Source organism: Thalassospira sp., from assembly GCF_002709775.1.
Lineage (GTDB): Bacteria > Pseudomonadota > Alphaproteobacteria > Rhodospirillales > Thalassospiraceae > Thalassospira.
In genome coordinates this window covers 1-52,774 of record NZ_PAQR01000062.1, presented here as the reverse complement: position 1 = coordinate 52,774, position 52,774 = coordinate 1, and the positions used below count along the sequence as shown (strand labels likewise).

Genomic DNA, 52,774 nt, shown 5'->3' with positions numbered 1-52,774 from the left:
GTTTATTGAGCAGTCACTCAAAAATAACTTGCCAATGTCAAATCGTCAAGGTAGCGTCGGCCCATCGTTATTGAGCAATCACTCAACAATTCTGGAGATACCGCCATGTCCGACTTCAAAATTTACGACAAAGATTCCGCACCTGCCGATTCCAAGCCGCTTTTGCAGAACTCGCTTGATGCCTTTGGCATGATCCCGGGTCTGCACGGCGTCATGGCCGAAGCCCCGGCCGTTCTTGAAGGTTATCAGGCGCTGCATAGCCTGTTTCAGAAGACCAGCTTTGATGCCAATGAACTGACCGTCGTCTGGATGACGATCAATGTCGAGCATGGCTGCCATTACTGCGTTCCGGCCCACACCGCCATCGCCCATATGATGAAAGTCGATGCCGACACCATCAATGCGCTGCGCGATGAGACCCCGCTTGCCGATGCAAAGCTCGAAACACTTCGTACCTTTACGCTTGCCATGACCCGTAGTCGCGGCAATGTCACCAGCGATCAGCTTGATGCCTTTTACGCAGCTGGTTACGGCCAGCAGCAGGTGCTTGAGATCATTCTCGGTCTGGCTCAGAAAGTGATGTCGAACTACATCAACCATGTTGCCGAAACCCCGGTCGATGAACCGTTCCAGCGTTTTTCCTGGGAAAAATCCGGCGCAAAAGCCGCCTGATTACGGTCCGCCTCAACCCGTTATCAACGCAACAATTTTGGCGTGGACAGATTTTCCCCATCCCCCTGCGCCATATCCGTGCGTTGTCCTGCACCGCCCGTTGTCCCCGGGCGGTGCTTTTTTATCTGATGATCTGATCAGTCGTCATCATGGGGCAGGTGGAAGGTGGTCTCGGTAAAGCATTCGCGTTCGGACATGATCGCCATCCAGTCGCGCACGCGCACCGGAATATCAAACCGCCGGTCCGGCCAGCGGAAATCAATGTAATAAAGCGCAATCAATACCGACCAGGTGCCAAGATGCGGCTCCTCGGTCCGAAGGCCCGGAAGCCCTTCCAGAATAGCATCGATACCTGACGTGATTGCTTCTGCCTGCCGCTCCATTACGGCCTCAGAACGATCTTCTTCAGCGCGTTGTGAGTCGGCATAAAGCCGCGCGGTTGCCGCCATCATGCCATCGGCCAATCCCTGCCATTTAAGGGCACTCAGGCGTCCCGGGCCGCTTTCGGGGATCACACCGCCCGAAAGGCCTTGGGATTTGGCAAGCTGATCAAGATAGTCACAGATGACGGCGGACTCAAAAACCGCCATCCCGTCATCAAGGATCAGGGTCGGGACCTTTGCCAGCGGGTTATGGGCACGCAGCGCCTGATCGGTCCAGGGATCAATCAGGATTTCACTGATCTGTTTTTCCAGACCCAGTTCACGCAAGACAACCCGCACCTTGCGCGAGAAGGGTGAAGTTGGTGCGTAATAAAGCTGCATCATGATCCAAAGCCCCTTGCCATCGGCATATGTCCCGTCAGCATTTCAACGCCGTCAAACACGTAAATCCGGCGTCCAGCCGATCCCTTCGAGATGCCAATTGGCATGCCAGTTGGTGTCGTTGCGTGACAGTGTAAGGTAATTTCGCGCCGCACAATAGGTACCTTTGCGTTCAGGCAGCGGTTTTAACTTTGTCGGCCGGTCCGGAAGCGGGTTATCCCCGATCCAGGCCAGAAGCCCCAAAACCCGTGCAAAGGCGGCCGGTGGGGCCGTGTGCGAGATGCCCGATGCCACCAGCTGATGGATGGTTTTGCCCCGCGTTTCAAAGGTCCCGCGGGTCGCAACATGGATCTCGCCTGACAGCAGGGTTATTTCATGATCACGTTCATTGGCGATCTCTTCGATCAGTTCAAGGAAGCGACACCATTCGCGCCGGTGCCAGCGGCTTTGCCACTGATCACGCAGGTCATCTTCATATTTCTGTGCCTTCGGCCAAAGATGCATCATCATCTCAACCAGCGACAATCTGGGGCCAATCACCGGCACACTCGACATCAGCAAAATCCGGTTACCTTCCGGCACCGTTTCAAGCACCTTTGGCAAGTCGCGCCAGCCATTTTCGCCCATCACGGCATTCGGTGTGCGCTCGGACCTGAGGTCCGGTGCGATGATGCTGACACCGGGAAAATCGGTGCGCCAGGCAAGGCTTTTACCCGCACGATCCAGCACCATATCGGGCAAGTCATCCGGCGCACAGCACAGCTGCATCAGGCAGAAAGCCTCGCGCGCGCAGTCAAACATGCCCTTGGCCACCGCCGTTCCCTGAAACCATTTCTTGTGGCTGCCCCAGCCATCAAAAATATCATGATCATCCCACATCATAAGCGACGGCACCCGGGCCAGCATGTGGCGGATCTGCGGCTGGCCGTAAATCGCCAGATAATGATCAAGATAGAATTTCAGAACCGCATCGCGCATCACATCGGAAAAGGCGGTCGCCATCCGCGCGCTCCGCCCGGCTTTGTCCCAGGCGATGATGTCCGGATGGCATTCCCAGACCCCGTCGGCATAGATCTGATCACCACCATGCAGCAAAAGCGAGAAGGCCTGCTTGGCGTGTTCTCGGCCAAGATCCGTCCAAAGCACATTGCGGTCTTCAAGCGGCCGGTCGAGATCGCCGTCTTCCTGCCCGTTACATGACACAAAACCGATGCGCAGATCGCGGCCCAGATCCGTGCAAACCTCATATGTTTCGCTACCGAAACTATAGGATGCTTTCGTGTTTGCCGGCAAATCGAACTCAAACCGCCAATAGGTCCGGCCAAACAGCTCTGCCAGTTTGACCGGGGCAACGATATCGCTGTCATTGGCCTTGAATTCCGGGATGTCCTGGGTGCTATCGGCAACAACGAGTGCAGCCAAGCGGGTGGTTTTCTCATCCGCGCCGCGCGCAAACAGGAACGGCCCGAAAAGGTTCTGATCGGTGATTGTCTCTGCCTCTGTCTTGGTCATGCGCGTGTGATACCTGCCAAATTTGTCCTTAAATCATACGTTTGATCGCGGTTTTGGTTCCCTTTGGGGCGGATCTATTAAAATCAATTGGATCGGAAATTTCGAACAAAAAAGCCATCCGGGCAAACCCCGTCCAAAGGCCGGTGATTGATTAAATGCTGCAATGCGTTAGTCTTTTTTCTCTCTCGCATTTCAAACGCCACCAAAAGGAAAAGCCCCATGACGACAGAGCGCCCCAAAGCCATTCCCACCGTTCAGGTCGATGATGACACCTTCCGGGTGACCGAATGGCATTTCCCCCCGGGATCGGAAACCGGTGATCACGTCCATGGTATGGATTATGTCGTCGTGCCGATGACCACGGGAACCCTGACGATTGTGAATGATGACGGCACAACGTTCCCCTCGGAAATGACCGCCGGGAAGTCCTATTCGCGCAAGACCGGGGTGGCGCATAACGTGATTAACGAAAATGATTTCCCGATCACGTTTGTCGAGATCGAAGCCAAATAAGCAGCCTGATCAGGCTAAAAACAAAACGGGCAGGTGATCAACAGCTGCCCGTTTTCGTTTCACAGCACTTTTAAATCAGCGGCTTAACCAAGACGCGTTTCGATCGCATCCCAGATCAGGCTTTCAAGTTTGGAGCCGTCAAAGCGGTTGATTTCCTGAAGGCCGGTCGGCGAGGTGACGTTGATTTCCGTCATGTAATCGCCAATCACGTCGATCCCGACAAAGATCAGATCACGTTTCTTGAGCTCCGGGCCGATGCGATCGCAAATCTCGCGTTCGCGCGAGGTCAGCATCGATTTCTCGGCCACACCGCCGACATGCATGTTTGATCGCGCCTCACCCTCGGCCGGGACACGGTTGATCGCACCCACCGGTTCGCCGTCGACCAGAATTATGCGTTTGTCGCCCTTGCGGACATCCGGCAAATAGGCCTGCACCATCAGCGGTTCGCGCGATTGCGCGGCAAACAGTTCGAGCAGGGAATTCAGGTTCTCGTCACCCGGTTTAAGGTGGAACACACCCGCCCCGCCATTGCCAAACAGCGGCTTGACGATGATGTCCTTGAACTCTTCGCGGAATTCCTTGATGCGCGCGCCGGACCGCGTGATCAGGGTCGGCGGCATCAGATCGGGGAATTCGGTGACAAAAATCTTTTCCGGCGCATTGCGGACATGGCCCGGATGGTTGACCACAAAGGTTTCCGGGTGGATCGCCTCAAGCAAATGGCTTGCGGTGATATAGTTCATGTCAAAGGGCGGGTCCTGACGCATCAGGATGACATCGGTTTCCTTGGCCAGATCAATCACACGGGCCTCGCCCAGATCATGGTGATTGCCATGCTCATAGCGCAGGGTCATCGGGCGGACTTCCGCCTTGATCCGGCCGCGGTCATAGAACATGTCATCGGGATGATAATGCAAAAGGTCATATCCGCGCGCCTGGGCTTCAAGGCCCATGACAAAGGTGGAGTCCCCCTTGATGTCGATGCTCTCGATCGGGTCCATCTGGATGGCGACGATACGGCTCATTAAACGCGTTCTCCTGTCTGCCGGTGGTCAAACAACCCGTAATTAAGGCCCAAAACGGCCAAATAAGGTCATTTGCGGGCATGGCTTGACCCGGCTGGCCTTCCCGGCCAAATGATGCGATATGTAATTCGCAGTGGATGGTTACTATTTGGCACGATTTTTATCATTCGCCATTCACCTTCTGCAATCGCGATGATCGCGATCAACGAAATGTTATGAAGACCTGCAAGGCAACAAGGCATATGACCCGTTTGACCCAGAAACCAAAGACCCGTTGGAAAACTCTTGGCATGAAAACCCGCGCCTTTGTGGCGGCCGGTGCACTTGCCACGGCCATTGGTTTGGGTGCGGTGACCAGTCTGACCCTGTTGCCAAGCACGGCAACTGCGCAATCAAGCGATCAGATCAGCCCTGAGATGATCGAAAAGATCGAAAACTATCTGGCCGGGATCACCACCCTTAAGGCCGAGTTCGTTCAGATTTCATCAGATGGCGGTGCGGCCGAAGGCGATCTTTATATGGAACGCCCGGGCAAGATGCGGTTTGAATATAACCCGCCGGCGCAAATCCTGCTGGTATCGACCGGCCATGATTTCATCTATTTTGACAAGGAAATCAACGCGCCGACCTATTTCGACATTGATGAAACCCCGGCTGGCATCATTCTGGCCGAAAACATCTCGCTGACCGACAAGGTCAAAATTGTCGATTATCGTCGCACGGCCGAAACCGTCCGCATCGAACTGGTGCGCAAATCCGATCCCGGTGCTGGCAGCGTGACTCTGGTCTTTTCCGAAAAACCGATGCAGCTGCGCCAGTGGATCGTGACCGACCCGACCGGCATTGAAACCACCGTGACCCTTTTCAACACCCAAGAGGGCATGAAACTTGATCCCGAACTGTTCAAGTTCGAACGTATCTGGCCACAACGCGGCAGCTAAGCCGGAATTTTTTCCACCAAGCTCTGACATTACAAAACCGTCTGAAATTGGCGTTCGGATCAAGAATATTTTCTGATTCAAGTGCTTGGCAGATGCGCGATCTTATTGTGGTTTCGTAATGAAATGATCGCCGGTTTGGAATCATTATAAAGTTTTAAAATTTGTTGGGTTTTCGGGCCTTCCCCCATGGCAGGAAAGCTGCACTGTTCCTATATGTGAGTCTGTCACAAGGTTCCCCTAAACGACGGGAACCCCGTGTGAGGAAAAGGTCTCCCCTACCTTTCCTCACGCTCCAGATCATCGGAGCGCTGGCGTCCGGTTCTCCCCCCTGGCCGGACGCCTTTTTTTTGCCCAATGCTTGCGACAATGTCTGTTCAGATTAGGTCTCGCTTTCATGGGGAAATCCGCGAATCCCAAACATGATTTCACAGGCTGTTAATTTTAATTGCCTACTAAAGTGATGCATGATTCCCTGACGGGACCACATTCAATACACGAGAAGACAGGACCGACGCCTTCCATGATCAATGACTTTCTGAAATCCGTTGCGCAGTTTTCCGACCCGCGTTTTCGCAAAGTCGTGCTGATCGGTGTTGCCGGTGCATTGGCAACCATTATCGCGCTTTGGGTCATGATCTGGTTTGGGCTGAATTCCATCACCTTCTTTACCGATGGCGGCTGGCTTGAAACCGCTGTCGACTGGGTTCTGGGCATTGGCCTGACCCTGCTAGTACTTTTGCTGTTCCCGGCTGCCACCGTTCTGATCTCGAGCCTTCTGCTTGATCAGATCGCGGATGCGGTCGAAGACAAGCACTATCCGACCCTGCCAGATACCCGTCCGCAGCCGATTGTTGATGCCCTGATCAGCGGCCTTAAATTCGCGCTGACCGCTTTGGCGCTTAACATTCTGATTTTGCCGCTTCTTCTGGCCGGGCCGCTTTATGTCATCGCGTTTTACGCCATGAATGGCTATCTTTTGTCGCGTGAATATTTTGAACTGGTTGCCGCACGCCGCTATGATGCGCGGACGGTTGAAGCCATTCGTAAAAGCCGCCAGAAAAAGCTTTGGATTGCCGGGGTCGGGCTGACCTTTTTGATGACCATTCCGTTGGTCAATCTGGTCGCACCGATCATCGCCACGGCCTTTATGGTCCACTATTCTGTGCGTCTTGGCACCTATGTGCCTGAAACCGCCTGACCGGTAACCGCAAGGCCATACCACGAGACCAAATATCGAAACTGCAACTTTAAGGATCTGGTCATCCCATGTTTGGAAAGAAAAAAGCCAATAAAACAGTCGACAGCAGTGCGACTTCGTCAGATACATCTCGCCTGGATGGATCAGACGCGCTTTCCGGGACCATGACCACGTCCTCCGAGCCTGCATCTGACAAAGCCGCCGATACCGGCACGCCCGAAAAAACAGAAAAACGAACAGAGCCGCGGCTCTTCACCCAACCGCGCACAAAGGATGAACCGCAAATGTCCAGTAAACCGCACTCCACCAACTTCCGCCCGGAAATCCCGAAGCGCCCGCTTGAAATCCCGACCCGCGGCAATTCCGGTCGCCCGGCAGGTTCGGGCAGCCACACCGAAGGCAAGAAGCTGACGGTTGGGCGCGACATCACCCTGAAAGGTGAAATCGGTTCCTGTGACATCCTGGTCGTCGAAGGCGTTGTTGAAGCCCAGATCAAGGAATGCTCGCGCCTCGAAGTTTCCCATGGCGGCAGCTTCATCGGTTCCGCCCAGGTGGATGAGGCCGAAATCAGCGGCAAGTTCGAAGGCGAACTGACGGCTGGCCGTGTGGTTGTGGTCAATTCCGCAGAAATGAGCGGCAAAATCACCTATGGCGCGCTTCAGATCGAAAACGGCGCACAGGTCAAGGGCGAGCTGGAATATGTCGAAGGTTCGGATGCCAACCTGAACCGCGCTGGCACGACCGGCGCCATCACCATCCCGCGCAAATCCGACGATTCCTGATTTTTGCCGGCATGATGGTTCTGACCAAATACTCACCCCGAACAGACGTACCCCGTCCTTTCGGGGTGATTTTGCTTCTGGCCCTCATCGCCATCGGTCTTTCAGCCTGTGGCGGCGCATCGGTGCCGCCGGGCTCGACAAATGCCAATTACGGGCAGCTTGATGCCCAGGGCAATGTCACCGCCAACCAGCCCGATACCCGCCAAAAGCCGGAAAACTCCCGTACGCGCAGAACCGCTGCCATCCCGTTCAAACCGGTCCCCAACGCATCGCTCAAGGGCCTGTCAGAGCCGGAAGTCGAAGCCAAGATCGGCGCCCCGGAAATGATCCGTGGCGAGGGCGAAATCCGCGTCTGGCAATACCGCTCGGACCTTTGCTCGTTTGATGCTTTCTTTGCCCCTGCGACAGAGGGCAGCCCGCGTGAACTTCGTCACATGCTGGCCCGCATGCGACGCGGCAATCAGCCGATCTCGATCCAGGATTGCCTCGATCAGGTCGTCAAAAAGCATCTGGCACGCGGCTAACACCTTCCCGCCGATTTCCTTACGATCATAAAGCCTTAGCGTCATGTCGTGATGTGGAAATCGCATCATCCATGACCATCTTCCGGCCGAATGCCCGCATTAACCTGTAAAAATCGTGCCCGGATGCCCGCTGTGACGCATTCCTTGGTTTAATCTTTACCTTTTGGCGGCAATCTCGGAAAACGAGCCTCATAAATTTGCCATATCCTTTGGATTTTATGCGTCCAAACACGGTCCGCCGGACCGATCCCGAAACTTCAGACACGATACGCGACCTCATGAAAAAACACGCCCATCGTCTCGTCAGAAATTCGTTTGCCGCCGCTTTTGGCGCCATTGCCTGCCTGCTTGCCCTTGGTCTGCCGACCAGTGGTGCACAGGCGCAAAACTCCCCGCAGCTGATTGATGTCTACAGCAAGTGGGAAGCCTACACCTATTCCGAAGACGGCCAGAAAGTCTGCTATATGGGCAGCCAGCCGACCTCGGCCAAAGGCGACTACACCCAGCGCGGCAAAATCTATGTCATGGTCACCCATCGCCCGGCGCTCAAGCTGCTCAATGAAGTCAGCTTCATCACCGGCTATACCTATCAGTCGGGTAGCGAGGTGGATCTTCGAATCGATTCCAAACGCTTCAAGCTGTTCACCCATGACGATTCCGCCTGGGCTGTAAACAGCGAAGAAGACCGCAAACTGGTCAGTTCGATGAAATCGGGTTCGACCATGGTTGTGGTGGGGCATTCGTCACGCGGCACCAAGACCACGGATACCTATTCGCTGTCGGGCTTCACCGCCGCCTATAACGCGATTTCAAAGGCTTGCAACACCAAGCCGGTCAACTGATCACAAGCCTGATCAAACCGGCAGGTGGGGCCGCGATGGCCCTTTTTGCAACCCTGATTGCAGTGCTGTGATAGCAGCAATGTGAAATTTATCATTTCTAAATCGACCCGGCCCCGCTATATGCGGGGCCAAGCATTTTTGCATCATTTCTGGTATAGTCCCGCGGACGCCAGAAAGAGACGGCCAAAAATCCGTCCGGCAAACCCACACTACTTAAAAAGAGAGAGCCCGGGATGACCGACGTCCTGACCGAAAACGCACCCCAGACCGATGCCCCTGCCACGCAGGACGGGCCATCGCTGTCCGACTTCGTTTCGCGCGCCGCCAGTGGGCAGGCTGCCGACGGGCGTCGTGATCTGGTGGGCATCACCCGCGAAGAGCTGACCGAAATCATGGCCGGCATGGGTGAAAGCAAATTCCGCGTCAAACAGCTCTGGAACTGGATCTATAACCGCGGTGTCACCGACATCGAGGACATGACCAACATTTCCAAAAAGCTGCGCGACCGCATGAGTCAGGATTTCTATGTCGGTCGCCCGGTTCTGACAGCTGATCAGAAAAGCTCGGACGATACCCATAAATGGCTGATGAAGTTCCATGACGGCAACGAGGCCGAGACGGTCTATATCCCCGATCGCAACGAAGATCGTGGTGCTGTCTGCATTTCATCCCAGGTGGGCTGCACGCTGACCTGCAAGTTCTGCCATACCGGTACGCAGCTTCTGGTGCGCAACCTGACCCCGGGTGAAATCGTCAGCCAGTTCATGGTCGCACGTGACAGCTACGGCGAATGGCCAACCCCGGCCAATGGTATCCGCCGCCTGTCAAACATCGTCATGATGGGCATGGGCGAGCCGCTGTTTAACTATGAAAACGTCCGCGATGCGCTGCGCATCGCCATGGACGGCGAAGGTATTTCGATCTCGCGCCGCCGTGTCACGCTGTCGACCTCGGGCGTGGTGCCGGAAATCGTACGTTGCGGTGAGGACCTTGGCGTTGGTCTGGCGATTTCGCTGCATGCACCCGATGATGATCTGCGCAACGAAATCATGCCGATCAACAAGAAATATCCGCTCAAAGAGCTGATGGATGCCTGCCGGAACTATCCGGGCATGTCCAATTCGCGTCCGATCACCATGGAATATGTCATGCTGAAAGGCGTGAACGACAAACCGGAACACGCACGTGCGCTGGCCAAGCTGGTCAAAGGCGTTCACTGCAAATTCAACCTGATCCCGTTCAACAAATGGCCGGGCTCGGATTACGAATGCACGCCGACCAACGATATCAAGAAGTTCGCCCAGATCCTGCTTGATAACGGCTACGAAGCGCCAATCCGCTGGCCGCGCGGCCGCGATATTCTCGCTGCCTGTGGTCAGCTGAAATCCGAAAGCCAGCGTCAGCGCAAATCACGCGCTGGTACCGCCGGTGGCTGCGGCAAAGCAGAAGCCGGCGAAGAAGGCATCGTTGCCGCCCAGTAAGCCTGGCAGCAAAACAAACGAATATCGATCAACACCGGGTGGCCAGGCTGCCCGGTGTTTTTCGTTTAGGGACGGTTTTTAGAACGCCAAACTGACTAAATCCCCATAACAGGATCACTGTTTATATTCTAATCTGGATTTTTTAGACCCAGCGCAGTTCCGGCTTCTTGTCCGATCGCTTTTCCGGCGTGCTGATTTCATCGATATTGATGTTCATGATCAGGATGCCACCAAGACCACCTTCGGTCATTTCCGACAGCCGAATACCGACCCGGTCATGATCCAGTTCCGACAGGTACACATCACGCGCCGCCTCATCGACAAAGTCGATATTGACCGCGTGGGTAAATCCCTGACTAAGGCCGCTTCCCGGCCGTTTCGCCCCGCCACAAAAGGCCACCATGCCCGGCACCGCAAGGGCCGCTGTTTCAAGCTGGCCCATGATTTTGGCAATCTTTTCTTCCGAAACGTGGCTTGGGATCTGTAGCAGGACGATATGACGGATCATGAATTGTTCCCTGCTGTTGCGTCCTCGGTCTGCCAGCCTGCCGGATCGATGCTGTTGGGCAGAAGCACATATTTCCGGCCCTGCCGGTTCATGTGACCGGCAAAAAGGGCGGCATCCTCGCCCGGGCCAAAGAAGATATCACCGCGCACCGGCCCGCGAATGGCGCCACCGGTATCCTGGGCGACCATCAAACGGCGGAACTTGCGGTCTTCATTCATCGGATCGCTGGTTTCAAGCCAGACCGGAATGCCCATGGCATGAAAACGGCGATCAACTGCCAATGACCGACCGGGTTCCAGCGGCACACCCTGCGATCCCAGCGGACCGGCTTCGGGGTCATTGGGATCAACCTTAAGCGGCTGGAAAAACACGTAAGATGCGTTGGTATTCATCACCGCATCAGCTTCATCAGGATTGTCATGCAGCCATTTGCGGATTGATTGCAGCGATACGGTTTCACGGCTCAAGACACCTCGCGCAATCAATTCCCGCCCGATGGCAAAGTACGGATGGCCGTTGGTCGCGGCATAGCCTACCCGAAGCACACTCTCATCGGGCAGAACCACCCGGCCAGACCCCTGAATTTGCAAGAAAAAGGCATCCACCGCATCATCGACCCAGACCAGTTCCAGATCACGGTCCGAAAGCGCGCCTTCTTCGATCGCTTCGCGGTCGTAATAGGGTTTTACGGCATCACCCGATATCCGTCCGACCAGCCTGGTGCCTTTCAGATCCTCGCGAAACTCGCCAAGATCGATTGAAACCATGTCACTGGGTTTGAGATAAAGCGGCGTCTGATACGCCCCACCACGGGCCAGCTGGCCTTGCAACTCCGGCTCGTAATAGCCGGTAAACAGGCCTTCCGGTTCATCGCGATTGCCACTGAGATACGGTCTGAAGCCGCTTTCAAAGAAAGCCCGTGCGTCTTCCTTGCGCAGGCTTTCGACATCAAGTGCGACCGCCGTCTGACAAAGATCGCGCCACTGGCCAATCGTTCCCATGCGCGGATCGGGGCCAACAGCCCGGTCATCATCACGTCTGAGCATCGCCTTGCACGACCGGGCAAAGGCACGCACGGAACCGCGCATATCATCACCTTGCCAGCCATCAAGTTCGGCAAAGCTCGCCGGGCGGAGCGTCAGTTTGTCTTCAACCTCGGCCGGCGGTTCGATCTGTCCGGTGATTTGAGGCCAGAACATCCAGATCAGGGCCGCCCCCGCACCCACCAATACGGCAATCAGGGACAGGCTGCGCGATAAAACCAGTCGTCTTTTCAAGATGGAATCCGTTTTTCAGAACAGTTCTACGAAAACCCGATCTTGCCCCTGACATGCTTAACAAGGCGATAATTGCGCAAGCACCTTGCCATCCGGACATGAAAAAAGGCGATCCCATTTGTCGGATCGCCTTTGATATCTGTTTGGTCTTTACGAAACCCGGATCACTCGGTGGTTTCTTCTTCCGGGGTTTCGGTTGCCACCAGCTGCCAGTTCGGATCGCGGCTTTCGATGTTGCGCGCGAATGTCCAAAGGTCTTCGGCCTCGACCACCTGATTGGGGTCGCCATCCACCACATCGCCTTCGGCATTACGGATGACCGAGACTTCCTCGGACACGAACTTTACCGTAACATAGGCAGTACGGCCTTCAAGGCTGGCATCGTGGATCGATGCGCTCTTGATGCCGACCAGGGTGGTTTCCTCGTGCTCGCCCTTTTCTGCACGCGCATCAATGGCAGCAGCGAAATTCTTGTAAACCTCGGCCGAAAGCAGCGGGTTCAGACCATCCTTGTCGCCCTTGGCAAAATATTCGACGATCATTTCGAACGCCATGCGCGCGCCATTCAGGAAGTCCTGCTGGGTAAAGTTCGGATCGTGTTTCTGGATCTGCTGCAGGGTCGCAAAGGTGCCGGACGGAACATTTGCGTCTTCCTGATCGTTACCGGAGTCCGGCAGGCGATAAACGTTATCGGTCTGAGGAGCGGTGTCGTTCTGACCTTCATTGTCATGCGACTGGCGGCCAAAGATATCGGACGGTCCCTGTTTTTCATTGCCGGTACGCCGGCCCAGAACGCCGCGCAAACGCAGCACAAGGAAAACCGCAATCAGAGCGAATAAGAATATATCGAAATACTGCAAGACCGGTCTCTTGATCCTAGTGGTTTCAAACTGGTTGCACTTATATCACAACCGTGGTCGAGAGATGGTATGAACTTAACCAAATGCAAGGGCAACTGCCGATCGCGCCAGAAGATGTGATCATCTTCACCTTTGCCCGCACCATCGGCAGGGGTTCGGCGGAAAATGACGATCTGCCGCATTTTTGTCGCGTTGTCACATTAGCGTTCCCACCAACTAACCAACGAACTTAAGTGTGCAGATTAATGAGAAATGCCTGAAAACCAAGTTGTTTTCTGCAATAGTTTCAGCAAGACGTCAGCTTTGGCCGTAAACATGATGTGTTAAAGCGATACTTGCGGGCCGCTGTGCTAAAAAATCGCCAGTAAACGGAGAAGAAATGGGCTTTTACTTTCTCGCGATATTCGTCGCCATGCCGATCATTGAAATCGCGGTCTTTATCCAGGCCGGCGAACTGATCGGGCTATGGCCGACCATTGGCGTGGTTGTTCTGACCGCCATCATTGGCACGTCGCTGATGCGCGCCCAGGGTCTGCAAACACTTGCCAAGGCGCAAAGCCAGATGGATCAGGGCGAAATGCCGATCGGCGCACTGTTTGACGGCATCTGCATTCTGGTCGCCGGTGTGTTGCTGCTGACCCCGGGCTTTGTCACCGATACGTTCGGCTTCCTGCTGCTCGTCCCGCCGCTGCGTCAGCTGGTCGGGGCCAAGGTTATCATGAAGCTGGTTCAGTCGGGCAATATCCGCACCAATTTCGGTGGTGGTGGCTTTGGCGCGACCTATTCCGGTGGCAGCCAGGGTGGTGGCCATCGTCCGGGTGGGGCCAGCGGCGCTGCTGGACGTACCGGATCACGCCCGCGCGGGTCGGGGCCGATCATTGATGGCGATTTCGAAGATGTCAGCCCGCATGATCCGTCCAATGATACCGGCAGCCACACCAGCACTGGCGAGAACGCGGATACCACACGCAATTTGCCACCCAAAGAAGACCCGCGAAACGAGACGCGCTGAATTCACGGGAAAATCACAAAATCAGAAGGTTGACCGAGATGCTTGGTCAACCTTCTTTGATTCCGGGGGGCTGGGACCGGATCACATCAGGCAAACCCGCAGAAATAAGGGCTTTGCGCCTCTTCTGATTGGCTTGCCCGTCCGTGTCAGACGTGCTAGGCCAACAAGTCCAATTCAACTGCCGCAACGGGGCGGCGTCAGTAACAAGCATTTCTAGCCACGGCCGATGGCCGCACTGAAAGCTTTTTTCTGATCAAGACGAAATGACCTCTAAGGGAGCTAGACTTTAATGGCCGACGAGAATACCACCGGTGCAGAAGGCGCTGCAGAACAACAGCAGCAGCCGGCCGCAAACCCGATCACGATCCACACCCAGTACATCAAGGATCTGTCGTTCGAAAACCCGAACGCACCGGAAAGCGTTGCCCTGCAGCAGCAGCCGAAAATCAATATCGACGTTGATGTTGAAGCCCGCACCACGCAGGACCAGAAACTTCACGAAGTCACCATCAAGATCAATGTCAAAGCCGACGTTGCCGACAAGGTGGCCTTCATCGCCGAACTGCAGTATGGCGCTGTGGTAACGCTGAATGTTTCTGACGAACACCGCCTGCCGGTTCTGATGATCGAAGTTCCGCGCCTGCTGTTCCCGTATGTCCGCAAGATCATCGCTGACCTGACTGCAGATGGTGGCTTCCCGCCGCTGATGATGCAGCAGATTGATTTTGCTGATCTTTTCCGCAAGAAATTTGCCAAAAAGATGGAAGGTCAGCCGGCTGGCAACGCCTGATTGACCCCATCATATTGCTTTTGGTTCGATACCAAAACAATGCAAAGACAAAGGCCGCCAGTTTGGCGGCCTTTTTTATTTTAAAATCGTAATGAAATGCGATCAGATCGTATGTCCGACAGCAATCAGAACGGTTTTGCGATCACCATGAAGACGACGATGATCATCAGAACCGTCGGTACTTCATTGAAAATGCGATAGAATTTCTGAGACTTGGTATTGGCATCCGCCTCGAACGCGCGGCGATAGCGTGCCAGCATCATGTGCGAGATGGTCATCAGCACCACACAGAGCAGCTTGGCATGGAACCAGCCCTGTGACAGGGCATCAATGGCAAAGACCAGATGGCCACCAAACAGCCAGGTCGCAATCATCGCCGGGTTCATGATCGCACGCAAAAGGCGGCGTTCCATCACCTTGAACTTCTCACTGGCTTCCGATCCCGGTGCCACTTCGCAGTGATAGACATAAAGCCGCGGCAGATACAGAAGACCTGCCATCCAGGCGATCACGCTGATGACATGCAGGGATTTGATAATGCTGTAGCTATCCATCTCTCTCTTCTTCTCTAAGTCTGTTGGCGTGCGGTGAGGCACCTTAACAGCAAAAAGGCCGATCCCCCAACGGAACCGGCCCCTATTGCGTCTAAGATGTGATCTAGGCCCCGGCGGGCTTCAGACCGGGCTGCTTGGCCACCGCACAGGAATGTTCATCCGGGCACCACCAGCCGCGTGTCTCGACGGAGGGATCATCAGCACCCTTTGCATCAAGTTCTTCCTGGGTTTGTTTTACAACCGAAACAAGACCGGCAATAAACTTCGGATGGGAGCACACGGTGCGCACCCGCTCATAGACCGGCACATGTTTTTCATGCGCCAGCTCGCCATATTCGATGTCGAGTTCGACCAGGGTTTCCGAATGCTCGGTCACAAAGGCAATCGGGACAACGACGATGGCCTTGTTTTCCTTACCGGCCCGCTCGATCTCGTCCTCGGTCGATGGGCCAATCCATTCCATCGGGCCGACCCGGCTTTGATAGCAGACATTCCAGTCTAGCCCCTCGATCGCCATCTTTTCGACCACAGCGGCCGAGGTTTTTTCGATCTGCGACTGATAGGGATCGCCGCGCTTGGTAATCACCGCTTTCGGCACGCCATGGGCGGAAAACAGGATGCGCGGCTTATCAATGCCAAGCTCACTGGCCTTGGCACACGCCCGATCATATCCAGCCTTGATCATTTCGGCCGATGCATCGACAAAGCCCGGATTGGTCGGATAGCAGCAGGCGGTCTTGATCGGGGAATTAAGCCCGACTTTCTTGCAGGCCCGTTTCCAATCCTTGACCGACGATCCGCTGGTGGTCGTGGAAAACTGCGGATAAAGCGGCAGTAAAATCTGCTCATCCGCACCCCATGCCTTGACCTCGGCCGCGGTGTCATCGGCAAACGGCTTCCAATAGCGCATGGCGATAAAGCAGCGGTTTTCATAGCCGTCATCTTCGGAATTCAACGCCACCTGCAGGGCATCGGCCTGCTCCTGGGTCAGTTCCAGAAGCGGCGATTTGCCACCGATATGATCATAGATCTCGCGGGCAATCGGGGCCCGGCGGCGCGAAATCAGCTTTGCCAGCAAAAACCGGAACGGATTGGGCAGGCTGATGATCGCCGGATCGTTAAACAGGTTGAACAGAAACGGCTCAACAGAAGCCGGACTATCCGGGCCACCCAGATTGAAAAGAACAATGGCGCGTTTCTTGCGCGTCGTTTCGGACATTTGGCTATCCTTCATGGCACAGCGTGTTTCAACCGGTTCCCGACAAACCGGAATTTACGTAAATCCGTCGCGCTCCGGGCCCTATTTTGGTCAAACAGGTGCGGAGCGCAACAAACTTAGCCCACTATACGCATTGAATTTTTCAATCGATTTGATTGATTTCAAAAATCACAAAATAAAATGCAGCAATTGCCGACATTTATCCTTTGTAATTCCGAATGAAGTCGACCAGCTGGCCAACATGTTCCGGCGGGGTTTCCGGGGTGATGCCATGGCCAAGGTTAAAGATGAACGGCCCTTTGCCCAGCGTATCAAGGATGCGTTTGGCTTCATCAAACATCGGATCACCGCCCGTGATCAGCAGCATCGGGTCAAGATTGCCCTGCACCGGCCCAAGTTTCTGAAGGTTTTCAGCCACCCAGTCGAGTTTGACGCCACTATCAAGGCCAACTGCGGTCACACCGGTTTTCTGTTTGAAGTCCACAAGATGCAAACCACAGCCCCGCGGGAAGCCGATAATCGGCAGATCCGGGTGCACGGCGCGCAAATTGGCAACGATCTGTTTGGTCGGCTCAATCACCCAGCGATTAAAGCCGGTCTCGGACAGAACCCCGCCCCAGGTTTCAAACAGCTGAATGCATTCGGCACCCGCTTCAACCTGTTTCAGCAAATATTGCGTGGTGGCCTCAACCACGATGTCGATCAGTTTGGCAAAGCCTTCTGGATCGCCATAGGCAAAGCGGCGGATATTCGGGAAGTCCTTGGAGCCTTTCCCCTCGACCATGTAGGTCGCAACGGTCCAGGGCGCGCCAGCAAAGCCGATCAGAGCTGTGCTGGCCGGAATGGCACTTGAAAGCTTAGACACTGTCTCATAGATCGGACCAAGGGTGTCATGAATGCCTTCAACCGAAAGCTTGCCAAGGCCTGAAGCATCTCTGATGGCCTCAAGCTGTGGGCCTTCACCCTGCTTGAATGCCAAATGCTGACCCAGTGCCTGCGGTATGACGAGGATGTCGGAGAACAATATTGCCGCATCGAAGTCATAGCGCCGTAGTGGCTGCAACGTAACTTCGCAGGCAAGATCGGGATTATAGCAAAGATCAAGGAACGAACCGGCTTCTGCGCGGGTTGCCTTGTATTCCGGCAAATAGCGGCCAGCCTGGCGCATCAGCCAGATTGGCGGTACGGGAAGGGTTTCACCGGCAAGGGCACGCAAGAAAGTCTTTTGGGTGTTAGGCATCTGGTTTCCTGTTTCTCTGTCCCGATCTCTTTTTTGATCTTTGCCCTGACCCGGGGCGTTCGCCCCTGTTCAGAACCGGCTTTGTTATTTCGTGAAATGTGTCCTGGGGCCTTTGCCCGAACGTTTTCCACGTTCTGCCTAACAAAACCTTATTTAATAAAAAAGGATGTTGTTTGTGAGTGGTTCCCTGTGGATAACAGGGATTAAATTTCACGCACAGTTTATTCACATTCCGACTCGGGAAAAATGATTCATCTCAACCGGTCTTGGGGAAAACTGTGTACGACTCCGACCGACTCCCGGACTCTGCCTTGGGAAAAGACGTTTTTGAATAATGGGGATAAGGTGAATAAGTCTGGTTTTTGCATTCTTATCCCTGTTATTACGGGAAAAAATCAGCAGTTATCCCGCTCGGGACAGAGCGTTTGAGAAAGTTTGTATGAAGGGGAGGATAAATTCTGTGGAAAAAACCGGGCCGGAGTCGCTCCCGTTATCCACAATTATCCACAGGCCCGACTCCGATCTGCTAACTTCGGGTTGCGGCAAAAATCTTATCCATCCGGTTAGTGATCGGTATTTTGAACAGCCCGTTGGGCGTTTGAACTAATTTTGAAAAATCGCTTGGCGCGCAAAAAGTGGATAAGATTCTGCTTGTGGGCCCAGTTTTTGGCCAAAGAAACGGACAGGCATGGTCGGGACGGACAAAATTTTCCATCTTCATCTGGTCTCGGACTCAACCGGGGAAACCGTCGATGGCATCGCGCGTGCCTGTGTTGCGCAGTTTCCTGATGTGCGCGCCCATGAACATGTCTGGTCGCTGATCCGAACGGATGCGCAGCTGGCCCGCGTTCTGGCCGATATCGAACGCAATCCAGGCATCGTCCTTTATACCGTCTTTGACAGCGACATCCGCCGCAAGCTTGAAGAAGGCTGCCGCCGTCTGCAGGTCCCGCACAGTCATGTGCTTGATAATACAGTCACCATGATGGCGGGCTATCTCGGCCAGCAATCGCACGGCCGCACCGGCGCGCTCCATAAAATGGACGAGGAATATTTCAGCCGGATCGAGGCAATCGATTACACACTGTCCCATGATGACGGCCAGTCCGGCTGGGATCTGGAAGAAGCCGATGTGGTGATTGTCGGTGTTTCGCGCACCTCGAAAACACCGACCTCGGTCTATCTTGCCAACCGTGGCATCAAGACCGCCAATATTCCCTTTGTGCCGGGCTGCCCGCTGCCGCCGGAGCTTGATAAGCTTGAAAAACCGCTGGTCGTCGGCCTGATCAAGGATGTCGATCAGCTGGTCTCGATCCGTAAAAACCGTCTGCGCCAGATCGAACGCGGCGAGGGCGGGGATTACGTTGATCCGGTGGCAGTGCGCGATGAAGTTCATCAGGCCCGGCGTTACTTTACTGAACGCAGCTGGAAGATCATTAATGTGACCCGCCGATCCATCGAAGAAACCGCCGCCATCATTCTTTCGACCATGTATGACCGGCGCGGTCACTAAGCGATACGAACAGGATAAATAGATGCCCAATACCCATCGTCTTATTCTCGCCTCCAGCAGCAAGGCTCGCCATGCCATGCTGACCAATGCGGGCGTTGATTGCGAAGCCGTCGCCTCGATGATTGACGAGGATGGCTATAAACAGGCGATGAAGGCCGAAGGCGCCACTGCTGCCGAAGCCGCCGAAACCCTTGCCGAAATGAAGGCGCTGCGCATGTATCGTCAGCAGCCTGATGCCATCGTCATTGCTGCTGATCAGATGCTTGAATGTAATGGCATCTGGTTTGACAAGCCGATGGATCGTGACAATACCCGCGCGCAGCTTTTGGCCCTTCGCGGGAAAAGCCACAAGCTGGTTTCGGCCGCTGTTATATATAAAGAGGGGTCTCGTATCTGGGGCACGATTGATACCGCCCATCTGACCGTGCGCAACTTCACCGATGAATGGCTTGAGGAATATCTCGATGGCGCCGGTGAAGAGATCTATCACTGTGTCGGCGGCTATCAGCTTGAAGGTCTGGGCGCGCAGCTCTTTACCGAGGTGCGCGGCGATTACTTCACCGTCCTTGGCATGCCGCTTTTACCCCTGATTGGCTTCTTGCGGGATCACGGTGTATTAAAAGCATAACGAAAACATACATTTCGCCCTATTTCGCAGGATTGCCGCACCATGACCGTTTCCAAATCCTTTCGCACGCTTTCGGGAAGCTCGCGCCTGGCTGGCGTGATGGGCTGGCCGGTCTCGCATTCCAAGTCGCCAAAACTGCAAGGTTATTGGCTGGCAAAATATGGTGTCGATGGCAGTTACATGCCGCTGCCGGTCAAACCGGAAAACTTTGAAACCGCTCTGAAATCCTTGCGTGATCTGGGCTTTGGCGGGGCTAATGTCACCATCCCGCACAAGCAAGCTGCCATGGCTGCGTGCGATCATCTTTCTGATCGCGCCAAACGGATCGGGGCGGTCAATACCGTGACCTTTGATGATGATGGCAAGATGCACGGCGATAACACCGACGGGTTCGGCTTTATTGAAAACCTGCGGCAAGGCGCCCCGGATCATGATTTTGCCAAAGGTGCGGCTGTCGTACTTGGCGCCGGCGGTGCGTGCCGCGCCATTCTTGTATCCCTGCTCGATGAAGGCTGCCCGGAAATCCGTCTTGCCAACCGCACACGCAAACGCGCCGAGGACCTGGCCAAGGAAATCAATGATCCACGGATCAAGGTCGTTGACTGGCCGCTCGCACCCGAAGCCCTCGCCGGGGCGTCGCTTGTCGTCAATACCACAAGCCTTGGCATGGTTGGTCAGCCCAAGCTTGAAATTGATCTTGCCGGCTTGCCGCAAACCGCCCTTGTCACGGATATTGTCTATGCGCCGCTGATGACCGATCTTTTGCTGCAGGCCAAGGAACGCGGTAATCCGATCGTCGATGGTCTGGGCATGTTGCTCCATCAGGCACGACCGGGTTTCCATCGCTGGTTTGGCATTGATCCGGAAGTCACCCAGGAACTGCGCGACTTCGTTCTTTCGCCTGATTAAGTATATATTGGTAATCCTATCATGAAAATTCTTGGGCTGACTGGCTCTATCGGCATGGGCAAATCAACCGCGGCGGCGATGTTTCGTCACCTTGGCGTGCCGGTCCATGATGCCGATGCCGCGACCCATGAATTGATGGCGCCAGATGGTCTGGCCTTTGATCCGATTGCCAAAGCCTTTCCCGATGTGATCCATGATGGCCGGATTGACCGTCAGGCACTGGGCAAGATTGCCTTTGCCGATCCGGCTGTTCTTAAAAAGCTTGAAACCATCCTGCATCCTTTGGTGCGTGCGGCCGAAATCCGGTTTCTTGCCAAACAGCAGCGTCTCGGTCGCAAAATGGTTGTTCTCGACATTCCGCTTTTATACGAAACCGCCGGTGAAAAGCGCTGTGATCGTGTTTCGGTTGTTTCCGCCCCGGGGTTTATTCAACGCCAGCGTGTTCTTTCGCGAGAAGGGATGACGGACGCAAAATTTTCCGCCATTCTGTCCAAACAGATGCCCGATATCGAAAAGCGCAAGCGTGCAGATTTCATCATCCCGACAGGCTTGGGACGTGCGGTCACTTTTCAATATGTTCAGGGCATTATTGACCAACTGAGTTGATCACTGGACCCAGAATAGATGCGTGAGATTGTCCTCGATACCGAGACCACCGGCCTTGATCCCTATGCCGACCACAGGCTTGTTGAAATTGGCTGTATCGAACTGATCAATCACATGCCGACAGGCCGTCAGTACCATCAATATATCAACCCGGAACGCCCGATGCCCAAAGAGGCCTTTGACGTTCACGGTCTTGGTGATGACTTCCTGAAAGATCAGCCGGTCTTTGCCGAGGTTGCTGATGATTTCGTCGAATTCATTGGCGAAGATTCGGTTCTGGTTATCCACAATGCCAGCTTTGATATGAAGTTCCTGAATGCGGAACTCGAATGGCTCAATAAGCCGCGCATTGCCATGGAACGCGCGCTTGATACGGTTCAGATGGCGCGCAAGAAATTCCCGGGCTCCCCGGTTAGCCTCGATGCGCTGTGCCGTCGTTTCAAGATCGACAACTCCAACCGTACGCTTCACGGGGCCCTGCTTGACTCCGATCTTCTGGCCCAAGTCTATCTTGAACTGCTGGGCGGTCGTCAGCACGGCTTGTCGCTTGATCCCAATGCGCTAAATGGTGATCAGGAGGATGAAAACGCTGGTCGTCGCGTTCTTGGGCCCCGGGGCAATCGACTTGAACCCAGACCGCATGTCATAAGCGAAGAAGAACTCGCCGCCCACCGGGCCTATGTTGAGGCCAAGGTTAAAGACGCCCTTTGGCTGGCAAAGCAAGAGGCCTGAGATGGGGGCAGGGCAGTGGCGTGCAGTGCGGTCCCGATCTCAGCATTTCAAGACATGCGCCCGCCGCCTTGCCGTGGCCCTTCTATTGGTAATTCCCCTGAATTTCCTGCCGACGGATGTTCCGGCGCAGGGAAGCATTGATTACATTGCGCCGACGAAGGCTGAATTCGATGGGACATATGTCATACACCTGTCGGAAAGTACGCGGGTGCGCGCGTCGGGCCGGCCGGAACCGGGTTATTTTGACACGCTTGCCATTGAGCTGTTTGTCAAATCCGGTCTCAAGGTCGAGGTCACGCCGCAAATGCCCTGGAAACGCCAGATGGAACTGGCTGAGCGTGAAACCGGCCATGTAATTTATCCCACCACCCGGATTGATCACCGCGAAGACCTTTTCCAATGGGTCGGGCCGGTCAGCCGTACCTTCTGGAACCTGTATGGCTTCGCTGACAGTGGCTGGCCGGATATGGATTTTGAAACCCTGCTGCGTGATGCGCGGATCGGGGTGCTATTGGGATCGGCCCGGGAATCCTATCTGCGTGAACGCGGGGCCGAACAATTGATCATGGTGCCGCGTGAAGAACTTCTGCTGCCGATGATGATGGCGGGACGCGTCGATCTGATTGCGATTGGCGGCAATATCCTGCGCCACTATCTCGAGACAGAGCGTGCTGAAAACCCCGATATTGCGGACATTTCCGACGCCGCGCCCTACCGGGTTTGCTATCTCTATATCGCGATCAGTGGCCCTATCCCCGAACAGGATGCCAAAAAGCTGCAAGCACAGCTGGATAGCTTTAAAACCGATGGTTTCTTTGTTGAAAACCGGCGCACACACGGCCTTTCAACCAATCTCGACAGCTCGTTCTTAAAGGCAATGCTTGATCTGAATAATAACGGCATCAGCTGTGTCGATGTCGATCGGGCTGGCCCGTAAGATCGTAATATCGGGCAATCAATCCTGGCTTCTCTGCCTGTTTTCGCAAGGGACACCCACGGTGCGATAGATCGCCAGACACCCATATTGGTGGGCCAAAGGCCGGATTACGGACGGGCGTGGTTGCGCGAAAAGGTCGGACACGGCAATATGCCGCGAACATTCCTTGGGTGACCGGGCTGTTGCAAATGGCTGATATCGAACAAACGATACCGCTTGGCGCAGTTGGGCCGCGCCGACTGCATATCGTTCTGGTGGATGACAAGTAAAAGACCCAATAAGATACGCCGTACTATCACGGAGGATGAAAAGACCCTGTGGGAGGTCTTTACCCGTGACGTCAAACCTTTGCGCAATAAAAAGCACAAGGGCAGCGATGACGATATGGCCGCATCAGACGATGAAATCCACACCAGCGATACCGCCATCACCCTGCCTGACAATCTGGGCGACAAGCTTGAGCAGTCCGAGCAAAGCCGGGCCGCACGCAATTTGCCGTCTGCGCGCCATGCGGATCGGGGCCCACAGATCAAGAACCGCGCACTCGCTGAACTGAAACCCGGTGTCACCGACGGCATTGATCGCTCGACGGCAAACAAGTTTCAGAAGGGCAAGATGTCGATTGACGGGCGCATTGACCTGCATGGCATGACCCAGGAAGTCGCCCATAATGCGCTCAACGCCTTTATCGAGGATAGCTGGCGGGCCGGGAAACGTTGCGTTCTCGTAATAACGGGCAAAGGATCGCGCGCTGATGAATATGGCCGCACCGGTCTTTTGCGCGAACGCACCCCGCAATGGCTCAGCGCGCCGCGCTTGCGCAATCGCATCCTTGCCATCAATCAGGCCCAGATCCAGCACGGCGGGGCCGGGGCCTTTTATGTTTTGTTGAAACGGAGACGCCCGTGACACCTTTTGGCAATCGCATCAGGGAACTCCGGGCGCGTAACAACGTCACACTGACCGACATGGCAACTGCGTTGCAGCTGTCACCGGCCTATCTGTCGGCCCTTGAACACGGCCATCGCGGCCGGCCAAGCCCCGGTTTGGTGCAGCAAATCTGTGGCTATTTCAATCTCGTCTGGGACGAGGTCGATGACATCAAACGTCTGGCCCAACTATCCCACCCCAAGGTGACGGTCGATACCGCTGGTCTCGAGCCCGCTGCAACAGAGCTTGCCAACCTGCTATCCGAACGCATCGCCGGGCTCAGTGACGATCAGCTTGATCGTATGCTTGAAATCGTGCGTGAACGCCCGGCCTAGGGCCGCGTTTTCCTCATTCTCAACGCTATATTTCCGTAACTGTTGACTGGAATTGCTGTAATCAGGCGGGAAAATCGTGTTTTTTGTACAACTCGGGCAGCAAAATAGGTGATTTGGTCGAATCACGGTTTGACTATTGCGATTTTCGAGGGTATCAATCGGTGGTGTTTCGATCCAGAAACATGAAAAGACCTGCCTTTCTTGCAACTCCAAGGTTTTTGATCCGTCCGCACGCACCAGCAAACGCCTGAGCGCCTTGCCTGACGGTCAACCGCACATCTCTTTTCTATCTCCCTAAAATCTTCGCCCTTTCGGCAACCACAGATCATTAAACGCACATATGCATCTTCAGGACCTTAAAAAGAAATCTCCGACCGAGCTGCTTGCCCTGTCAGAGGAACTCGAAATCGAAAATGCCAGCACGCTCCGCAAACAGGAGCTGATGTTTGCCATCCTCAAGCAGCTGGCCGAGAACGACCATGCCATCTTTGGCGAAGGTGTTCTTGAAGTGCTGCCCGATGGTTTCGGCTTCCTGCGCAGCCCGGAGGCAAACTATCTTGCCGGCCCCGACGACATTTATGTCAGTCCGAGCCAAGTGCGCCGTTTTGGTCTGCGCACCGGTGATACGGTCGAAGGCCAGATCCGTTCGCCGAAAGAGGGCGAGCGTTACTTCGCGCTGCTGAAGGTCGACAAGGTCAATTTCGATGCGCCGGAAAAAGTCCGTCATCGCATCAACTTTGACAACCTGACCCCGCTTTATCCTGACCAGCCGCTGCATATGGAGCGTGAGTCCGATCAGGAAGGCACGAACAAAGACACCACCAACCGCGTGATCGAACTGGTTTCGCCGCTTGGTAAAGGTCAGCGTGCCCTCATCGTCGCACCGCCGCGCACCGGTAAAACCGTGATGCTGCAAAACATTGCGCACGCGATCGAGGAAAACCACCCGGAAGCCTATCTGATCGTTCTTCTGATTGACGAACGCCCGGAAGAAGTGACCGACATGGACCGTTCGGTAAAAGGCGAAGTCATCAGCTCGACCTTTGATGAACCGGCCCAGCGTCACGTTCAGGTCACTGAAATGGTTCTGGAAAAGGCCAAACGCCTGGTCGAGCACAAGCATGACGTTGTCATCCTGCTTGATTCCATCACCCGTCTGGCACGTGCCTATAACACCGTTGTGCCGAGCTCGGGCAAGGTCCTGACCGGTGGTGTTGATGCCAACGCGCTTCAGCGTCCGAAACGCTTCTTTGGTGCGGCGCGTAACATCGAAGAGGGTGGCTCGCTCACCATCATCGCAACTGCGCTCATTGATACCGGTTCGCGCATGGACGAGGTCATCTTTGAAGAATTCAAAGGGACCGGTAACTCCGAACTGGTTCTGGATCGCAAACTGTCTGACAAGCGTATCTTCCCGGCGATTGATATCCTCAAATCGGGGACCCGTAAGGAAGAGCTTCTCGTCGACAAGGGCGTCCTGTCCAAGATGTGGGTGCTGCGTCGTATCCTCAACCCGATGGGTCCGCAGGACGCGATGGAGTTCCTGCTTGGCAAGCTCAAGGGCACCAAGAACAACGACGACTTCTTCGATTCCATGAATGGCTAACGCCACCCGGGCCTGATTGGCCTGATGATATGGATCGATCCAAGATAAACGGGGCCCCACGATGGGCCCCGTTTTTATTTCAATATCGAAACAACAATGGTTTCGCGGCTATCCAAGTGCCAAAACCACCTCTGCCAGATCCCCACCCAGTTTCTGTCGTTCGACGCTCGCATCGCCTGGCTCAATGCTGAAACTGTCATCGCTTAGCTGCAGGCCGATGTGGTAGGTGCCGTAGTTCAGCGTGATCGCAAGGGTATGGGCGGTGGTGATTTCGCACACAACCGTTTCATTGGCCTCAAGCCGGTTGGGCGGGGCGCTTTGCCAGCCATCCTTTGGGGCAAGGCCGCTTAGATGCAGGGGACCATCACTGTCGTTTCGCAAGGTCAGTTTCAGGCGGATATCCTGTGACATTGTCCAAGTCTCCCGAAAAATGAGCGCGCATCAATCGGCTTCATGGTACCGCGTTTGCCGCAGTTTTTCATGGCTTTGCATGATTTTCACCGGGCCTCGTGCATGAAGGCTTGAAACAGCGCAAAAGCCATGTGAATCTGGACTTTCCGTTCACGACCGTATTGCGCTTTATGCAGCTTCTACTCAAATCCGTTGATTTCGCCGCCCGCGCCCATCGCGACCAGCGTCGCAAAGGGGCCGCACAGGAGCCCTATATCAATCACCCGATCGAGGTTTCCCGCCTGATTGTTGAATGCGAACCGGGCACGGAGGAGGATATCCTGTGTGCTGCTGTCCTGCATGACGTGATCGAGGATTGTGGTGCGACGCGCGACGAAATCGCCGCCTGCTTTAATGACATCGTGGCCGACATCGTGCTGGAAGTCAGTGACGACAAGGCCCTGCCACGTGATGAGCGCAAGGCAAAGCAGATCGAAACTGCCCCAAGCCTGACCAACGGTGCCAAACTGGTGCGTCTGGCCGACAAGGTCGCCAATGTCGGCGCGATGCTGACCGACACGCCGATTGGATGGGACGAAAAGCAGATCCTCGCCTATGTCGACTGGGCCGAAGCCGTGGTCGCCCCGTGCCGGGTCGTCAGCGACGGCCTGTCAGAACGCTTTGATGCCATCGCACGCGATGTGCGGATTTTCCATCAGAGTGAACTGAAAGAGGCAGGGAAATAACCCTGCCTCAATCATGATTTTCATTTAAATATCAGCGCAGTACCTGCCGTGATCAGACCGTAAAGACGATCGACCCGTTGGTTTTGCGACTTTCGAGGTCGTCATGGGCTTTTGCGGCATCGGCGAGCGGGTAGGTCGCGGTGATGTCGATGGTGACGATGCCTGATTTGAGCACGTCAAACAGCTCACCGGCGCTTGCGAGAAGCTCTTCGCGGGTGGCGTTATAGTGGAAGATGCTCGGCCGGGTCAGGAAATAGGCGCCCGGGGCAAGCTGGGCGAGGGACACCGGCGGCACCGCACCGGATGACTGGCCGAAGCTCACCATCATGCCAAGACGTTTGAGGCACTTCATCGAATCGTCAAAGGTGTCTTTACCGACCGAATCATAAACAACTTCAACGCCTTGGCCATTGGTGATTTCCTTGACGCGTTCGGAAACCACTTCCTCGCGATAGAGGATCGGGTAATCGCAGCCCTTGGCCTTGGCGATTTCGGCCTTTTCCTTGGAACCCACCGTGCCGATCACGGTCGCACCAAGATGCTTGGCCCACTGGCAGACGATCTGGCCCACACCGCCAGCCGCCGCATGGATCAGGATGGTGTCACCCTTTTTGACGTTATAGGTCCGGCGCAAAAGATATTGCGCGGTCATGCCCTGGAGCATCGCAGCTGCGGCCAGCTCGAAACTGACATCATCAGGAATCTTGACCAGACCCTTGGCCGGCATCACGCGTGCTTCGGCATAGGCTCCAAGCGGCTGTGCGGCATAGGCCACGCGATCACCGACCACCAGATCCGTCACACCCGGACCGACTTCTTCAATGATCCCAGCACCTTCAAGACCAAGGCCGGACGGCATGGCGGGCGCGGGATATACTCCGGAACGGAAATAGATATCGATATAGTTCAGCCCGACCGCCTTTTGCGCCAGGCGCACTTCGCCTTCGCCCGGCGTGCCAACTTCGACATCTTCGAATTTCAGGACATCGCTGCCGCCGGTTTCGTAAAATCGGAATGCTTTGGTCATGGAAGACCTCCCTTGATGCGTTATTCAACGCGTGTTTGATCAATGGCCGGAGTGTAGGGCAGATATCAGCGATTTGCAGCAGGCGAAGTTATGTATTTCGCAGAGTAGAAATGCGGGTCGCCGGACCGGCCAACCCAAAGCCGCCTAAAGATCGAAACTGCCCTGATCGCTGCCAAGGGGGAGGTCAACACCCTCGATCTTTAAAAGCGTGCGCTTGGTTTCAAGCCCGCCCTGGCCGGAATAACCGCCCGGTTTGTCACCCGACGCCAGAACACGGTGACACGGAATAATGATCGGGATGGGGTTAAGGCCGCACGCCGTTCCGACCGACTGAAATGCCTTGGGCGATCCGGCCATGGTCGCCAGATCCTTGTAGGTTGCGGTCTGGCCCGCCGGGATCTGACACATCGCATCCCAGACGGCTTTTTGGAAATCCGTACCATCCGGGGCGAGGGGCAAATCAAAGCGGGTCAGCTGACCGGCGAAATAGGCGGTCAGCTGCTTTTTGGCTTCTTCCAGCACAGCTGTGCTTTCAATTTCATCAACAAATCCCCAATCAAGTGCAACGATTTGATCTTCAAAGGCGAAAACCGTAATTGCGCCGACAGGTGTGTTGATCGAGATTTGCGGCATGGCGGTGGCTTTCATAAAGGCGGCGCTAAGAGCACAAACGTGTTATGCCGCCTTGGTTGGCAAATCGGCAAGCAGGTTGGTCAGATCCTCGACACTTGTCACCGGGGCCGAGCAGACCGGGCCTTGGCAGACATAGGCGGTTTCCTTGCCGTCAATCGCGGTTTTGCCCTGGGCCGGATGACCATCGGGCAGGGGATCGCCATCAGACAGGATCGTAATCGCCCGATTGGGCAGATAGCAGCCGAAAATGGCACGCCGCATATCAAGATAGGTCTGGCTGCGGTCGTTCGCGATCAGCACGATCTGCACCGGATTTTGCAGCATTTCAGCCGCCATCAGAAGGCCCGGCATATTGGGGAACTGCTCGCCAATCCGCCCACTAAAGGCCGAAAGCGTAATTTCTGCCTGATCGCGGTATTTGGTCTCACCCGTAAGGGCAAAAAGCCGGGCGAGGTTTTGCGCCATGATCGCATTGCCCGACGGCACGGCATTATCCATGAAGGGTTTCTGGCGCACCATCAGGTCGCTGGCATCCGATGCCGATTGGAAATAGCCGCCTTGGGCATCGGCAAACAGGGTTTCGACCATGGCGGACCAGCGGATGGCTTCATTCAGATAGGCATCCTCGCCAAAGCATTCATAAAGCCTGAGGGCTGCGCGGATCATATGCGCGTAATCCTCAAGCATCCCGGCATGCTGCACGCGACCATCGCGATAGCTGTGCAGGAAGCGGTCACCCTCCATCAGGGTATTGGTCACAAAGCCATAGGCAAGCTTGGCGTAATCCAGCCAGTCGGCACGGTGGAAGGTCATGGCGGCCTCGGCAAAGGCGGCGATCGTCATGGCGTTCCAGTCGGTCAGCGCCTTGTCATCCCAGCCTGGACGAATGCGTTTGGCGCGCTCGCTCAGAAGCTTGGCACGAAGCTCCGCCAGCTTTTCCTCGGTCGCGTCATCGGTAAGCTCCAAGCCAGATGCGGTGCGGTTCAGGATATTCTGGCCTTCCCAGTTGCCATCCGCAGAAACGTCATAGAATTTCTTGAACAGATCGGCATCGGCCCCAAGGATCTGGTCAATCTCATCTTCCGACCAGACATAAAACTTGCCTTCGACCCCTTCGCTGTCGGCATCCAGGCTTGCGGTAAAGGCGCCACCGGGAATGCGCATCTCGCGCAGGATCCAGGTAACGGTTTCCTCGACCCGCTTGGCATATAGCGGATTGGCATCAACCCGCCAGACATCGCACAGAAGATCAATCAGCTGGGCATTGTCATAAAGCATCTTTTCGAAATGCGGCACCAGCCACTGATCATCAACCGCATAGCGGGCAAAACCGCCACCGAGATGATCATAAATCCCGCCTTGGCACATGCGATCAAGGCTGTGTTTGGCGATGCGCTTGAGCTCATTGTCATCGGTGCGCACACCGGTGCGCCAGATGAATGACAAAAGACTTGGCTGCGGGAATTTCGGCGCGCCCGACGTGCCGCCATTTTCCCCATCCATGATCTGCAGGCAGCCATGACCGCAACGATCAATCATCTCAAGGCTTGGGATAGAGCCGACTGTCGCCCGGTTCATCTTGATCAGCGCATTGGAAATCTGGCTGACATTGTGGCGCACATCGTCGGGTTTCTCGGTGTAAATCCTGGAGACAGTCTTCAGCACATCACCAAATCCCGGCCGGCCATACTGCGCTTCCTTGGGGAAATAGGTCCCGCCCCAGAATGGTTCGCCATCCGGGGTCAGGAACATGGTCAGCGGCCAGCCACCCTGTTGACCCAGAAGCGCCAGCGCATTTTGATAAAGCGCATCAAGGTCCGGGCGTTCTTCGCGGTCGAGCTTGATATTGATGAACAGATCATTCATCAGGGCCGCGATGCCGTCATCCTCAAAGCTTTCATGCGCCATAACATGGCACCAGTGGCACGCCGCATAGCCCACCGACAGCAGGATCGGCTTGTTTGCGGCCTTGGCAGCGGCAAGGACCTCGCTGCTCCAGGGCTGCCAATGCACCGGATTGTCGCGATGCTGAACGAGATAAGGGCTTGTTTCCGAACCAAGATTGTTGCGTGCGATATTCATTCTGTGTCCTGTGCCCGATGCGCATTTTATCTGCCACCGGTGCTTTTATTGTTCATGGCTGTCATTTTCATCAAGCCTAGCCGACATGGGCAAAATAACAAGGGATCCGAGAGTGTTAGGGGGCAAATTTCACTAATTCTTGATGATCGTGGATGCAATTGCGATAAATCATGGCAAATGACGTGTTTTCGATTAGGCTCAGTCCCATCAAGCGTCAAACATGCGAGATCAGCTGATCGTGACGAGAACGTTCAAAAACCCACTGGCTAGCAATGCTGGCAATGTTGTCCGCGCGCTCTGCGCGTTGGCACTTGTTCTGGTGGGGTTTGCGCATCTGGTCCCGCAGTTTCCGCAAGGTAATGCAAGTCAGCCTGATCTTTCATTCTATGCCCTGCCAGACGGATCGATCCCCTACATTTGTTCGGCCGCATTCCCGACCGGCGCAGATGATGAACCCGCATCCGGTCTGACGCAGGATTGCCCGGCTTGCCGCATTATTTCCTCCATCGTTCTGCCTGTTCCCCAGCCCGGTCTTAAAGTCCGGGAGCCCTATGCACGGATTGTCTTTCCAAGGGCACAGGAACCCGTTCACCTCGCAGAACCCGTTTTCGCTGATATCTCACCACGTGCGCCACCCGTCCTGATCGGGTGATTCCCGCTTTTTGTTGCTGCACGAAATGACCGTGATCCCTTGGGTATTACGGGGAATGCTGCTGCGCGTTTGGTTTGCAGGGCGTTTTCCAACGGCAAGGTCGCGGTGTTGAGAAAATCCTATCAGGAAAACGACAATGAAACTTTTTGCGAAAATTTCCTCGGCTGCGATTGGGGTAATGGGGGCGATTGCGCTGTTTGGCGCATCCCAGGCACAGGCCGATATTGAAATCACCGATGTCGAAGGCCGCACTATCACCCTGGAAAAGCCCGCAGAACGGGTAATGCTGGGCTTTAATTTCGAAGATTTTCTGGCAATTGCCGGTGACGGCGCGCTGGACCGGGTTGTGGCGATCTCCCGCCCGGTTTGGAAGGGCTGGCGCCCCAAACAGTACGAGGCCTATGTTGCCAAGTTCCCCGAAATTGATCAGCTGACCGATGTTGGCGATACCGAAGGCGGCACGTTCTCAATCGAGGCCGCTATTGCCGCCCGTCCGGATCTGGCGATCATGGCGGCCTGGCAATACCGCGCCCTTGGTCAGAATGTCGAACAGATCGAACAGGCCGGCATTCCGGTTCTGGTGATTGATTACAATGCCCAGACGCTGGAGCGCCATCTGGCGTCGACCCGTGCGCTTGGCACGGCCATGGGCACCGAAGACCGGGCTGAAAAGCTGGCCGGGCTGTATCAGTCCTACTACAGCGACACCCTGGAACGTGTTGAGGCCTCCAAGGCCGCGCGCAAGAAAGTCTATGTTGAGCTTGCCAAAAAGGGCCCGTCCGAGATCGGCAACAGCTATGCCAACGGTATGTGGGGCGGGCTAATCGACACCTTGGGCGGCGATAATATCGCCAATGGCCAGATCGAAAACTGGGGTCCGCTGAACCCGGAATATGTTCTGGCAAGCAAACCCGATGTGGTTTTCCTGGCCGGTTCGGAATGGCTGGGTTCCCCCGGTGCGGTGCCGGTCGGCTTTGGTGCCGATCCGGATCTGGTCAATGAGCGCATGGCGGCCTATCTGACCCGTCCGGGCTGGGCAGAGCTTCCAGCGGTTAAAAACGGCGAGATTTATGCCCTTTATCACGGTGGGGCGCGCACGCTTTCGGACTTTGTCTATATGCGCATGGTCGCCAAGGCGCTTTATCCTGATAGCTTTGCCGATGTCCATCCGCGCAAGGAGCTTGAAGCGTTTTATGCCGATTGGCTGCCGGTTGACCCGGACGGCGTGTTTGTCGCGCGCTATGTCCCGGTCGGACAATGATCGGCAATGAGCGCTAACACAGTGGCAATCGATACCCGGCATATCGCCGGGTATCGACGCATGGCGGTCAAACGTGCGCTGGCCTTGGGCGGCGCCTTTGTCGTCATGCTCTGGCTTGTCATACTTGATCTGTCGATCGGGCCATCGGGCATGCCGCTTTCGGATGTAATTTCTGCCATTCTGGCCGGGCCGCATGATGGGGACCGGGCGGCAACGACCATCATCTGGTATTTGCGCATGCCGCAAAGCTTGATGGCGTTGGTGGTTGGCATGTGCCTTGGCATTGCCGGGCTGCAAATGCAGACGATCCTTGATAACCCGCTGGCCAGTCCCTTTACGCTCGGCTTTTCGGCCGCGGCCGGCTTTGGTGCAGCGCTTTCCATCATGTTTGGCGCGGCTTTGCCCTTGCCGGAATATCTGATCACGCCGATTGCTGCCTTTGCCATGACGATTGTCGCCTGCCTGATTGTCTATGGCATGGTGCATGCGCTGGGTGAAACGCCTGAAATCCTTGTTTTGTGCGGGATTGGGGTTTTGTTTTTGTTCCAGTCGCTGCAATCGCTTTTGCAATATCTGGCCTCGCCGGAAATCCTGCAGCAGATCGTCTTCTGGCTGTTTGGCAGCCTGCTTAAGGCCAACTGGACCAGTGTTGCGGTGACCAGTCTGGTCACATTTGCCTGCGTGCCGCTGATCCTGAGCGATACCTGGAAGCTTACCGTCTTGCGGCTGGGGGATGCCAATGCGGCAAGTCTTGGCATTTCGGTTGGCAGATTACGCCGGCGAAGTTTTGTACTGATCGCGCTTTTGACTGCGGCTGCGGTCAGTTTTGTCGGCACCATCGGCTTTGTCGGGCTGGTGGCCCCGCATGTTGCCAAGGCGCTGGTCGGTGAAGATCACCGCTTTTCCATTCCGCTCTCGGCCATGGTGGGGGCGGTCATCCTTGCCAGCGCATCGGTCTTTGGCAAGCTGATCTCGCCCGGCGGGGTGATCCCTGTGGGTATTATCACCGCCGTTGCCGGCATTCCCATGTTGTTTCTGGTTATTTACGCACGCAAAAGGCGGTCCGCATGATGACGCAAACCCTTGCCATTCGCGATCTTGGCGTTCGGCGCGCTGGTACCGATATCCTGTCAGGTGTGAGTTGCGCACTCACAACCGGGCAGGTGGTTGGTGTGATTGGTCCGAACGGCGCCGGGAAATCGACACTTCTTTCCGCCGTTGCCGGGCAAACCGGCTTTTCCGGGACAGTATCCTGGGGTGGATCCGGATCAGGCGCGCGGCACAAAGCTGGCGATATCGGCTATATGCCGCAGTCCTGCAAGGTGTCGGCGTCGCTCACAGTGCTTGAAACCGTGCTTCTGGGCACGCATGAGAGGCTGGGTTGGCGGGTGTCGCAAGGCGATATCGCGCGCGCCACCGGCATTCTTGGCGAATTGTCCTTATCGCATCTGGCCTCGCGCTGCATGACGACGCTTTCGGGTGGGCAGCAGCAGCTTGTCCTTCTGGCCCAGCGTCTGGTGCGTGAGCCACGTTTGCTGGTGCTTGACGAAGCCACAAGCGCCCTTGATATGTCCCATCAGATATCGGTGCTGATGCTGTTAAAGCGCTATGTCGTGCGCCATAATGCGCTCGCCCTGATGGCCATTCATGATCTTAACATCGCCATGCAATATGCCGATCAGCTTGTCCTGATCCATGACGGGCGGCTGGTGCAGCAGGACGCACCGGAAAACGTGCTTTCTGTTGAAAATATTCGCCGTTGCTATGGGCTTGATGTTGATCTTGTGGCGCGCGCGGGGGGCAGGCCGGTGATCGCACCGTTGGCGCAAGCGATGGCCTGATCCGCTGTTTTGTCGCACCGGGTTTTGCTGATTTAAGGATATCCGGGCGATCTATTTTGCCTGATCTGGCGTGTGTAAGGGTGAGGGGGGTTAGACCTTTGATCGCTTTGTGTTTGAGATGTTGCCATTCCCCGTCATAATGGCGACAACCAGACAGCGACACCGCGCAGAAAAAACGCATGAGGAGATCAGGGCCATGAAAGTAACCGTGAACATTGATTGCACCCCGGAAGAGGCACGTACCTTCTTTGGTCTTCCTGATGTTCAGCCGATGCAAAAGGCGATGATGCAAGATATCGAAGACCGGATGAAAGCCAATCTGGCAGCGATGGATCCGGAAACCATGCTCAAAACCTGGCTGCCGCAGGGCATTCAGAACTGGGAACAGCTTCAGAAAGCCTTCTGGGGTCAGTTCAATGCAGGCGGTGGCAGCACCGGTGACAAGGACTAGGTCAGGGCAGGGTTAAGGTAGAAGTGCATCCATGAGTGAACATTACTATCAGGCACACGTTTTCGTCTGCCAGAACGAACGCCCGGCGGGCCATGAACGTGGCTGCTGCCAGTCCAAGGGGGCAACCAAGCTTCGCAATTACATGAAGGTACGCGCCAAGGAACTCGGCCTGCCGCAGACCCGGATCAATACCGCAGGCTGCCTTGATCGCTGCGAATTGGGCCCTGTGATGGTGGTCTATCCCGAAGGCACCTGGTATCGCTACGAGACGATGGAAGACATCGAGGCGATCCTCAATGACCATCTGATCGGCGGGCAGGTGGTTGAACGCCTGCAGCTCACCCCCGATCAATAATCCTCCGATCCATAAGCTATCATCTGCGAAAACCGGCCTGCGACACCTGCATGGCCGGTTTTCTTATGCGTGGTGGTGCTCGCGGCGGTGGATGCCCGCTTGCGCGGGCATGACGGAGGTGGGGGACCGTATGCGGCGCTCGGAAAGCTGCTCCGGCGCGGCTTGGGCCTGCTTAGGCAACAGCAAGGCCGGTATCCCGGTGCCTCTCACACACCGTCACCCCCGCGAAGGAGGGGGTCCATGGTCGGGCGCAAGGGGGATCGGACAAGCCCGCTAAGAGAACATGCCGTTATTAAATCGATGTTGGTAATTGCAGCGGTAGGTTGACCTTTGCCGCTGTCTGGACGATATCCTGCTCAGCCACGCAACCGTTTCTTCAGAACTGACGGACCAACCATGATTGCCAGCCGAGAAACCATTTTTGCCCTGTCCTCTGGTGCAGGCCGTGCCGGTGTTGCCGTGATCCGGTTGTCCGGGCCGCGATCAGGTCCTGTGCTCTGTGCTCTGCTCGGCCGGGATACCATGCCTAAACCGCGCCATGCGATCTATGCGCCGATCCGCGATCCCAAGTCGCACGAGCGGCTTGATGATGCGGTGGCGATCTATTTCCAGGGCCCGGCAAGCTTTACCGGCGAAGACGTGGTGGAGCTGCATGTCCATGGCGGCCGGGCGGTGATCGAAGGGGTGCTGGATTGCCTGTCGCGCCAGGATGGATTGCGTGTGGCGGAACCTGGTGAATACACCAGGCGCGCCTTTGAAAACGGCAAGATGGACCTGACCTCGGCCGAGGGGATCGCCGATCTGATTGACGCCGAAACGGCGGCCCAGCGCCGGCAGGCCGTACGCCAGATGGCCGGTGAATTGGGTACGCTCTATGAAGGCTGGCGCGCGCGTTTGATGAAGGCGCTGGCCCATATCGAGGCCGATATTGATTTTCCCGACGAAGATCTGCCCGACGGCATCGTGCCAGTGGTGCATGGCGATTTGCGCGCTGTCAGTGACGAAGTCAAACGCCATCTGGCCGATAATCGCCGTGGCGAACGCCTGCGCGAAGGCTTCCAGATCGTGATCCTCGGCGCGCCCAATGCCGGTAAATCAAGCCTGCTGAACAGGCTCGCGCAGCGCGATGCCGCCCTTGTTTCCGAGATCGCCGGGACCACCCGCGACATGATCGAAGTCCACCTTGATCTTGGCGGCTTCCCGGTCACCATGGTTGATACGGCGGGTCTGCGCGAAAGCGTTGATGTCATTGAATCCGAGGGTGTGCGTCGGGCGACGGCACGGGCTGAAAACGCTGATCTGCGTTTGGTGGTGATTGACCGCGAAGATTGGCCGAATATCGATCCGGAGGCCGCGCGTCTGATCGATGACAAGACGCTTATACTGATCAACAAGGTTGATGCGCCGGATGCGACCGACATTCCGGCACAGTGGCAGGGGACGTCGGCCGATGGTCGTACGCTTGAGCTTCCCGTTTTGGCCATATCGGCCATGACCGGGCAGGGGATGGAAAGCCTCTTGCAACTGCTGGAGACTCGCGTAAAAGAGGGGCTCGATTTTGCCGGGCCCGTGCCGCTGACACGGCTGCGCCATCGGCGGGCACTTGAAAGTGCCAGCGATCATCTGGATCGCGGATTGCAGACCGAAATCGCAGAACTGGCGGCAGAGGATGTCCGCCTTGCTGTTCGCGAAATCGGCAAGATTACCGGACGCGTCGATGTGGAAGATTTGCTCGATATTATCTTCGGGGACTTCTGTATCGGCAAATAGAGTTAGGTGAGAGTTGTTAGATTTTGATCACGACAATGTTTCACGTGAAACATTGGACGACAAGCCGACCAGAAATACCTATTCGAACCAAACAAGGTTCACGCCCGAAGCATGATAAGCAGCGGGAATTGAGTGAGGAAGTCGATGTCACAGAACGTGCCAAATAACCGCTTTGATGTGATTGTGGTCGGCGGTGGCCATGCCGGATGCGAAGCCGCAGCAGCAGCCGCGCGCATGGGCGCATGTACGGCACTGGTCACGCACCGTGCCGATCGCATCGGGGAAATGTCGTGCAACCCGGCCATCGGTGGTCTGGGCAAGGGACATATGGTACGCGAAGTCGATGCGCTTGATGGTGTGATGGGCCGCGCGATTGACCGTGCCGGCATCCAGTTCCGTATGCTCAATCGATCCAAGGGGCCAGCAGTCCGCGGCCCGCGCGCCCAGGCCGATCGCAAGCTTTATCGTCAGGCGGTTCAGGATATCCTGAACGAGCAGGAGAATCTCACCATCCTTGAAGGCGGTGTTGAAGACCTGATTATTGATGATCAGAACCGGATCAAGGGTGTGGTTACGGGCGATGGCACCGAGTACCTTGCCGGTGCGGTGGTGCTGACCACGGGCACGTTCCTCAATGGTCTGATCCATATTGGCGAGCATACTGAGCCCGCCGGCCGCATGGGTGATGCCCCGGCAACCGGACTGTCCGAGACACTGGCAAAATATGATTTCCGATTAGGACGCTTGAAAACCGGAACCCCGGCGCGTCTTGATGGCCGCACCATCGATTGGGCCAGCCTGCAGGAACAGCCGGGCGACACTCCGCCAGAGCCGTTTTCGTTCCTGACCAAAGAAATTACCGTGCCGCAGATCCCGTGTCATATGACCTGGACGACCGAGGCGACCCACGAAATCATCCGCGCCAACCTTGATCGTGCGCCGATGTATAGCGGCAAAATCCAAAGCAGCGGTCCGCGCTATTGCCCGTCCATCGAAGATAAGGTCGTGCGCTTTGCCGAGAAAAATCAGCATCAGATTTTCCTTGAGCCCGAAGGCCTCGATGATCCGACCATCTATCCGAACGGTATTTCAACCTCGCTGCCCGAAGATGTTCAGCTTGCCATGCTGGCGACCATTCCGGGTCTGGAAAAGGTCGAGATCTTCCGTCCGGGTTATGCGGTGGAATATGACTTTGTCGATCCGCGCGAATTGCGCCATACGCTGGAGACCAAAAAGGTCGCGGCCCTGTTCTTTGCCGGGCAGATCAATGGTACCACCGGTTACGAAGAAGCTGCCGGGCAGGGGTTGATTGCCGGCGTCAATGCCGCACTCATCGCTGGTGGCGGTGAACGCGAATTTATCCTCGATCGTGCCGATGCCTATATTGGCGTGATGATCGATGATCTGGTCACGCTTGGCACGCGCGAGCCCTATCGCATGTTTACCTCGCGCGCCGAGTATCGCCTGATGCTGCGTGCCGATAACGCCGATCAGCGTCTGACCGATCGCGGTCTTGATATCGGTTGTATCGCATCGACCCGTGCGCACGCCTGGGATGCCAAGAAGTCGGCATTGAATGCAGCGAAGACCGAGGTCTCAGAACTGACCGAAACCCCGAATGGTTTGGCCAAGTTCGACATCAAGATCAATCAGGATGGGGTACGCCGGTCGGCCTATGACCTGCTGGCCTATCCCGATATTGACTTCGATACCTTGACCAAGGTCTGGCCGCAGCTGGGCGAACTTGATTCGGCGATCAAGGAGCAGGTGTCGATTGATGCCCAGTATAAAGGCTATCTTGATCGCCAGGCGGCCGACATTGCCGCCTTCCGCCGGGACGAGGAATTGCGTCTGCCGCGCGGGCTTGATTTCGATAAGGTCGGCGGTCTGTCGGCCGAGATCCGTCTCAAGCTCAAAGAAATCCAGCCGGAAACCATCGGCGCCGCATCGCGTATCCCGGGCGTCACCCCGGCAGCTGTCACGGCATTGCTCGGCCATATCAAAAGCCACAAGCATCAGAACGCGGTCGCAACCCGCACCGCCTGATCACTCAGCAACCGGTCAGCACTGATTGCGACCCTATATATAAAGTGTCCTCACCAGACACATCTGATCCAGATCCAACACCCGGCCAGACCATCGGCCGGGTGTTGTCGTATCGGCTATAGCGATGGCGGACAGACAGAGATGCGGGCTATGGAGTGATGCACTCACGAGTTTGCAGGGGAAGTCAAGACACGGAGAATAGGAACGGGCGCCGGTGGGCAGCCAGACTGTCATTCCCATACAGGTCGATATTCTGCCGAGTCGCACGTGTTTTACCTTGTGGGCTGAGTCGACTCGGTTTGCGGTAGGGGATCGCTCGTCCAATTTCCTCGATTATTCGAGGAAATGGTGTCCGGAAGATCCGTTTTAAGCGTTGGAATGTTTCACGTGAAACATTTGATGTGTTTTATTCCGGTTTTATCGCATCCGACGCGAGCAAAAACACAAAAGTGCAAAAATCAAGACTGGAGTGTTTTTTGGGCTCGGCCTATAAATCAAATATGCAGACAATTTCCACACCCGTAAAAACCTGGTTTGAGCAGGATTTGAATGTTTCACGTGAAACATTGGACCGCCTCAACCAGTATGCAGACCTCGTCGTGAAGTGGCAGCCACGGATTAATATCGTTGGCGCCAGCACGGCCGAAGACGTTTGGGGACGTCATTTACAGGATTCCGCACAGCTTTGGCCGCATCTTTCCGACGTTGCCGTTGATGGCAAAATCGTTGATTTCGGGTCAGGTGCCGGGTTCCCGGGCATCGTTCTGGCGATCCTTGGCGCGAACAATGTCACCCTGATGGAATCCAATACCAAGAAGACCGTCTTCCTGATGGAAGCCGCCAGGGTGTGTGGTGTGCTCGGTCAGACCGAAATTGCCCGCGAACGGATTGAGGCCGCGGCACCACGCCAGGCCGATGTGATTACGGCGCGCGCCTTTGCGCCCTTGCCCAAGCTTCTCGAGCTGGGGCAGCGCCATTTGAAAGACGGCGGCCATTATGTGCTGCTGAAGGGACGTGCCTTTGAGGATGAGCTGGCGGACGCGCGCGGCGCCGGTTGGACATTTGATGTAACCACGCATGCCAGCCTGGTAGACCCGGACGGTGTCGTGATGATCTTGAAAGGAGTGGGCCGGTGACGGATGTTATTGATTTGCCGCTTTCGACGAAATCAGAGGGTGTCGGAAATCGTCCGCGCATCATCGCCGTGGCCAACCAGAAGGGCGGGGTGGGCAAAACCACCACGACGATCAATCTGGCAACCGCACTGGCGGCGGTGAACCAGAGGGTTCTGATTGTTGATCTGGATCCGCAGGGCAATGCCAGTACCGGTTTGGGCCTGCGTCCGTCCGATCGCGAAATCAGTTCCTATGACGTGCTGATCAACGGCAATACGCTGGAAGAAGCGCGCAAGGAAACCTCGATCCCGCGGCTTAGCATCGTGCCGTCGGGCATGGATCTTTCGGGGGCGGAGATCGAGCTGGTCGATTTCGAACGTCGCGAGACGCAGCTTAAGGAATCGCTTGGCAAACTGCCGCAGGATGTTGATTACGTCCTGATTGACTGCCCGCCATCCCTAGGCCTTTTGACCCTGAATGCACTGGTGGCGTCCGATGCGGTTCTGGTGCCGTTGCAATGTGAATTCTTTGCCCTTGAAGGTGTCAGCCATCTGGTCCGGACCATCAAGCGGGTCAAGAAGGCGTTCAACCCGAACCTTGAGATCCAGGGCATTGTCCTGACCATGTATGACAAGCGCAACAACCTGTCGGCCCAGGTGGCCAATGACGTGCGCGACTATTTTGGCGACGTGGTCTATCGCACGGTGATTCCGCGCAATGTCCGCGTTTCCGAGGCACCCAGCCACGGCACGCCGGTGCTGGTCTATGACATGAAGTGCCCGGGTTCACGGGCCTATTTGAATCTTGCGAGCGAAGTCCTGAAACGCGAAGGGGTGAAAGCATGAGCGAAGCAAAAAAACGCGGCTTGGGAAGGGGACTGTCTGCACTTCTGGGCGAAGAGGACGAAGATGTTGCGGTAGCCGCCAGTGGCGATGATGCCGCGGCGGCCCATCCGGGACCCGGCGGCACGACGCAGCATATTGCGATTACCGATCTGAAACCTTCGCCGTTCCAGCCGCGCAGCAATTTTGATGATGACGCGATTGATGATCTGGCGGCTTCGATCCGCGAAAAGGGCATCATTCAGCCGATTCTGGTACGTGCTTCTTCGACGGGTGAAACCACCTATGAAATCATCGCTGGTGAGCGTCGCTGGCGCGCAGCACAGCGGGCACAGCTTCATGAAGTGCCGGTTCTGGTGCGCGAATTTGACGACCGCGAAACGGCCGAAATTGCCCTGATTGAAAACCTGCAGCGTCAGGATCTGTCACCGCTGGAAGAAGCCGAAGGCTACAACCGCCTGATGAGCGAGTTCTCCCACACGCAGGAAGCGCTTGGTCAGGCGCTCGGCAAAAGCCGTAGCCACATTGCCAACAGCCTGCGTCTTCTGAGCCTGCCGGCACCGATCAAGCAGATGCTTTCGGACAAGGTGTTAAGCTCTGGCCATGCACGCGCCCTTCTGGGTGCAGACAACGCGGTCGAACTTGCCGGTCAGATCGTCAAGAAAGGCCTGAACGTCCGACAGGCCGAAAAGCTTGTCAAAACCGATGGCGGCAAGACTTCGCGTCCGAAGAAGTCATCAGGCGTTGCATCGGCCGAGAAGGACCCAGATACAGTGGCTCTGGAGCGTGACCTTAGCAATATGTTGGGGTTGGCGGTCAATATCGACTTTGACGGGGCGTCTGGCAAAATCTCGATTCGTTATGACACGCTTGAGCAGCTTGACGATATCTTGCAGCGCCTGACCCATGGCAAGGCCAGCGAACTTGGCGAAGATGAGGTCGAGGCGAGCTCAGCGGATTCGGACGAGAACGAATTCGATTCGATGTTTATCGAAGATGACGATTCGGATGATGAAGACCTGACGGCGGAGCTTGAAACCATTGCCGATGCGACATTGCCCGAAGGCGAAGACGATGATTTCGTCATTGATGGGCCCGAAGGCGATGACCCGATCGAAAGCGAAGAAGTCAGCGAGGACGAGCTTGATGATCTGATCGCGGCGGAGGTTACAGATGGCACGGGAAAAAAGCCGTAACCAAAACCAGCATGAAGGACCTTGATCGCGCAAAGATCGATCAGCTCAAGAAGCTTAAGGAAGAAGACTCGAAAGCGCGCCGGGGATCGGTTGAGGTGAAGCGCGTACTTTGAGGTGCCCGATCCTTAAATCCTGGTGCCAGGGTCACTCTGATTTTTGTAGGCATGTCACAGTGTGTGGCATGCCTATTTTCTTGGGTATTGGCGACCGGGGCCGGCGGCTACGGTTGGTGGTTAGCGCCGGACCTGTTTCTGGCGGGCAACCGCGACCTTGATCATGGCGCGGTGCGCAATGGTTTCCGGGATCGCCAGACCGCTTTTGCAGTCCTTTTCGGCTTCCAGCAGGATTTGCAGGGCGCGCTGCAGGTTATTGACCGCCCAGTAATTCAGGTTGGCGCGGAACTGATCGGCGGCCTTGAAAAACAGCGGCGGGCGGAGTGATTTCATCGCCTGATCGATACTGGCGCCCTGGGAGACCTGGCCTTTGATCAGATGCAGCTTCTGAAAATAGCTGATCATCATGCGAAGGGCACCCACCGGGTTAAGACCTTCTTCCACCAACCGGGTCAGGGCGGCATCAAGATTGACGACATTGCCCTGTGAAACTGCCTGAATGACATCGTCATAATGACGTGCGGAGCTGTCACCCACACAGGCCATGGCATCGGTCAGGGTGACCTGACCGTCCTTCAGCGCATAGAGGGCGAGCTTTTCAAGCTCGCTACGTGAAATCATGCGGTCCGAGCCGAGATTGGCGACCAGATAGCTGGTCGCATCGCGGTCAATGCGCAGTTTGTGTTCTTCCATGATCGAATGGATCAGGGTTTCGATGTCACGTGCGCCATCGGCATAACAGGGCAGGGCCATGCCATTGCCGGCCTTTTCAACCGCCTGACGCAGTTTGGAGCGGGTCGGAAGGCTCCCGGCCTCAATGACAATCAGGGCATCCCCAGCGGGATCGCCAAGGAAGTCGGCAATCACAGGTGCCTGTGCGTCACCAATATCGCGGAGTCGGATCACGCGGCGCCCGCCCCCGAAACTCATGGCGGCAGATTCGTCACGCAGGCGGCCAGCATCTTCCTTCAGCTGTGCGGTGCCGAGCTCGATCACGCGGAAGGGATCCTTGAGGTCCTCAACCACGGTTTTGGCCAGGCGAATCGCACGTTCGCGCACAAGGCCTTCGTCCTCGCCATAAATCAGAACGAGCTGGGCCTTCGCATCCGGGGCGCGCAAGAAGTTTTCAACCTGTGCTGCCTTAAGCTTCATGATGCGCCTTGTGGTTCGTTAGGGGGGTGGAGTTTTTAGGAAGAGGTTTACTGCGACCGAAGGCCAATTGCGACTTGGTTGGCCAGCTGCTGAGCAAGATTACGTGCAGCGTCCCTGCGGGCGGCGTCTTCAGCCTCAATACTGGCGAAATCCGAATCGACGATGTTGTAGCTAGTGAGGGCACGGACCGTGCCACTTCGCAGGACTTTGGTGTCGGACCGGCGTGTGACTTGGTAACTCGCTGAAATCTGATAATCGGCGATTGTGGCTTCATTGTCTTTGGTGAAACCTTGCTCACTCGTCGATTCCGTCAAACTGACCTTAAGGTCATAAATCGGGGTTGCACTTTGTCCGCGCGGGGTCAGGGTTTCGAGCAAGGCATTTCGGGTTAATTGGCCGACGCGGTCGTTGATCAGGGCGACCTTTACCTGGGCCATGTTGGCGGCGGTATTGTAGTCATCACCCGCCGTGGCATAGAGCGGACGAAATCCGCAGCCGCTGAGTGTTGTTAGGGCCAGAAGTGCGAGAATCGGAAGAGCCGCGCGCAACGTCATTCAATTGTACCTCTAATTCCTGTGGTGCGGGACCGGCTGACCGGATCATGATCAATCCATCCCTGGCGCCACAATAGTTCGGTTCCGATAAAAGGGCAAAACAGAGATAGGCTGCTCAGGAAAGAAATACAGAGCCCGGCATCATTCGGGGCTTGTTGAACCTTTTTGAACAGGTCACGCAAGTGTGCGATGGCAAGGTTGTTTTTGCCGCTCTGCAGGGCTGTTGTCACTGTACTGTGTGGATGCGGTGGTGCATCACATTGAGGATGTCTTGCACAGTATCGCCAGACGTCGCGTAACCAACGCCAATGCCCGATCAGGCTGTTTTGTGTCAGGTGTAACGACCGGTGTGCCGGAACATCTGACAGCAATGCGAGTGTCAGGATATCCAGCCCGACTTCATCATAAAGTGACGAACGATTTGCTGCGAGGCCATCCGTTGTCACCTTTGCCGGTGCGCCCGCTGTTAGGGGCGCGTTCGCATCGTTCTGCGCGAATTTCCCGACAGATGATTCATGCAGCCTCGCGCGAAGATCTGACAGACTTCCTGAGAATGCTTCAATTATCTCAGGGTGTTGCTCGCATATAAGAAACCCCCAGTCGCGTTGCAGCGAGTGGGGGTTGTATTCCGGCGATATATAGTCTGTGTCTTTCGACATAAGCCTTATTCGGAGTTCGCACTGTCAATGCGCAACTGACGCGCACGGGTCAGGATCGCATCTTCCATTGAAGTCACTGTACCTGGCTCAACCACCGCATCCTGCCACTGGTTTGGACCAACATTGACCTGACGGAAGACGGAAACTTTGATGGCATCTGAGCGCAGCGCAGTCCCGAGGATGTATGCTGTCAGCTTAAAGCGTTCATCGGAAGATTCCGGCGGCGTGTACCAGTCGGTAATAATAACACCACCAAATGGATCAGCGGAATTCAAGGGCATGAACGACAGGGTATCAAGTGTCGCACGCCACAGGAAGCTGTTAACCCCGATGCCGGAGCTTGGGCCTTCTTTCTTCTCTTCTCCACCAAAGATATTCAAGCCATCTCCGCCAAACAGGCCGCCACGCTCTTTTACGTCTGCTTTTGTCGCAGCTCTTCCTTCGGTTCCGACCCTTTGATCGCCTGGAGCTGAGCCTGGATAGCTGTCGTAATCAGTTTGGGTGCCTGCGCCACAGCCAGTGAGCAAAACAATGAGTGAGCAAAGTGCCGAGAGTTTCAATACAGAATTACGCACGCCAGTTCGACCCCGGTTAGCAATTGATAATTCAAGTTGAACAGCAATATATGCGGCATTTCGTTTCGGGGCAAAGGAAACGAGTGTGTTTTTTTTACAACAGTTAACCGGCAATGTGCTTTTTCTGCCACAGCCGTTGTTGACTTCGTCCGTCAACGATGGCTCCATCTTCAGCGAACCGGGCGGCAAAAGCTGTCCAAATATATTTGTTGCGTAAAACGCATGCAAAGACGTTGAGGGAAAAGATGAAAAAGATTCTTCTTGCTGGTAGCGCGATGGCCGCTTTCGGTTTCGCTGGTGCCGCACAGGCTTCCGAACCGATCACTCTGTCGCTGGGTGGTTACATGGAACAGTGGGCTGGTATCGCTGACTCCGACACCGGTGAAGCAAAAAATGCTTTCCAGTCTGACGCTGAAGTTTACTTCGATGGTGAAACCATTCTTGATAACGGTATCCAGGTTGGCGCGCACATCGAACTCGAAGCAGAAACTTCCACCGATCAGATCGACGAGCAGTTCCTGTACATCAGCGGCGGCTTCGGTCGTTTCGAAATCGGTAAAAACGACTCTGCTGCTGACTCCATGTCGATCACTGCTCCGGCTGTTGGTCCGGTTGGTGTAAACGACGGTGACATGACCTCTTGGGTTAACGGCGTTGCGCTGATCGATACCGTTCCGTCCTCTGGTGACCAGAACCGTGTAACCTACTTCACCCCGTCTTTGGGTGGCTTCCAGGCTGGCGTTTCGTATGCTGACAACAGCAAAACCAACGGAACCTTCGACAGCACCACCTCTACCTCGAATGGCACGACCAGCGTTGGTGGTTACCACAGCGATTCCGCTGGCGACGGCATGAGCATTGTTTCTGCCGCTATCGCATATAGCGGTGACTTCGATGGCATCAGCGTCAGCCTGTCGGCTGAAGGTGAAAACCAGGGTGAAGGTAACTGGTATGGTATCGGCGCCAATGTTGGCTTCGGTGCTTTCACCGTTGGTTCTTCTTGGGGTCACATCGAAGATGACTACGGTATCTCCGAGAGCGCGACTTCTGACCGTGGCGGCGACACTGATGCATTTGACATTGGCGTAGCTTACGCAATGGACGCAGCTTCCATCTCCCTGACCTATGCATATCAGGATGACGAAGCTCCGACCAATGATGTTGAAACCCAGGCTATTGACCTTGGTCTCCGTTATGCACTTGGTGCAGGTGTTTCTTGGCGTTCGTCCATCTTCTGGGGTGAAAACGATGTACAGGGCGGCACGGACACCGATGCATATGGTGTTGTTACCGGTCTGCGTCTCGACTTCTAATTCTTCGGAATTTGAAACAGACGAAAGGGGTGGCTTCGGCCACCCCTTTTTTATTTGTATAACAGAGGGTGCCTACGACGAGGGACTGTGTGGATTGCATTTTGAACCTACACATCCGAGTGGCCTTTATCGGAAAGTCTTTTGTATTTTTGAGCGACTATTCTTTAGATAGAGAGATACCAGCAAGAGCATTTTAGTATCTTGGTGCAAACCGATGCTCGTGCGATCGTACGGCGCAATATTTCCAAAAATGACTAATGGTCACATATGGGAACTGGATGTGATTGTTCTATCTAAAAAGAGAAGGATGGGGTTTCGGAAAGACACAGGACGGTAGGTGTGGCTATTGTGCAACGCTGTGTGATTTAAATAACCAATGGTCATTTATCATTATTGACCGATGGTCATTAGCGTGGCTTTATCCTTCCGGTGAGAACGGTGGAGTTGTTTGTTGATTCTATCGTCCCTAAACGCTTTTCTTCGAGGGTAATGATGAAAAAGATTCTTTTTGCAACCAGCGCGATTGTTGCTGTTGCTGCAGCGGGTTCTGCACAGGCTTCCGAGCCGATTCAGCTTTCTGTTGGCGGTTTCATGAATCAGTGGATTGGCTTCGCTGATGAAGACAACACTGGTGCTGGTGGTCGTAAAAACGCGTTCCAGTCCAACACCGAGATTCACTTCACTGGTTCAACGACGCTTGATAACGGTATCGAAGTTGGTGCTGTTGTCGAACTTGAAGGTGAAACTTCCTCTGACCAGATCGACGAACAGTACCTGTATATTAACGGTGGCTTCGGTCGTCTGGAACTCGGTAAAAACGACTCTGCAGCTGACTCCATGCAGCTTGCTGCTCCGGCTGTTGGCCCGGTCGGTGTTAACGATGGTGACCTGTCGATCTGGGTTGACTCTTACCTGATTGATACCAGTTCACGTGCTGGTGACCAGAATCGTGCAACCTACTACACCCCGAGCATCAGTGGCTTCCGTGCAGGTGTATCTTTTGCTGACGATAGTGGTCGCAACGGTTCGTTCGACACCGATGTAATATCGGGCAGTTCGATCGGCGGGTACCATGACGACACCGCTGGTGATGGCGACAACATCGCTTCTGTCGGTCTTGAATATTCCGGCGACTTCAACGGTGTATCGCTCGGCGTTTCTGCAATGGGTGAAAACTGGGCCGAAGGTAACCTTTATGGCGGTGGTGTGAATGTTGGTATTGCCAACTTCACCATCGGTGGTTCCTACTCGCACACCGAAGACGACTATGGTCGTAACGAACGTCAGTCCGCACGTGTAAGCGACACCGACCAGTTCGATCTTGGTGTATCCTACGCAATGGATGCAGCAGCTGTGTCCCTGACCTATGGTTATGCTGACTATGGCGATGGCAGCACCTCAGGCGGCCGTACCGGTGCAGGTGAACTGAACCAGGTTGATCTTGGCCTGTCTTACACCCTTGGTGCAGGCATTGCATGGAGATCGTCTGTCTTCTGGTTCGACAACGAAGTCGAAGGTGCAGAAGACAACGACGGTTATGGTGCCGTTACAGGTATTGCGCTGACCTTCTAATTCCTCGGAATTAGGTTTGGTTTTGAAAGGGTGGCTTCGGCCGCCCTTTCTTTTTGTCTGTTTGACTGTTGTGTGATGGAAGCGGCAATTGCCTTAACCCATGTTCAGGAGGAGAGCAGATCCTTGGCAATCTCTTCGAGAATTGCCGGAATGTTTTCGTTTAAACGGGCGACGCAGGGGACGGGCGTGCTTGTCACCAATGCTTGAGCCAGCGCGGTATCGCCTTTTTCCGGGATGTCGGGAAGAGCGGTGATCGGTAAACTAAGACTTCCCATACAGCCGATTTTGCCGTCTGTTGTGGCGCGCAGTTTTGCGAGGCCACACGGGGCGGCACAATGGGGACCAACGAAATCGCTCTGCCAGATGCGCAGGTTTTTGTGGCGGCCTTGCAGGGTTTTGGCGTCGGCAGAGCTGTAGATGCCTAAGCCCGGTATCTGAAACAGTTTCGAGATATGGGCGGGGCCGCTGTCGGCGACGACGAGGTAATCCTGCTGTCCGACGAAATTGACCAGATCGCCGATGGTTTTGAAGCCATCTATAATCCGGATATTGCCGTCGCTTTTGGTGCCAAGATCATTCAGTGCCGCCTTGTAGGCCTTCATCACCCCCTGATAGGCATTGAGCACAAGCGTGATGTCGCAATCCTGCTTGGCCAGCATCGCGGTAATTTCACTGACCAGTTTGGGTGGCAAGGTGCGAAGTGGCGAGGAGGCCATGGGGACGATGCCGACTTTACGTCGGGTTCCGGCTGGCACCTTGCGGTCTTCGAGCGGTACGGGCGGAATGCCGAACGCCTCGCAGAGCGCTTCTTCCGGGTTGACTGGCATGGTGGCGATGTCGCGCCAGCCTTCCATCTCACTAAGATCGATCACGTGATCAAAGCGTTTGAGCTGTGCGCTCGAGATAAACAGCTGGAAAATCTCGATATCAGGCACCAGCGCAAAGATGTCCGATGCGCTGCCACTATTAAGGACTCCGATGCGGATATCCGCAAACCGCTGTTTGAGGGCGCGGAAAAACAGCGCCATGCCAACACAGTCCCCCAGCGCATCATCAGGGATCAGAAACAGCACGGATTTGTTTGAAAAATTATGCTCCCCCCAACCATCACGTGGCAGAACCTGAAACCGGTAGCTGTCTGATTTGATCTTCACCCCGGGTGCGCCTGCGAGCACCTGACGGCGCAGAAGCGACGTCGCGCGCGTGAAATAGATCGGGCTGTTGTCAGACACTTGCATCAGTGCGGCGCTGACATTGGGCAACCCGAACTGAAACGGTTGCCGGGAAGCGAAACGGGTAAATGTCTTGCGCGAAGGGTGCGGGGCCCGGGGCATTTTTCGGGAGAACTCCGGTCAACGGGATGGCGAGTGGCTGGGGACAGAAAACCCGATCCCGGCGACGGACGCAAGGGCGGAAGTCCGCAGATTTCCGATTGTTTGTGCGCTGATCCCGCCAAGTCCGATTGGGGCCATTTTAGCGCGTTGGCAGATCCCGGTTATGTGACGGATATTGGCCTGCGACATAGGATTGGCGCCCGGGTGGCTCTTGGTTGGGAAGATCGGCGAAATCAGGACGCCATCAGGGCGGATCTGTTTCGGTAGCATGGCCAGCCGTCGGATTGTTTGCAGCGAATGACAGGCCGAGGTGCGGAGGAAATATTCCGGGATTCGTTGATAAATGCCGGCATCAGTCAGCGCACGGTATTCAGGGAAATGCATGCCGTCGGCATCAAGCCGGAGAGCTAGTGACAGATCATTGGCCACCAGGAAGGGGATGCCTTTGGCGCGGCAGGTCGCACGTAAATTCGCGCCAATCTGGGCCCGCATCGGGTGATCGTAATGGCGAAAAATGACCATGCTGTCGCGAGGCAGGGCGCGGATGGCGGCTTCGGGATCGGGCATCCTTTGATCATCGGTCATCAGAACGATTGGCGGGATGGGGCAGTTTGGGCCGCCATTGCGCAGATTGAGCCTGCGTGCCTGCTTTAACAGGGCCTTATCCATTGATACTATCCCGATGTGGCAGCTATACATGCCGTGTCTGAACGCCTTACCGATGAAGGACCATCATCCATGAGCAGTCATGATCTGTCATCTGACAAAACCGATGTTGCGGCCAACCTTGCCGAAATCCAGAGCAATATCAATGCGGCGTGTGATGCGGCGGGTCGTAACCCGGATGATGTGACGCTGGTCTGTGTCAGCAAGAACCATGATGCCGATCATGTGCGCAAGGCACTTGTTGATGGCAGGCGGGTATTTGGCGAGAACCGCGTGCAGGAAGCTGCAGGCAAATGGCCGGAACTGCGCGCCGAATTTCCCGATATCGAGCTGCATTTGATCGGGCCGCTTCAGACCAACAAGCTCAAGGATGCAGTGGCCCTGTTTGACGTGATCGAAACCGTGGACCGTCCGAAATTGGCCAAGGCTTTGGCCAAACATCGTGATAACACCGGCACTTGCCCGGATCTGTTCATTCAGATCAATACCGGCGAGGAAGAACAAAAGGCCGGCATCGCGCCAAAGGACGCTGATGACTTCATCAAGATGTGCCGTGAGGAGCTGGATCTTCCGATCATTGGCCTGATGTGTATTCCCCCGGTTGATGAGGAACCGGCCCCGCATTTCATCCTGCTTGGCAAGATTGCTGATCGCCATGGTTTGAAAATCAAAAGCATGGGCATGAGTGGTGATTACGAGGCTGCAATCCGGTTTGGTGCTACCCATGTTAGGGTTGGGACGGCTATTTTCGGCTCCCGAGGCTATTGATCGGGCAATAATCGGCCCAATTTTGGTGTTCAAATCCGATTTCGAGGCGAAAATCTGTAAAAACGCCTGTAATTGATGTTGTTTTGGTGCGTTTTATGCCGATTCGCGTGGTTTGTGTTTTCCTGTGGATAATCAGGCCGAGGACATTGACGCGCCAACCGGAATTTTGTGACAAAAAAATCCCGCATCAGCGGGATTTTCTTTTTTCAGGTGATAAAAACCGTCGTCTGATCAGGGGATCAGCTTGTAGCCGCCTGGCTCGGTAATCAGGATCGCCGCGTTTGACGGGTCCTTTTCGATCTTCTGGCGTAGGCGATAGACGTGGGTTTCCAGCGTATGGGTGGTGACACCGGCGTTATAACCCCAGACTTCGTCGAGCAGGGTTTCGCGGCTGACCGGTTTGTCGCCGGCCCGAAACAGGAATTTCAGGATCGAGGTTTCCTTTTCCGTCAGGCGGACTTTCTTTTCGGTCGCGGTTTCGATCAGGATCTTGGCACTGGGCTGGAAGCTGTAAGGGCCGATGACAAAGACCGCATCTTCACTTTGCTCATGCTGACGGATATGGGCGCGGATGCGCGCCAGCAACACGTTAAGGCGGAACGGCTTGGTGACATAGTCATTGGCGCCAGACTCAAGACCCAGGATGGTATCCGAATCACTATTGGCGCCGGTCAGCATGATGATCGGCGATTTGACATTGGCGCGGCGCATCAGCTTGCAGACATCGCGGCCATCCATATCGGGCAGGCCGACATCAAGCAGGATCACGTCAAAATAGGAATCCTTGGCCAGATCGAGCGCATCCTTGCCGCTATTGGCAACCACACATTCAAAATCTTCATGAAGTCTGAGTTGTTCCGTCAGAGACTGGCTAAGGGCGGCATCATCCTCAACCACCAGAACCTGTTTACCTGTCGACATTCACCATCCCTTGCTGCTTGTCAGATCCGTCCTCATCTCGTGGACCTGTGCTTGGTATCGATTTAGCGGGTTGTTTTTGTGGCACTTTCGCTGCGGGCCCGCCATATATGCACTATATATCCAAGTCTGGACCATAGGATCAGCATCTTAAGTTGTATTTTCAAGAACAAACTGTTTTCGCTTTGGTCCTTTAACTCCCGGTCAACCCGGATTAGGTAGTAGGGGCGATTTGTCTATAACGTGATGTCGTAAAATCTTGAAAGATGCGCGTCTTCCTGCGATTTTGCGCATCACCGTATAAGCAGGTTCGCGCAGCCTGATGCGCTTATATGAATTAAACCGGGTCTTTATCCAGCCCCATAGCCACCGGATCGCGATGTTGTGATCACAAAGACAAGATGCCGATGACCCAAAGCTCCGCCGTGAAGGCCCAAAATGACAGCAATCTGATCCCGGCGACCGATCTGGTGACGGTTTCCCGCGCTGTGGCAGATTTGCGCCGTGGCGAGATCGTTCTGGTTCAGGGGCACGACAATGGCGAAGCCCACAGTGTGGCGGTGATTGCGGCGGAGCCGCTTTCCCAGCATGGTCTGGAACGTCTGTGTGACATCGCCGGAAACGATACAGCACCCGCAATTGTGATCCCGCGTGTGCGCGCCAAATCGCTTGGCCAAGCGTGTAAAAATGACCCGTTCATTGCCTTTGTCAGTGCTACGCAATCGGGCGTGGACGCCGATCGTCTGGGTGAAATTGCCAATCCGTTGCTTGATCTGGATGCGCTTCCCGATGGTGACTGGCGCCCCATCAGCATGGCCGAACATGCCGCC

The 52,774-nt window shown here is 55.5% G+C and carries 54 protein-coding genes and 1 pseudogene; 35 read left to right on the top strand and 20 right to left on the bottom strand.

Annotated features, from left to right (window positions below; all coding sequences use genetic code 11):
* Positions 1-105 precede the first annotated feature (105 nt).
* A complete protein-coding gene (locus tag CMO10_RS18835) occupies positions 106-672 on the top strand; it encodes a carboxymuconolactone decarboxylase family protein (RefSeq protein ID WP_297024869.1) in 567 nt (188 codons plus the stop codon).
* 137 nt (positions 673-809) lie between these two features.
* On the opposite strand, the gene CMO10_RS18830 is transcribed toward CMO10_RS18835, so the two are convergent.
* Positions 810-1,439 carry a glutathione S-transferase N-terminal domain-containing protein gene (locus CMO10_RS18830; protein WP_297024868.1) on the bottom strand — a complete coding sequence of 210 codons (630 nt, stop codon included), beginning with the start codon at positions 1,437-1,439 and terminating at the stop codon, positions 810-812.
* A 51-nt stretch (positions 1,440-1,490) separates the two neighbouring features.
* Positions 1,491-2,948 carry an alkaline phosphatase D family protein gene (locus CMO10_RS18825; protein WP_297024866.1) on the bottom strand — a complete coding sequence of 486 codons (1,458 nt, stop codon included), beginning with the start codon at positions 2,946-2,948 and terminating at the stop codon, positions 1,491-1,493.
* A gap of 219 nt (positions 2,949-3,167) precedes the next feature.
* Here CMO10_RS18825 and CMO10_RS18820 point away from each other — a divergent pair, with 219 nt between their 5' ends.
* Positions 3,168-3,461, top strand: a complete 294-nt coding sequence (locus CMO10_RS18820) for a cupin domain-containing protein (RefSeq protein WP_044829983.1) — start codon at positions 3,168-3,170, stop codon at positions 3,459-3,461.
* An 83-nt stretch (positions 3,462-3,544) separates the two neighbouring features.
* On the opposite strand, the gene gshB is transcribed toward CMO10_RS18820, so the two are convergent.
* Positions 3,545-4,489 (bottom strand): glutathione synthase, encoded by a 945-nt coding sequence (gshB, locus tag CMO10_RS18815; protein WP_297024863.1) that lies wholly within the window; start codon positions 4,487-4,489, stop codon positions 3,545-3,547.
* A 242-nt stretch (positions 4,490-4,731) separates the two neighbouring features.
* Between gshB and CMO10_RS18810 the strand changes: the two genes are divergently transcribed.
* The 6 genes from CMO10_RS18810 to rlmN all read left to right on the top strand — a co-directional run bounded on the left by CMO10_RS18810 (position 4,732) and on the right by rlmN (position 10,257).
* On the top strand, positions 4,732-5,430 hold the full coding sequence (locus CMO10_RS18810) for a LolA family protein (protein ID WP_297024861.1): 699 nt from the start codon (positions 4,732-4,734) through the stop codon (positions 5,428-5,430).
* Between the two features lie 520 nt (positions 5,431-5,950).
* Entirely contained in the window at positions 5,951-6,628 is a 678-nt protein-coding gene (locus CMO10_RS18805; RefSeq protein ID WP_044829981.1) for an EI24 domain-containing protein, read from the top strand.
* 284 nt (positions 6,629-6,912) lie between these two features.
* Positions 6,913-7,410 carry a bactofilin family protein gene (locus tag CMO10_RS18800; protein WP_297024859.1) on the top strand — a complete coding sequence of 166 codons (498 nt, stop codon included), beginning with the start codon at positions 6,913-6,915 and terminating at the stop codon, positions 7,408-7,410.
* A gap of 11 nt (positions 7,411-7,421) precedes the next feature.
* Positions 7,422-7,934 (top strand): hypothetical protein, encoded by a 513-nt coding sequence (locus CMO10_RS18795; RefSeq protein ID WP_297024858.1) that lies wholly within the window; start codon positions 7,422-7,424, stop codon positions 7,932-7,934.
* A gap of 278 nt (positions 7,935-8,212) precedes the next feature.
* Complete coding sequence (locus tag CMO10_RS18790) at positions 8,213-8,776, top strand: invasion associated locus B family protein (protein WP_297024857.1); 564 nt, start codon at positions 8,213-8,215, stop codon at positions 8,774-8,776.
* A 233-nt stretch (positions 8,777-9,009) separates the two neighbouring features.
* Positions 9,010-10,257 carry a dual-specificity RNA methyltransferase RlmN gene (gene rlmN / locus CMO10_RS18785; protein WP_297024856.1) on the top strand — a complete coding sequence of 416 codons (1,248 nt, stop codon included), beginning with the start codon at positions 9,010-9,012 and terminating at the stop codon, positions 10,255-10,257.
* Between the two features lie 142 nt (positions 10,258-10,399).
* Here rlmN and CMO10_RS18780 read toward each other — a convergent pair whose 3' ends face one another.
* The 3 genes from CMO10_RS18780 to CMO10_RS18770 all read right to left on the bottom strand — a co-directional run bounded on the left by CMO10_RS18780 (position 10,400) and on the right by CMO10_RS18770 (position 12,902).
* Complete coding sequence (locus tag CMO10_RS18780; RefSeq protein WP_297024855.1) at positions 10,400-10,765, bottom strand: Dabb family protein; 366 nt, start codon at positions 10,763-10,765, stop codon at positions 10,400-10,402.
* Positions 10,762-12,042, bottom strand: coding sequence for a murein transglycosylase A (mltA, locus tag CMO10_RS18775; protein ID WP_297024854.1), 1,281 nt, complete (start codon positions 12,040-12,042; stop codon positions 10,762-10,764). Before mltA ends, CMO10_RS18780 begins: the two co-directional genes overlap by 4 nt.
* Positions 12,043-12,206: 164 nt before the next feature.
* Positions 12,207-12,902 (bottom strand): Tim44/TimA family putative adaptor protein, encoded by a 696-nt coding sequence (locus CMO10_RS18770; RefSeq protein ID WP_297024853.1) that lies wholly within the window; start codon positions 12,900-12,902, stop codon positions 12,207-12,209.
* Positions 12,903-13,281: 379 nt separating this feature from the next.
* Here CMO10_RS18770 and CMO10_RS18765 point away from each other — a divergent pair, with 379 nt between their 5' ends.
* On the top strand, positions 13,282-13,914 hold the full coding sequence (locus tag CMO10_RS18765) for an FxsA family protein (protein ID WP_297024852.1): 633 nt from the start codon (positions 13,282-13,284) through the stop codon (positions 13,912-13,914).
* A gap of 289 nt (positions 13,915-14,203) precedes the next feature.
* Positions 14,204-14,704 carry a protein-export chaperone SecB gene (gene secB, locus CMO10_RS18760; RefSeq protein WP_044829974.1) on the top strand — a complete coding sequence of 167 codons (501 nt, stop codon included), beginning with the start codon at positions 14,204-14,206 and terminating at the stop codon, positions 14,702-14,704.
* Positions 14,705-14,829: 125 nt separating this feature from the next.
* On the opposite strand, the gene hemJ is transcribed toward secB, so the two are convergent.
* The 3 genes from hemJ to hemE form a co-directional block, all read right to left on the bottom strand.
* Complete coding sequence (hemJ, locus tag CMO10_RS18755) at positions 14,830-15,258, bottom strand: protoporphyrinogen oxidase HemJ (RefSeq protein WP_044829906.1); 429 nt, start codon at positions 15,256-15,258, stop codon at positions 14,830-14,832.
* 103 nt (positions 15,259-15,361) lie between these two features.
* Positions 15,362-16,477: a ferrochelatase gene (gene hemH / locus CMO10_RS18750; protein WP_297024851.1), complete on the bottom strand. Its 1,116-nt coding sequence runs from the start codon at positions 16,475-16,477 to the stop codon at positions 15,362-15,364.
* 199 nt (positions 16,478-16,676) lie between these two features.
* Positions 16,677-17,717 carry a uroporphyrinogen decarboxylase gene (gene hemE / locus CMO10_RS18745; protein WP_297024850.1) on the bottom strand — a complete coding sequence of 347 codons (1,041 nt, stop codon included), beginning with the start codon at positions 17,715-17,717 and terminating at the stop codon, positions 16,677-16,679.
* A 688-nt stretch (positions 17,718-18,405) separates the two neighbouring features.
* Here hemE and CMO10_RS18740 point away from each other — a divergent pair.
* The 9 genes from CMO10_RS18740 (at position 18,406) to rho (ending at position 25,913) form a co-directional block, all read left to right on the top strand.
* Entirely contained in the window at positions 18,406-19,230 is an 825-nt protein-coding gene (locus CMO10_RS18740; RefSeq protein ID WP_044829904.1) for a pyruvate, water dikinase regulatory protein, read from the top strand.
* 22 nt (positions 19,231-19,252) lie between these two features.
* Positions 19,253-19,858: a Maf family protein gene (locus CMO10_RS18735; protein ID WP_297024849.1), complete on the top strand. Its 606-nt coding sequence runs from the start codon at positions 19,253-19,255 to the stop codon at positions 19,856-19,858.
* Positions 19,859-19,900: 42 nt separating this feature from the next.
* Positions 19,901-20,767, top strand: coding sequence for a shikimate dehydrogenase (locus CMO10_RS18730; protein ID WP_297024848.1), 867 nt, complete (start codon positions 19,901-19,903; stop codon positions 20,765-20,767).
* Positions 20,768-20,788: 21 nt separating this feature from the next.
* Positions 20,789-21,373 carry a dephospho-CoA kinase gene (gene coaE / locus CMO10_RS18725; RefSeq protein ID WP_297024847.1) on the top strand — a complete coding sequence of 195 codons (585 nt, stop codon included), beginning with the start codon at positions 20,789-20,791 and terminating at the stop codon, positions 21,371-21,373.
* Between the two features lie 18 nt (positions 21,374-21,391).
* The gene (gene dnaQ / locus CMO10_RS18720; protein WP_297024846.1) at positions 21,392-22,105 is read left to right on the top strand and encodes a DNA polymerase III subunit epsilon; all 714 of its coding nucleotides are present in this window, start codon (positions 21,392-21,394) and stop codon (positions 22,103-22,105) included.
* A 1-nt stretch (position 22,106) separates the two neighbouring features.
* A complete protein-coding gene (locus tag CMO10_RS18715; RefSeq protein WP_297024845.1) occupies positions 22,107-23,042 on the top strand; it encodes a substrate-binding periplasmic protein in 936 nt (311 codons plus the stop codon).
* A 258-nt stretch (positions 23,043-23,300) separates the two neighbouring features.
* On the top strand, positions 23,301-23,951 hold the full coding sequence (locus CMO10_RS18710; protein ID WP_297024844.1) for a Smr/MutS family protein: 651 nt from the start codon (positions 23,301-23,303) through the stop codon (positions 23,949-23,951).
* On the top strand, positions 23,948-24,307 hold the full coding sequence (locus CMO10_RS18705; RefSeq protein ID WP_044829896.1) for a helix-turn-helix domain-containing protein: 360 nt from the start codon (positions 23,948-23,950) through the stop codon (positions 24,305-24,307). The genes CMO10_RS18710 and CMO10_RS18705 overlap by 4 nt, the downstream gene beginning before the upstream one ends.
* Positions 24,308-24,647: 340 nt before the next feature.
* Positions 24,648-25,913 (top strand): transcription termination factor Rho, encoded by a 1,266-nt coding sequence (rho, locus tag CMO10_RS18700; protein WP_044829895.1) that lies wholly within the window; start codon positions 24,648-24,650, stop codon positions 25,911-25,913.
* A gap of 108 nt (positions 25,914-26,021) precedes the next feature.
* Here the strand turns inward: rho and CMO10_RS18695 are convergent, their stop codons facing one another.
* On the bottom strand, positions 26,022-26,324 hold the full coding sequence (locus CMO10_RS18695; protein WP_297024843.1) for a hypothetical protein: 303 nt from the start codon (positions 26,322-26,324) through the stop codon (positions 26,022-26,024).
* A gap of 131 nt (positions 26,325-26,455) precedes the next feature.
* Between CMO10_RS18695 and CMO10_RS18690 the strand changes: the two genes are divergently transcribed.
* The gene (locus tag CMO10_RS18690; protein ID WP_297024842.1) at positions 26,456-27,049 is read left to right on the top strand and encodes an HD domain-containing protein; all 594 of its coding nucleotides are present in this window, start codon (positions 26,456-26,458) and stop codon (positions 27,047-27,049) included.
* 52 nt (positions 27,050-27,101) lie between these two features.
* Here the strand turns inward: CMO10_RS18690 and CMO10_RS18685 are convergent, their stop codons facing one another.
* The 3 genes from CMO10_RS18685 to CMO10_RS18675 form a co-directional block, all read right to left on the bottom strand.
* Positions 27,102-28,076 carry a quinone oxidoreductase family protein gene (locus CMO10_RS18685; RefSeq protein ID WP_297024841.1) on the bottom strand — a complete coding sequence of 325 codons (975 nt, stop codon included), beginning with the start codon at positions 28,074-28,076 and terminating at the stop codon, positions 27,102-27,104.
* Between the two features lie 144 nt (positions 28,077-28,220).
* Complete coding sequence (locus tag CMO10_RS18680; protein ID WP_363928353.1) at positions 28,221-28,724, bottom strand: methylated-DNA--[protein]-cysteine S-methyltransferase; 504 nt, start codon at positions 28,722-28,724, stop codon at positions 28,221-28,223.
* Between the two features lie 27 nt (positions 28,725-28,751).
* The gene (locus CMO10_RS18675; RefSeq protein ID WP_297024840.1) at positions 28,752-30,791 is read right to left on the bottom strand and encodes a thioredoxin domain-containing protein; all 2,040 of its coding nucleotides are present in this window, start codon (positions 30,789-30,791) and stop codon (positions 28,752-28,754) included.
* A 238-nt stretch (positions 30,792-31,029) separates the two neighbouring features.
* Between CMO10_RS18675 and CMO10_RS18670 the strand changes: the two genes are divergently transcribed.
* From CMO10_RS18670 to CMO10_RS18620, 11 genes are all read left to right on the top strand, one after another.
* A complete protein-coding gene (locus CMO10_RS18670; RefSeq protein ID WP_297024839.1) occupies positions 31,030-31,443 on the top strand; it encodes a hypothetical protein in 414 nt (137 codons plus the stop codon).
* Positions 31,444-31,579: 136 nt separating this feature from the next.
* Entirely contained in the window at positions 31,580-32,704 is a 1,125-nt protein-coding gene (locus CMO10_RS18665; RefSeq protein WP_297024838.1) for an ABC transporter substrate-binding protein, read from the top strand.
* A gap of 6 nt (positions 32,705-32,710) precedes the next feature.
* A complete protein-coding gene (locus tag CMO10_RS18660) occupies positions 32,711-33,775 on the top strand; it encodes a FecCD family ABC transporter permease (protein ID WP_297024837.1) in 1,065 nt (354 codons plus the stop codon).
* Positions 33,772-34,545, top strand: coding sequence for an ABC transporter ATP-binding protein (locus CMO10_RS18655; protein WP_297024836.1), 774 nt, complete (start codon positions 33,772-33,774; stop codon positions 34,543-34,545). Before CMO10_RS18660 ends, CMO10_RS18655 begins: the two co-directional genes overlap by 4 nt.
* A gap of 196 nt (positions 34,546-34,741) precedes the next feature.
* Entirely contained in the window at positions 34,742-34,996 is a 255-nt protein-coding gene (locus CMO10_RS18650) for a DUF6489 family protein (protein WP_044829889.1), read from the top strand.
* Positions 34,997-35,027: 31 nt separating this feature from the next.
* Positions 35,028-35,351 carry a (2Fe-2S) ferredoxin domain-containing protein gene (locus tag CMO10_RS18645; protein ID WP_297024835.1) on the top strand — a complete coding sequence of 108 codons (324 nt, stop codon included), beginning with the start codon at positions 35,028-35,030 and terminating at the stop codon, positions 35,349-35,351.
* A 396-nt stretch (positions 35,352-35,747) separates the two neighbouring features.
* Positions 35,748-37,121, top strand: coding sequence for a tRNA uridine-5-carboxymethylaminomethyl(34) synthesis GTPase MnmE (mnmE, locus tag CMO10_RS18640; RefSeq protein WP_297024834.1), 1,374 nt, complete (start codon positions 35,748-35,750; stop codon positions 37,119-37,121).
* A gap of 144 nt (positions 37,122-37,265) precedes the next feature.
* Positions 37,266-39,167, top strand: coding sequence for a tRNA uridine-5-carboxymethylaminomethyl(34) synthesis enzyme MnmG (gene mnmG, locus CMO10_RS18635; protein WP_297024833.1), 1,902 nt, complete (start codon positions 37,266-37,268; stop codon positions 39,165-39,167).
* 500 nt (positions 39,168-39,667) lie between these two features.
* A complete protein-coding gene (gene rsmG / locus CMO10_RS18630) occupies positions 39,668-40,303 on the top strand; it encodes a 16S rRNA (guanine(527)-N(7))-methyltransferase RsmG (RefSeq protein WP_297024832.1) in 636 nt (211 codons plus the stop codon).
* Positions 40,300-41,127, top strand: a complete 828-nt coding sequence (locus CMO10_RS18625; protein WP_044829885.1) for a ParA family protein — start codon at positions 40,300-40,302, stop codon at positions 41,125-41,127. The genes rsmG and CMO10_RS18625 overlap by 4 nt, the downstream gene beginning before the upstream one ends.
* Positions 41,124-42,320 carry a ParB/RepB/Spo0J family partition protein gene (locus CMO10_RS18620; protein WP_297024831.1) on the top strand — a complete coding sequence of 399 codons (1,197 nt, stop codon included), beginning with the start codon at positions 41,124-41,126 and terminating at the stop codon, positions 42,318-42,320. Before CMO10_RS18625 ends, CMO10_RS18620 begins: the two co-directional genes overlap by 4 nt.
* Positions 42,321-42,553: 233 nt before the next feature.
* On the opposite strand, the gene holA is transcribed toward CMO10_RS18620, so the two are convergent.
* Genes holA through CMO10_RS18600 form a run of 4 tightly spaced genes read right to left on the bottom strand, consistent with a single transcriptional unit; the run spans position 42,554 to position 45,529 of the window.
* Entirely contained in the window at positions 42,554-43,585 is a 1,032-nt protein-coding gene (gene holA / locus CMO10_RS18615; RefSeq protein WP_297024830.1) for a DNA polymerase III subunit delta, read from the bottom strand.
* Between the two features lie 47 nt (positions 43,586-43,632).
* Positions 43,633-44,139 carry an LPS assembly lipoprotein LptE gene (gene lptE, locus CMO10_RS18610; protein WP_297024829.1) on the bottom strand — a complete coding sequence of 169 codons (507 nt, stop codon included), beginning with the start codon at positions 44,137-44,139 and terminating at the stop codon, positions 43,633-43,635.
* Entirely contained in the window at positions 44,136-44,798 is a 663-nt protein-coding gene (locus tag CMO10_RS18605; protein WP_297024828.1) for a hypothetical protein, read from the bottom strand. The genes lptE and CMO10_RS18605 overlap by 4 nt, the downstream gene beginning before the upstream one ends.
* Positions 44,799-44,803: 5 nt before the next feature.
* The gene (locus CMO10_RS18600) at positions 44,804-45,529 is read right to left on the bottom strand and encodes a DUF3576 domain-containing protein (RefSeq protein WP_363928352.1); all 726 of its coding nucleotides are present in this window, start codon (positions 45,527-45,529) and stop codon (positions 44,804-44,806) included.
* Between the two features lie 89 nt (positions 45,530-45,618).
* Between CMO10_RS18600 and CMO10_RS18595 the strand changes: the two genes are divergently transcribed.
* Positions 45,619-46,686 carry a porin gene (locus tag CMO10_RS18595; RefSeq protein ID WP_297024827.1) on the top strand — a complete coding sequence of 356 codons (1,068 nt, stop codon included), beginning with the start codon at positions 45,619-45,621 and terminating at the stop codon, positions 46,684-46,686.
* 492 nt (positions 46,687-47,178) lie between these two features.
* Positions 47,179-48,258, top strand: a complete 1,080-nt coding sequence (locus tag CMO10_RS18590; RefSeq protein ID WP_297024826.1) for a porin — start codon at positions 47,179-47,181, stop codon at positions 48,256-48,258.
* Positions 48,259-48,362: 104 nt separating this feature from the next.
* On the opposite strand, the gene CMO10_RS18585 is transcribed toward CMO10_RS18590, so the two are convergent.
* Complete coding sequence (locus tag CMO10_RS18585; RefSeq protein WP_297024825.1) at positions 48,363-49,592, bottom strand: glycosyltransferase family 9 protein; 1,230 nt, start codon at positions 49,590-49,592, stop codon at positions 48,363-48,365.
* Positions 49,593-49,610: 18 nt separating this feature from the next.
* The gene (locus CMO10_RS18580) at positions 49,611-50,159 is read right to left on the bottom strand and encodes a thiamine phosphate synthase (RefSeq protein WP_297024824.1); all 549 of its coding nucleotides are present in this window, start codon (positions 50,157-50,159) and stop codon (positions 49,611-49,613) included.
* A gap of 171 nt (positions 50,160-50,330) precedes the next feature.
* Here CMO10_RS18580 and CMO10_RS18575 point away from each other — a divergent pair, with 171 nt between their 5' ends.
* Positions 50,331-51,026 (top strand): YggS family pyridoxal phosphate-dependent enzyme, encoded by a 696-nt coding sequence (locus CMO10_RS18575; RefSeq protein ID WP_297024823.1) that lies wholly within the window; start codon positions 50,331-50,333, stop codon positions 51,024-51,026.
* Between the two features lie 231 nt (positions 51,027-51,257).
* Here CMO10_RS18575 and CMO10_RS18570 read toward each other — a convergent pair whose 3' ends face one another.
* Entirely contained in the window at positions 51,258-51,947 is a 690-nt protein-coding gene (locus CMO10_RS18570) for a response regulator transcription factor (protein WP_044829876.1), read from the bottom strand.
* A 404-nt stretch (positions 51,948-52,351) separates the two neighbouring features.
* Here CMO10_RS18570 and CMO10_RS18565 point away from each other — a divergent pair.
* Positions 52,352-52,774 (top strand): annotated as a pseudogene (locus CMO10_RS18565) (GTP cyclohydrolase II); the annotation flags it as partial.

Coding starts and splice junctions, on each gene's coding strand:
- coaE (WP_297024847.1), top strand. CDS start 20,789: ATGAAAATTCTTGGGCTGACTGGCTCTATCGGCATGGGCAAATCAACC.
- CMO10_RS18710 (WP_297024844.1), top strand. CDS start 23,301: ATGACAAGTAAAAGACCCAATAAGATACGCCGTACTATCACGGAGGAT.
- CMO10_RS18825 (WP_297024866.1), bottom strand. CDS start 2,948: ATGACCAAGACAGAGGCAGAGACAATCACCGATCAGAACCTTTTCGGG.
- hemH (WP_297024851.1), bottom strand. CDS start 16,477: ATGTCCGAAACGACGCGCAAGAAACGCGCCATTGTTCTTTTCAATCTG.
- hemJ (WP_044829906.1), bottom strand. CDS start 15,258: ATGGATAGCTACAGCATTATCAAATCCCTGCATGTCATCAGCGTGATC.
- CMO10_RS18570 (WP_044829876.1), bottom strand. CDS start 51,947: ATGTCGACAGGTAAACAGGTTCTGGTGGTTGAGGATGATGCCGCCCTT.
- lptE (WP_297024829.1), bottom strand. CDS start 44,139: ATGACGTTGCGCGCGGCTCTTCCGATTCTCGCACTTCTGGCCCTAACA.
- CMO10_RS18740 (WP_044829904.1), top strand. CDS start 18,406: ATGGTCGGGACGGACAAAATTTTCCATCTTCATCTGGTCTCGGACTCA.
- CMO10_RS18810 (WP_297024861.1), top strand. CDS start 4,732: ATGACCCGTTTGACCCAGAAACCAAAGACCCGTTGGAAAACTCTTGGC.
- CMO10_RS18685 (WP_297024841.1), bottom strand. CDS start 28,076: ATGACCAAAGCATTCCGATTTTACGAAACCGGCGGCAGCGATGTCCTG.
- CMO10_RS18800 (WP_297024859.1), top strand. CDS start 6,913: ATGTCCAGTAAACCGCACTCCACCAACTTCCGCCCGGAAATCCCGAAG.
- CMO10_RS18820 (WP_044829983.1), top strand. CDS start 3,168: ATGACGACAGAGCGCCCCAAAGCCATTCCCACCGTTCAGGTCGATGAT.
- secB (WP_044829974.1), top strand. CDS start 14,204: ATGGCCGACGAGAATACCACCGGTGCAGAAGGCGCTGCAGAACAACAG.
- CMO10_RS18605 (WP_297024828.1), bottom strand. CDS start 44,798: ATGTCGAAAGACACAGACTATATATCGCCGGAATACAACCCCCACTCG.
- CMO10_RS18795 (WP_297024858.1), top strand. CDS start 7,422: ATGATGGTTCTGACCAAATACTCACCCCGAACAGACGTACCCCGTCCT.
- CMO10_RS18645 (WP_297024835.1), top strand. CDS start 35,028: ATGAGTGAACATTACTATCAGGCACACGTTTTCGTCTGCCAGAACGAA.
- CMO10_RS18695 (WP_297024843.1), bottom strand. CDS start 26,324: ATGTCACAGGATATCCGCCTGAAACTGACCTTGCGAAACGACAGTGAT.
- CMO10_RS18715 (WP_297024845.1), top strand. CDS start 22,107: ATGGGGGCAGGGCAGTGGCGTGCAGTGCGGTCCCGATCTCAGCATTTC.
- rsmG (WP_297024832.1), top strand. CDS start 39,668: ATGCAGACAATTTCCACACCCGTAAAAACCTGGTTTGAGCAGGATTTG.
- CMO10_RS18730 (WP_297024848.1), top strand. CDS start 19,901: ATGACCGTTTCCAAATCCTTTCGCACGCTTTCGGGAAGCTCGCGCCTG.
- CMO10_RS18650 (WP_044829889.1), top strand. CDS start 34,742: ATGAAAGTAACCGTGAACATTGATTGCACCCCGGAAGAGGCACGTACC.
- dnaQ (WP_297024846.1), top strand. CDS start 21,392: ATGCGTGAGATTGTCCTCGATACCGAGACCACCGGCCTTGATCCCTAT.
- gshB (WP_297024863.1), bottom strand. CDS start 4,489: ATGAGCCGTATCGTCGCCATCCAGATGGACCCGATCGAGAGCATCGAC.
- CMO10_RS18585 (WP_297024825.1), bottom strand. CDS start 49,592: ATGCCCCGGGCCCCGCACCCTTCGCGCAAGACATTTACCCGTTTCGCT.
- rlmN (WP_297024856.1), top strand. CDS start 9,010: ATGACCGACGTCCTGACCGAAAACGCACCCCAGACCGATGCCCCTGCC.
- CMO10_RS18665 (WP_297024838.1), top strand. CDS start 31,580: ATGAAACTTTTTGCGAAAATTTCCTCGGCTGCGATTGGGGTAATGGGG.
- CMO10_RS18765 (WP_297024852.1), top strand. CDS start 13,282: ATGGGCTTTTACTTTCTCGCGATATTCGTCGCCATGCCGATCATTGAA.
- CMO10_RS18680 (WP_363928353.1), bottom strand. CDS start 28,724: ATGAAAGCCACCGCCATGCCGCAAATCTCGATCAACACACCTGTCGGC.
- CMO10_RS18735 (WP_297024849.1), top strand. CDS start 19,253: ATGCCCAATACCCATCGTCTTATTCTCGCCTCCAGCAGCAAGGCTCGC.
- CMO10_RS18660 (WP_297024837.1), top strand. CDS start 32,711: ATGAGCGCTAACACAGTGGCAATCGATACCCGGCATATCGCCGGGTAT.
- hemE (WP_297024850.1), bottom strand. CDS start 17,717: ATGCCTAACACCCAAAAGACTTTCTTGCGTGCCCTTGCCGGTGAAACC.
- mnmE (WP_297024834.1), top strand. CDS start 35,748: ATGATTGCCAGCCGAGAAACCATTTTTGCCCTGTCCTCTGGTGCAGGC.
- CMO10_RS18655 (WP_297024836.1), top strand. CDS start 33,772: ATGATGACGCAAACCCTTGCCATTCGCGATCTTGGCGTTCGGCGCGCT.
- CMO10_RS18575 (WP_297024823.1), top strand. CDS start 50,331: ATGAGCAGTCATGATCTGTCATCTGACAAAACCGATGTTGCGGCCAAC.
- CMO10_RS18675 (WP_297024840.1), bottom strand. CDS start 30,791: ATGAATATCGCACGCAACAATCTTGGTTCGGAAACAAGCCCTTATCTC.
- CMO10_RS18805 (WP_044829981.1), top strand. CDS start 5,951: ATGATCAATGACTTTCTGAAATCCGTTGCGCAGTTTTCCGACCCGCGT.
- rho (WP_044829895.1), top strand. CDS start 24,648: ATGCATCTTCAGGACCTTAAAAAGAAATCTCCGACCGAGCTGCTTGCC.
- CMO10_RS18620 (WP_297024831.1), top strand. CDS start 41,124: ATGAGCGAAGCAAAAAAACGCGGCTTGGGAAGGGGACTGTCTGCACTT.
- CMO10_RS18590 (WP_297024826.1), top strand. CDS start 47,179: ATGAAAAAGATTCTTTTTGCAACCAGCGCGATTGTTGCTGTTGCTGCA.
- CMO10_RS18780 (WP_297024855.1), bottom strand. CDS start 10,765: ATGATCCGTCATATCGTCCTGCTACAGATCCCAAGCCACGTTTCGGAA.
- CMO10_RS18790 (WP_297024857.1), top strand. CDS start 8,213: ATGAAAAAACACGCCCATCGTCTCGTCAGAAATTCGTTTGCCGCCGCT.
- holA (WP_297024830.1), bottom strand. CDS start 43,585: ATGAAGCTTAAGGCAGCACAGGTTGAAAACTTCTTGCGCGCCCCGGAT.
- CMO10_RS18835 (WP_297024869.1), top strand. CDS start 106: ATGTCCGACTTCAAAATTTACGACAAAGATTCCGCACCTGCCGATTCC.
- CMO10_RS18830 (WP_297024868.1), bottom strand. CDS start 1,439: ATGATGCAGCTTTATTACGCACCAACTTCACCCTTCTCGCGCAAGGTG.
- CMO10_RS18595 (WP_297024827.1), top strand. CDS start 45,619: ATGAAAAAGATTCTTCTTGCTGGTAGCGCGATGGCCGCTTTCGGTTTC.
- mnmG (WP_297024833.1), top strand. CDS start 37,266: ATGTCACAGAACGTGCCAAATAACCGCTTTGATGTGATTGTGGTCGGC.
- CMO10_RS18580 (WP_297024824.1), bottom strand. CDS start 50,159: ATGCCCGATCCCGAAGCCGCCATCCGCGCCCTGCCTCGCGACAGCATG.